This window comes from Arthrobacter sp. NA-172, from assembly GCF_043952055.1.
GTDB lineage: Bacteria > Actinomycetota > Actinomycetes > Actinomycetales > Micrococcaceae > Arthrobacter.
Map to the genome: position 1 here is coordinate 112083 of NZ_JBINOT010000003.1, position 54137 is coordinate 166219.

A 54137-nucleotide genomic window follows, 5' to 3' on the forward strand; every position below is an offset into this window, starting at 1 on the left:
ACGACGCCGCCGCCGTAGTTGAGCGGGCTGTGCGCTTTGCCGTGAGCGGCGAGGTTGTGGCGGTGGACGGCACGGTAGTGAGCGTGAAGCCCGACTCGCTGTGCATCCACGGCGATACCCCTGGTGCCGTGGAACTGGCGGCGGCGGTGCGCGCCGGGCTTGAGGAAGCTGGTGTGGAGATTGAATCCTTCGCCTGAGGTTCTTGGATTGCCCGACGGCGGCTCGGCCTCGCTCGGCGACGGCGGGGTAGTGCGCGACGGCGGGCGGGTTGTGTTGCCCTGTGGTGACAGCGCTTTCCTTTTGGAACTGCCGGACCTCGCTGCCGTGGTGGCTTACTACCGCGGGCTCACCGGGTCCGGCGCGTCGGCGAGCCCATCCGTGCCGGAAGGGGTCGTCGACGTCGTGCCCGCCGCGCGAACCGTCTTGGTCACCTTCGACCCCGAATTCATCAACCCGGCCGAAGTCCGGGACTGGCTGGAGGCAGCCGAGCCGGCGTCCGCCGTCGTCGGTTCGGGGCGTGAGGTGACAATCGAAGTCTCGTACGGTGGTCCGGACCTTACCGAAACCGCCCAATACCTGGGCTTGGATGAGGCCGAGGTGGTCAAGCTTCACACGTCGTCAGAGTGGACGGCCGCGTTTTCCGGCTTTTCGCCCGGCTTCGCTTACCTGGTGACCACGCATGAGCGGTTGCGGGTTCCCCGCCGCAACACTCCCCGCACCGCCGTCCCGGCCGGCGCTGTTGGCCTGGGCGGCGAGTTCAGCGGGGTCTACCCGCGAGCCTCGCCGGGCGGTTGGCAGCTGATCGGAACCACGACGGCGGCACTTTGGGATGCGTCGAAAGCCGACCCCGCGCTGATCCGGCCGGGTGACCTGGTGCGGTTCGTGAAGGCCTGATGGGGATTGTGGTGGTGAACCCGGGTCCGCTCACCTTGGTGGAAGACCTCGGCAGGCAGGGCTGGGCATCGTTGGGCCTGAGCCCTTCCGGTGCCCTGGATCGGCAGTCCCTTCGCCTTGCCAATCTGCTGGCGGGGAACCCTGCCAATGTGCCCGGGCTGGAAATCCTGCTGGGCGGCCTTCGCCTGCGGTTCGTGACGGCGTCCACCATCGCGGTGGCGGGCGCGGAGGGAATCGTGACACTGAATGGTGCCGAAATTCCGCTCAACGATTCGGTCCGCGTGGCTCCGGGTGGAGTGCTGGATTTCGGCGCTCCGCTGTTTGGACTGCGGTATTACCTGGGGGTGCAGGGCGGCATCGATGCGCCCAAGCTCCTCGGCTCGAGCAGTACGGACATGCTCTCCGGCGAAGGCCCTGCGCCCTTGAAATCGGGCGATCAATTGGAGGTAGGCCGAGTCTCCGGGGGCAATGGTTCGGGGGCTGCACCCGGTGTTGGCCCGGGGCCCGGGACCAACGCGCGTGCGCTTCCCGCCGTTCGCCGTGCCCCTGATCCTGGGCGCGTTATCACGGCCCGCGTGGACCGCGGCCCCCGTGCAGACTGGTTCGATGTCGACTTCCTGGCGCCGCCTTGTCAGCCAGGAATGGACCCTCTCGCCTGATTCCAACAGGATCGGTGCCCGACTGGTGGGCCGCCCGCTGACCCAGACCCGGCTCGAGGAACTACCCAGCGAAGGCATGGTGCTCGGCGCGCTGCAAGTGCCGCCGTCGGGCCTTCCCACAGTTTTCCTGGCTGATCATCCGGTGACCGGCGGGTATCCCGTGATCGCGGTGGTGCGTCGCACGGATCTGGATTTGCTGGGCCAAGCCCGCCCCGGCCAGCGGATCCGTTTCCTGGGCTGAGGACCGGCTTCGACCTCAGCCGAACACCAGGTGTGCCATAGTGAAGATCGCCAGCCCGGCCAGGGATCCCACCACGGTGCCGTTGATGCGGATGTATTGCAGGTCCTTGCCCACCTGGAGCTCGATCTTTTGCGACGTTTCCTGGGCATCCCAGCGTGCCACGGTGTCCGTGATGACCCCGGCGATGTCCGAGCGGTAGGTGTTCACGAGGTAGCCGGCGGCATCTCCGATCCAGGCATTGACCTTGCCCGCCAGTTCGTCGTCGCTGACTAGCCGGGAACCGAAGTCCCGCACGGCGCTCTTGAAACGCTGAGTCAATTCGCTGTCAGGATCGTCGACGGCGGTGAGCAGCGCGTTCTTAATGGTGCCCCACGTGCGGGAGGCGAGTTCCTGGACTTCGGGGTCGCCAAGGACCTGAGACTTGATGCCTTCGGCCCGGGCTATCATCGCGGGATCGTGCTGAAGATCCTGGGCGAGATCGTTGAGATAGGTGTCGATCGATTGGCGAACTTGATGGTCCGGATCCTGCTGCACCGCTCGAATGAACTTGGAGATTTCGTTGTAGACCCTGCCGCCCACGATGTCATCCACGAAGGACGGAACCCAGAGGGGAGAACGGTCGGACACGAGCCGGTTCACCGTGGATTGGTTCGCTTCCACCCAGTCTGCCGCGCGGTCAACCAGCATATCCACGAGCTTGTGGTGATGGCCATCGGCGAAGATCCGCTCGGCCATCCGTCCCACGGGCGGTCCCCACGGCGGAGTGAGTAGGTGCTTGCGGACCATGCCCTCGATCACTGCCTGGACATCGTCGTCGTTCAGTACGGTGAAGGCGCCGCGGATCAGCGCCGACCCTTCCTTGGCGACGCGCTCAGCACCTCCGGGAGATGCGATCCATGTGCCGGCCTTCCGCGCGATATCCATGCTCGCAAGTTTCTCCTGCACCACCTGCTCGGACAGGAAATTGGTCTCCACGAACTCTCCGAGCGAGGCGCCGATCTGGTCCTTGCGCCGCGGAATGATCGCCGTGTGCGGGATTTTCAGGCCCATCGGGTACTTGAACAGCGCGGTCACGGCGAACCAGTCTGCCAGCGCTCCCACCATGCCACCCTCGGCAGCGGCCCGCACATATTCCAGCCACGGATACTGCTTCTGCAGGGCGAAAGCCGCGGTGAAAACCACGGCCATGACAATCAAGAGCGCCAGGGCCACCGACTTCATCCGACGCAGGGCAGCCGCCTTTTCAGCGTCACCGTTCCGTTGCCCGACGCCGGGGGCAGCGGTTGACGCGTCGCCGGCGCCAGTGCGCCGGGGAGCCTCCTGAGGGAGGGCACTGTCAGTGGCCGGGATTTGTTCAGAATTCACCTGCATGTGCCCAGCGTAGCCCCGCTGCTGCCTTGGGCGTGGGCTACCGTGTCCCCATGACGATTGACAAGCCCGATCACCCAGACCAGGACACAGAGGAAAACCCGCGGCCCATGGTTTACGCCCACCGCGGAGCCAGCGCGGCGTTCGCAGAGCACACGCGTGCCGCGTATCTGAAGGCAATCGTCGACGGCGCCGACGGCGTCGAGTGCGACGTCCACCTCACCCGGGACCAGCACGTCATCCTGCTTCACGACCCAAATTTGGACCGTACATCGGACGGAACCGGACCGGTGGCCGAGAAGACGCTCGAAGAGCTGCGGCACTTGGATTTCTCTTCGTGGAAAGGCGCCCGGATTCCGGAGCAGTACGGCGCAAAATCCGAGCAGTTCCTGACACTCCCGGAATTGTTGGAGATCCTGCGCGGCGCTGGCAGGGACATCGGCCTGGCCATTGAGCTCAAGCACCCCAGCCCCTACCAGCTCAAGCTCGAAGACCGGGTCTTGGAGATTCTGGGCGGCGAAGGCTGGAATGCGGAGACTTCCATGCTGGACAACATCCGGGTTTCCTTCATGAGCTTCAGCCCGGATTCTGTCAAACACCTGCTTGAGTTTGTTCCCGCCGAGCATATCTGCCAGTTGGTGGACGACGTCTCGGTTGAGGAAGTCCGCGACGAACTTGGCTTGGGCGTCATCACCGGGGGAGCCGTGGCGAATGTGATGAAGGCGGCCCAACAAGAGGGTGAACGTATCCTGGACGACTGCGAGGTTGGACTCGCCGGCCCGGGCATCGACTATGTACGAAAGCACGCCCGCACCGTTCAACGATGGTTGGAATCAGGCCGTCGCTTCCGGGTGTGGACCGTCGACTCAGAGAACGATGTTGCCCTGTGCCAAGGCCTGGGCATCCACGAGATCACCACCAACAAGCCCGCGCAGGTGCTCGCACAGCTCTAGCACGGCTGTGACTTGAGAGCATCTGTTCTTGAACGCCGCTATGGCTCCATTGCGGCCAGACTCGACCGCCGGCAGACCCCATTGCCTCATGTCCTGTGATGGTGGTTTTGTCGGGGCTTTTGGTGGGGATCGATGTGCGGTGGTGGTGTGAACCATGGCACGCCGGATTTGAGATGGATTCTCCATTTTTCTTTGTGGATGAGGTGGTGATGGTGGGTGCAAAGCAGGACGCCGTTGTCGGTGCTGGTGGATCCGCCCTGAGACCAGTAGGTGATGTGGTGGGCTTCGCACCAGGCCGCGGGAATGGTGCAGTTGGGGAAGGCGCATCCTTGGTCCCGGGCAGCGAGGGCCTTGCGGATGTGCGGCGGGAAGATGCGTGAAGCGCGGCCGATGTCGAGAATGCGGCCGTTGCTGCCGAGGAGGACCGGGATGATGTCGGCGTCGCAGGCGATCTTGCGGATGGTGCCTGGCGTGGCGGGGCCGGCGAAGGTGAAGGTTCCGCTGCTGGCGGGGTCAGATCGCGTGGCCTTGTAGCGCGGGCCTTGGGCGGCACTGGTTTCGAGTCGGTTAAGCAGGTCCTGATAGCTGATGGTGACCATGACCTGGGGCCGGAGTCCGCCGGTGGCCGGCAGGGTGGCTGTCGCGAGAGCCGTTTTGCAAGCGCCGACGAGGCCGTCGAGGAGCCGCTGGGCTCGGGTTCGACGGTCCAGGTTGTCTTTTTCATTCACGGAGCCCGGCACCGCTGCAGCGACCATGATGGCGCGGGGGTTGGTGGCGACGTTCATGACGGTGACCAAGTGTTCGTATTGGTCTGTTGTGGCGAAGATCTCAAGGTGGTGGAGGCCTCGCCGGGTGCGGCGGAGGAAAGCGCCCTGGCGGTGGCCGAGTTCTTCTTCACTGGGCTCCGTGCCGTCCTGGTCCACGGCGTCGACCCAGCGGTGTGCGATGCGGCTAAGAAAATCGTGATCGTTGTTGATGGCGGTTTCGGTGAGGCTGTGCTCGATCCGGGCGAGGGTAGCGGGGTCCGAGACATGTCGCACGCGGTCCAGAGCCATGGCGATGATGGTTCCAGCGCGTGAGGCGATGGTTCCGGTGGCCAAGGCAGCAGCGGTTTCTTCGCGTTCGGCGGGCATCGATTGACCTGGCAGGCCGATGCGGGGAAGCACGGCCGCGGCCAGGGCGAGCCGACGGCGCGCTTCGCCGACGCTGATCCGCAGCCGGGTCCGGAGATATTCGGCGGTGTTCCTGCAGCCGTCATCGGCTGGCGACTGGATGATGGAAGTTGCCAGGACAGGCCCGGAAGCGTGGGCAGCCGCAGCGCCTCTGTCACCGTTGCCGACGGTTGCTTGAGCGTCAGTGGGGGTACCTTCGGACAAGCCAGCTGCGGAACTATCGGTGCCCCAGCCTGTGGTCCATCCGGCCGCCCTGTTGGCTGGTCCAGCAGCGTTGATAGCCTCGGTCCGGGTCCGGTCCACTGCGGCGGCAGCGAGGAGTTGAAGGTATTCGACACGACGGGAAAGCTCTTCGGCTAGGCCAGCGAAATCGGCCGCCTCGACGAAACTCGATGTACCGAGCTCATCCGGCGCGGACCCAATGGCTGCGTCCAACACGGCCAAGCACCGCTGCATGCCTCCGCCGGCGGCACCGCCGTCGTACGCGTATTTTGTGGGGGAACCGCCGGCGCCTATGGGTGAAACACTGCGAAGCCTCCGGTTCTGCGACGGGGCAGAAACGCTGGAGCCGCGCGCATGAGAGACGGCTGCTGTATCCGCTTCATCTCGCCACTTGGCTTCCATGGGAAAACTCTGTCAGAGGGGTCTGACTTTATAACTCGCGGCCCCTGCACGTCCCAAAAAACCTCGGTTACACCACCGTGTTGCTCAGGGTCCCGATACCGCCAAGCGTGATGTCCACCCGGTCGCCGGGGTTCACAGCTACGAAGGTGTTCGGAGCACCCGTCATGATGATGTCTCCGGGCTCCAATGTCAGCCATTCTGTGACGTAGACAAGGCAGTCCGTGATCGACGACGGCAAGTTGAAGGAACCGGAACGGGCCTTGACTTCGCCGTTGACCGCCACCTCGGTGCTGACGTTGTCCGGGTCCTCGATGTCTGTTTCGATCCACGGCCCCAGTGGCGTGTAGTTGGTGCCGGACTTGCCTTGGAACAGCTTTTCGTCGATCCGGTTCTGGTCCACGTTGGTGACGTCGTTGACCACGGTGTAGCCCAGGACATGGCTCAGCGCGTTTTCGGCCGTGAGTTTCTCCGACCGCTTCCCAATGACTGCGGCCAGTTCGCCTTCCACGTTGACGGTGCCGACGCTGCGCACGGCCACGATGTGGTCGCCGGGACCCGCGATGCTGTGGACGGACTTGTGCCAGGCCTGGATGGGCAGGACGTGGTTGTTGTTGCTCAGGTTGTGCCCAATGCCCAGAACCACCGAGGGGCGGACGGGGGCGAGGAGCACGGCGTCGTCGGGAGCGCTGGATTCGCCGGTGAACACGAGGGTTTCAGCAAAAGGATCCTCGACGTGGTCCCAGTTCCCCTTGCGCAAGACTGCATGCTTGGGGCCGGAGGGGGTCTGTAGTCGGGCGATGCGCATGGAACTCCTCGTTGAATGTCGGCCGGCCCATTTGCCCGGTCGATCGTCCTGCTTGGCAGCCAAAGCCGATTGGTAGACCAATATCGGGCGCTCGCCACATACAGAAAATAACATCATGCTGAACTGAGTTCAATATTCTGAACAGATGTGAAGCTGTTGGCGCTCCGCAAGGCAGCATCCGGTTACCGCGCCGGTCGGGGCTGTGGTTGCATGAATACATGCCTTTTTCATGGTCCGCCCGGACAGCCCAGACAATCTCCGCGGCGGCCCTGAGCGCACTGCTGCTCTTCAGCGCCAAGAAACACTTTGAACAGCCGAAATTCTTCTCTCCAGTTGTCCCCGACTATCTGTGCCGCAAGGACCGCGCGCCTCAAAACACCGGAATCCAAAACGCCGAATCCCAGGAAAAAGCACCCCGGCGGAATGGCGCCTTGGCTGTCATGTCCCGTGAGGAATGGATCGCGGTGAGCGGACTACTCGAGGGGGCTGCCGGCGTCGGGCTCCTCTTTCCTGCCACGCGCAAGGCCGCAGCCCGTGGCACCACACTGATGTTCACGGCATTCCTGGCTGGCCACGTGGACGCGCTCCGCCGAGCCTTTTCTCCCGGCGGAACCGCCTCCCAGCGGCGGATTCACACGCTGCGTCTGCCCCTGCAGATTCCGCTGATCCTATGGGCATGGAGCCTCAGCGGGGTAAGACGCGGCGTATGAAGTTCCTTGATTCTCCGGCCGTGAGGGTCGGCCTCTCCATAAGTATTGCAACCGGGCTCTACGGCATCTCGTTCGGGGCGCTGGCCTCGGCCTCCGGATTCAATTTTTGGCAGACCATGGCGTTCAGCCTGCTCATGTTCAGCGGCGGATCGCAATTCGCGTTCATTGGCGTGGTGGCCGGTGGCGGCTCAGGAATCGCCGCCATGACCGCAGCCGCGCTGCTGGGCCTGCGCAATGGCATTTACGGGATGCAGATGAACGCCTTGTTGCGCCCTAAAAGCTGGCTTAAATATCCACAAGCCCACATCACCATCGACGAATCCACCGCCACAGCCTCGGGCCAAAGCGATCCGGACGAACAGCGCCGTGGATTCTGGACCGCTGGCCTCGGCATCTTCGTACTGTGGAACATTTTCACGGCCGTCGGCGCCCTGGCGGGCGATGCGTTGGGCGATCCCAAACAATGGGGACTCGACGGCGCGGCTGTCGCGGCGTTCCTGGGGTTGCTGTGGCCGCGGCTCAAGGGCCGTGAGCCCTGGGCGATTGCCGCTGCTGCCGCCCTGGCGACGATCGTGGCCGTCCCGTTCGTACCGGCGGGCGTGCCCATTTTGGTTGCTGCCGTCGTGGCTGGAGCTATCGGTTGGTTCAGCCACGGACGGAGCGACGAAGGCTTGGAGCCCGACGTCGACCCCTACCCGCACGGTCATTCAACCGCGGACCCTGCCAGCCGCGAAAGGAGCGCCGAATGAACCTCTGGCTCTGGATCCTGATCGCCTGCGGGTTGGCGTACCTCACCAAACTCTCGGGCTATTTTGTGCCTGCGAAGCTTTTGCGGAGTCCCAGGATGATGCGGGTTGCCGGCACCATGACCATCGGTCTCCTCACGTCCCTGACCGTGGTGAACGCGGTAGCTTCCGGACAGTCCCTCGCCTTCGATGCCCGGCTCGGCGCCCTGGCCGCGGGCGCCATCGCGTTATGGCTCCGTGCGCCGTTCCTGGTGGTAGTCATCGTCGGATCGGCTGCAGCCGCCTGCCTGCGATTGCTCGGCTGGCAGTGAACCACCACCCGCGGTTCCGCCCGTCGCCGCGGCGCGCTACGCCGTCGTGCGTTGGTTACTAGAAGGACATTCCGGGGATGGGAGTTTGCTGCGGCAACGGGCGCGACGGACGCTCGGTGCGGATGGCATCCTCGAGCAACGCAACGGGCCGTTCCCACGCGCGGGATCCCGGCTCCATGGTGTCCACTGCGCCAATAAGCATTGCGACGAGGCGCACCATGTCCTCGATCGAAATATCCCGGCGCAGCGATCCCTGGCCTTGTCCGCGGGCCAGCAGTTCAGCCATGGAATCGATCAAGCTGCCGGTGATGCCCACCAGGAGTCCGCGGCGCCCGGCGACGGCGCCAAGCAGGTTCGCGTCTTCGCTGGCAACCTGCACCACGGCATCGATCACACTGATAAGCCCGACGGCGGCGTCCATGCCAGCGAGGGCTTCTTCGATCACGGGGTCCACATGCAGCCTGAGTTGCCGCGACAGCGCAGCTAGGACGAGTTGTTCTTTGTCGGCGAAGTTACGGAACAGGGTGGCTGGGCCAACACCTGCGGTGGCAGCGATCGTCTGCAGCGGAACCTCGGAGCCCAGCTCACGGAAGCACTGGCGCGCGGCGGTGATGATTTTGTCTACGTTGCGCGCAGCATCAGCTCTGAGTGGCTTGCGTTCTAAGGGCCGGTCCATGCTGCTCACAGTAGCAATGGAGGGGCTCCCATCACGTTTGTGACATCTTGCCCGTGAAAGACTGGATTCATGTTGCTTGCTTTCTCAGTTGCCCCGTCCGGCCAGCCCGCTGCTGGCGCCGTATCTACTGACGGCTCAGTGCACGACGCCGTTGCCGACGCCGTGAAGATCGTCCGCGAATCGGGACTGCCGAACCAGACGGACTCGATGTTCACCACCATCGAAGGCGAATGGGACGAGGTGTTCGACGTCGTCAAACGCGCCACCGAAGCCGTGGGCAAGTACGGAAACCGGGTTTCACTGGTGATCAAGGCCGATATCCGCCCCGGATACACGGGAGAGCTCACGGGCAAGGTGGAGCGGCTGGAAAGCGCGATCGCCAAGGGCGAATAGCCGGGCCTTTTCCCGGTCCTTCCCTCTGCCGGTGCCCAATGCCAGACTGGGGCCATGGTTGAACACAAGGCACAGCCCGGCTGGGTGGCCGTCGAGGAATACTTGTCCACCGCCGTCGTGCTTCCCGACGCTGCGCTCCAGCACGCGGTGCAATCCGCCGTCGACGCCGGGATGCCGCCTATCGAAGTGGCGCCCAACGCCGGCAAGCTGCTCAAGATGTTGGTGCAGATGAGCGGCGCGCGGCGGGTGCTGGAAATCGGAACCCTGGCTGGGTTCAGCGCGATTTGGATGGCCGAGGGACTGCCCGACGACGGCCGCCTCATCACCTGCGAATATCTTCCGGAACACGCCAAGGTGGCTCGCGCCAACGTGGATATGGCCGGAATCGGCCACAAAGTGGACATTCGAATCGGGCCGGCCTTGGCGACGCTTGCTGCGCTGGCCGAAGATCCTGCACAAGAGCAGCCGTTCGACTTCGTCTTCATTGATGCGGACAAGGAGAACGATTCCAATTACCTGAACTGGGCCATTCGGCTCGGGCGGCCGGGAACAGTGATTGTGATGGACAACGTCATTTGGGAGGGCGCCATCCTGGATACTTCCATGGACGAGGTGAACGCTCCGGGCATCGTGGGTGCCTTGGAGATGATGGGCAAGGACCCGCGCATCGACGCAACGGCCATCCAAACCGTTGGTTCCAAAGGCTGGGACGGCTTCGCGATTGCCCGGGTGGTGTGACGCTAACTCACAGAACTCACAGCGACTCACAAATTCACCTGGTAATCAAAAATCCCTTATAAACCGCGCAGATCCTCGCTTGAGACACATAGAACCCAAATCGGTTCACCTGCTCGGGTAGAGTCGCATCAGGTCAAACTCACAAGATACACAGCGACTCACAGGAGACCCGATGGAGAATCCCTTCCGCCCTTCGGCCGGTGCTACTCCGCCGCACATTCTTGGCCGCACTGGGGTATTGGACGAATTCGAGTACGGACTGCGCCTGGGTTGCGAGGACTTGCTGAAGAACTAGGAGAAGGTCCACAGTCCCGGCGCATCACCGCCATTGCCGCCGTGGGATTCGGCATCACCACCCAGCTTCCCCCGGAACGGCAGGTCGCATGGAGGACGCTCGGAGAGGACCTGCTGAGACTCCTGGCCGAGCGCGGTTCCGGGCTTGTGATTACTGTCGACGAGATCCATGGGCAACGACCCGCGCATCGACGCAACGGCCATCCAGACCGTTGGTTCCAAAGGCTGGGACGGCTTCGCGATTGCCCGGGTGGTGTGACGCTAGGCTGGGCCCATGGAATTCACCCTTCGTCCCGCAACGGTGGACGACGTTGATCCCTTGACCCGTATGCACTTGGCTGCGTGGCGTGAAAGCTACGGGCATCTTTTGCCGCCCTCGTTCTTTGCCGAGCACGAGGCCACCATTGACGCCCGGATCGAGAGGCATAGGGCAGCGGTCTCGGCAGGCTCATACAATCCGATGCTCGCCCAAGACGCTGAAGGCGCGCTGGTGGGCATCGCCTGCGCCGGTCAGGCCCGGGAAGACGACCGGCCATGTGAGCTGGAACTTCAGATGATCTACACCCTGCGTCGCGTGCACGGTATGGGTGTGGGGCAGGCGCTGGTGGACGCTGTTATCGGCACTGCGGCGGCCTACCTCTGGGTGCTCGAGGACAATCCGCGGGCCCAGGCTTTCTACCGCCGTAATGGTTTCCGCGCCGACGGCACCCGCCAGTTGCTGCCGCCGGACTGGCACCAGCTGCCGGAAATCCGGATGGTGCGTCCCGCCGTCGTGGGCTGACCGTAAATCCGTTGCGTCAACTAGGGTTGAAGCATAACCGGAAGAAGGCGGCTGTAGTGGCAAAGCGGGGCAAAAGCAGGGGCGCCGGGGAGATCGCCGGAGTCATCGAGGTGCCCGCCGGCACAAAGCCGAATGGCCCCATCGAGGGCGTCTACTATATCGACACTGGCGACTGCGAACTCGTCGCCGACCCGGACAACTCCAACGGCTGGCTCCTGAAGATCAACGGGGTCATGAGCTCGCACATCGATGTTGCAGAGCCTTTGTTTCTGGATTTCGAGTACATGCGTTGGATTGCGGCCCTGGTCGAGTCCAAATGGCCCCCCGAGTCGAGGCCCAAGTTGCGAGCCTTGCATCTTGGCGGCGGTGCATGTTCCATGGCCAGGTACTTCAATGCTGCCTATCCCGACGCTCGTCAGGTGGTGGTTGAGCTCGACGGCAAGCTGGCCGAATACGTCCGCGGCTGGTTCGACCTCCCCAAGGCCCCGTTGCTCCGCATCCGGGTGGGCGAAGCCAGGGAAGTGACGGAGAGTCTCACCCCGGACACCCGCGACCTCATCATCCGGGATGTCTTTGCCGGCGCCCTCACTCCACGGGCGCTCACAACCCGCGAATTCAACGAACATGCCCAGAAAGTGTTGGCTCCGGGCGGCCTTTACGTCGTGAATTCCGGCGACGCCCCTGACCTCAAGAACGCCCGCGAAGACGCCGCTACCATCGCGGATACCTTTGCGCACACCATGATCATCGCCGATCCCGCCATGCTCAAAGGGCGCCGATACGGCAACATGATCATGGCCGGCAGCCACGAGCCCTTCGGTGACGATCCGCAGTTGGCCCGCAAGCTGCTGGGTGGAGCGGTTCCAGCACACATTTGGAACGATGCGCAGGTCCGGGCGTTCGCCGTCGGCGCCCCAGTCCGGCACGACCCCCGTCCAGCCGCCTGACGCTCACTCACCTATATGTGAGCCGGGTCAGAAACCTCAGTGGCGGGCCAGGAGGAGCTCGCGGTGCGCGGCCGTCTCCTCCTGCAAGGCCTGCACGACGGCGGCGACGGCAGGGCGGCGCATCGAATCCGGGCGCAGGACCATCCAGTAGGGGAGCAGCTCCGCGAAGTCCGAGGGCAGCAGCCGGACCAGATCCGGGTGCCGGTCCGCCATGAAGCACGGCAGGAAGCCGATCCCGGCCCCGGCACGCGTCGCCTCAACATGGACGAACACGTTCGTGGAACTCAAGCCGTCGCGCATGGACGGGACCAATCTGCGCGGGGCGTCGAGATCGTCCACTTGCAACATGGAGTCCACGAAATAGACCAGCTGATGCTGCGTCAGCTCCTCCACCGTGCCGGGGACCCCGTGAAAAGCCAGGTACTCGCGCGATGCGTACATTCCCAGCATGTATTCGCCCAACAGCAGCGCTTCGGCCCGGTGGACTTGGGGTTCGCCCACCACCACCTCCACGTCCAGGCCCGACCGTTGCTGGAGGGCCCGGCGCGTCACGGTAATGATCTCCACGGTGAGCCCGGGATGCAGCCGCCGCAGGCGCGCCACGGCAGGTGCCGCGATGTACGCGCTAAAGCCATCAGTTGCCGTCATGCGTACGACGCCGGCAATCGGGTCCGGTGCGCGGTCCTGCGGTCCCAGCGTGCCCACCGCAGCCTCGATCCGCTCCGCGACGCCCACGGCCTCCGCGCCGAGCTCGGTGACTTCCCAGCCACCGGCCGCCCGGGCCAGCACGCGGCCGCCGAGCGCTTTCTCAAGCGCCGCGATCCTGCGCGAAACGGTGGTGTGGTTCAAGCCCAAGGCTTGGGCCGCCGTCGTGAACTTACCTGAGCGTGATACCGCGAGGAGGACCAGCAGGTCGTCGGGATTCGGGTTCATATCTGCAATTGTGCACACACTTCGTGCCATTTTGGTTATTGAAGCAGCACTAATGTGCGGCAATACTCATTGGAGCATTTCGTGTTGTGGATCACAGCACGTGTCAGTGTGGACACTAAGGAGATCGACATGAGCGTAGGACAACGCTCCGCATCAGGCGCCGGACAACCCGGCAAGGCCGGAAAAGCTGGAAACGCCGGACAACCCGCCGGAGCCGGCAAGGGCGCAGGGCTCAAGAAGATCGTCGCCGCTTCAATGGTTGGCACGGTGGTGGAATGGTACGAATTCTTCCTCTACGCCACCGCCGCAACCCTGGTCTTCGGCAAGTACTTCTTCCCGCCCACGGGTAACGGCCTGGACGGCATCATCCAAGCCTTCCTGACCTACGCAGTAGGCTTCGTGGCCCGGCCCTTGGGCGGTATCGTCTTTGGCCAGATCGGCGACAAGCTCGGACGCAAACCCACGCTGCAGCTCACCATCGTGATTGTCGGCGTGTCGACGTTCCTCATGGGCTGCCTCCCCGGCTTCGCCGACCTCGGTTACTGGGCGCCGGCCATGCTCGTGGCACTCCGCTTCATCCAGGGCTTCGCACTGGGCGGCGAATGGGGCGGCGCAGTGCTGCTAGTAGCGGAACACAGCCCCAAGGAGTCCCGCGGATTCTGGTCAAGCTGGCCGCAGGCCGCCGTTCCCGTCGGCAACCTCCTCGCCACGCTGGTCCTCTTCATCATGTCCACCACCCTCAGCAGCGCAGCCTTCCTCGGCTGGGGCTGGCGTGTGGCCTTCTGGCTCTCCGCCGTGATCGTCTTCGTGGGCTACTACATCCGCACCCACGTGACGGAAGCGCCGATCTTCCTTGAGGCGAAAGCCCAGGTGGAGAAGGAACAAGCCGTCAGCTACGGCGTCGGCGAAGTCCTGCGCAAGTACCCCAAGGGCATCCTCCAGGCCATGGGTCTGCGCTTCGCCGAAAACATCATGTACTACCTTGTGGTGAGCTTCTCGATCGTCTACCTCAAGACCGTGGACAAATACGACACCTCCTCCTTGCTGCTCGCCCTGCTGATTGCACACGTCATCCACTTCGCGATCATCCCGCAATTGGGCAGGCTCGCAGATAGCTGGGGCCGCAAGCCGGTCTACCTGATTGGTGCCATCAGCGGTGCCACGTGGCCGTTCTTCGCCTTCCCCATGTTCGACACCAAGAACCCCGTGGTGATCGTTGCGGCCGTGGCCATCGGTCTCTGCCTGCACGCCTTCATGTACGCAGGACAGCCCGCCATCATGACTGAGCTCTTCCCCACCCGGATGCGCTACTCGGGCGTCTCCCTCGGCTCCCAGGTCACCTCGATCTTCGCCGGTTCGCTTGCACCACTCTGGGCGACCCAGTGGCTCAAGGACACCGGATCCTGGCTCCCCACCGCCATCTACCTGGCGATCGCCTGCGCCATCACCGCCGTCGTCGTCCTGACCCTCAAGGAGACCCGCGGCGTGGCGCTTGAGGATGTTGACAAGGCCGACGCCGTCCGCCACGGCCTGCCTACCGGAGCCCGCGCATGACTTTGGAAGGCCTCGGCTCGTTGAACGGCCGCAAGGCGCTTGTCACCGGCGGGGCGAGCGGGATCGGGGCAGCGTGCGCCACGGCCCTCGCCGCGCGGGGCGCGAAGGTTGTAGTGGCCGACGTCGACGCCGCCGGAGCCACCGCGCTCGCCGACAAGCTGGGCGGCACAGCATGGGCTGTCGACTTGCTGGACACCGACGCGTTGGCCGGGCTGAGCCCTGGATTGCGACATCCTTGTCAACAATGCCGGCATCCAGAAGGTTGCTCCGATCGAGGAGTTCGATCCGGCAGAGTTCCGCCGGATCGTTGCCCTCATGCTCGAAGCGCCGTTCCTGCTCATCCGGGCTGCGTTGCCGCACATGTACGCCAACGGGTTCGGCCGGATCATCAACATTTCCTCGGTCCACGGATTGCGGGCCTCGGCGTTCAAGAGCGCGTACGTCTCGGCCAAACACGGGCTCGAGGGGCTCAGCAAAGTGACGGCCCTTGAGGGTGGCCAGCACGGCGTGACATCCAACTGCATCAATCCGGGCTACGTTCGCACGCCGCTCGTCGAGAAGCAGATTGCCGACCAGGCCATCCTGCACGGAATCCCCGAATCCGAGGTCCTGGCCAAGGTCATGCTGACCGAGTCCGCCGTGAAGCGCCTGGTGGAGCCCGAGGAAGTAGCGTCGCTGGCCGCTTGGATAGCGTCCGACGACGCCGGCATGGTCACCGGGGCCAGCTACACCATGGATGGGGGCTGGTCCGCCCGCTGACGCCACCGAGGTCCTTCGACGCGGCGTCTCCCCGCGCGGCGTCCGGCCGGGCGGGGTCCGGCCGCCGACGCGGCAAAACAACTCGCTTGGCCCGGCAATCCGATGCCCGTGATCGCCGGGCCAAGCTGCCTTTCGTGCCGTAGGCTGGAGTCGCGTACGAGGGGGAAACGATATGGCGCTCGATCCGGTCAGTCTCAAGGTAGCCCTGGGCGTGGTCGCGCTGACACTCTGTGTGCTTTTCTTCGGATCGTTCCGCCGGACCCGCTCGCCGTACAGCGGCTGGTGGTGCCTGGCCCTTGTTTTATTGTTGAGCGGGAATATGGCGTACCTGCTCACCGGTACATCCCAGCAGGTCTGGGCCGGTCCCCTCGGCAACGCCTTGCTGGTTGCAGGTGCCTTCAGTGTCTGGGCCGGCTCGCGCTCTTTGAGATTGCTCCCGACCCCGCGGTGGCAGCTCCTTGCCCCACCTATCGCCACGGTTGTGGCTTCTACGCTGGAGAACCCAGCCACCAACGCCTGGTCCGGTGGCTTCGTGTATTTGGTCCTGATGGCCACGGGCATGATCTTGGCAACGGGTGAGCTTTGGCTTTTGAAGCCCAGCGATTCGCGCGCCCACCGCTCCCTGGCCTTGGCCGCGGGGGCCCTTGCTGGATTCTTCCTCTGCCGGGCGGTCGCCTATCCCATCGAGGGACCCGAAGGGCCGGCCTTCGGCACCTACCTCAGCCCCGCGGCAACCACGGTGGTCACCCTGGTCCTTCCTGGTCAGGGTGTCCTTCAGCATGACGACGCTGAGCAACGAGCAGCTCATTAATGGACTCAACGAACGGGCCACGCGCGACGGATTGACGGGACTCCTCAACCGCACGGCCTTCATGGAGCTGGCCGACCAGGAAATCCACAGGCTGCATACTTCCGGATCAGTCTCCACCTTGATCCTTGCCGACCTCGACCATTTCAAGGCGCTCAATGACAGCCATGGTCACGCTGCCGGTGACGCCGCCATCCAGGCCTTCGCGGCGGCTTGCCAAGAGTCGGTCCGGCACACGGATCTGATTGGTAGGTACGGGGGAGAGGAATTTACCATCTTGCTTCCGGGGGCCAGCCTGGAGAGTGCCGGAATCGTGGCGAGCGAAATCAGCCGGCGATTGGCCGCGGCAAAGTCCCCCGAAGGGATCACCTACCCCACTGTGAGCTATGGCATTGCTCCCAGCTCGATCGCCGGCGCAGAAGTGGCGCACATGATCGTCGCCGCCGACAAGGCCCTCTACGAAGCCAAGTCCCTCGGGCGGAACCGCGCGGTCTGCGCGACGCCGTAGCTGGTGTCATGAATCGGGTGGCTGAAATCCCTGCGGCAGCCATGTTCACCACGGCTTCCTCAACTGGCGGTAGTCGTAATAGACCACGGTTCCGTCCCTTGGCGAGGTCGTCCGCAAGCCAATCGATGGGCCCCTGATGACCGCCACGACGCCTTCTTTGCAACCGTTGAAAGGATCGTCCCCCGCCAGGTAGTCGCCAACCCTGAACGGGGATGACACCGCATTGGCCTGCGCCGCCGCCTGGGAAAATAGCCGTCGCAGCCGCGAACCCAGCGTGACGGGGCCAGGCGGCCGCAACTGGAAGGTGTCTCGAGGAACGGCACCCCTTGGGGAGGAATCAAACATCAGAACCACTCCTTACGCAGTCGCGATGGACCCACGTTAGGCGCCAACCCCATGCGAAACATGAGTGACTTTCACCCGTTATGCAACAAGGGCCACTCACGTCACTTGGCCCACTACTCGGAACGGGAAGTCCAGGTCAAGCAAGTGGTGACCCGAGTGGTCACTGGCAAAAGACGGGTAGGCGGTACGCGCGCCTTGCCGGGTACCAATCCCTAGGCTCGAGGCAAATGTTCCGTCAGTTCCGGGGGCTGTTCGGTATCCCGTTCTGCGTGCCGTTACGGCTTCTTGAGCCATAGCCAGATGGGTTTTTTCACGAGCTTTCCAGAGTGAGCGGGGAACTATGAAACAAGTGGCAAAAGCAGGAATCATCGCCGCAGGGGTGGTCGCCGTCGGACTCGCGGGCGCGATCACGCTCAATGCCACGCAGACGGCATCGCATTCAACGGCTGGAGCCGCCCCGTCGGTCACCGTCAGTACTGCTTCTAGCGCCGCTGGCACAGGTGCCGTGGGCTCAGGCGCAGCGGGTGCCGCGGGTGCCACCCCGACGGCGCCCGCCGCCAGTCCTTCCGCCGGCGTGACACCTACGGCTGCTACGGCCCCTTCAGCCGCCCCTTCGACTTCCGGCCGGCCCGAAGCGCCTGCCACCGCAGCGCCAGCTCCGGCTGCACCCGCACCGGTGGCACAAGCACCCGCAGCGCAGGGCCTCGATGCAGCCGGGATCCTGCGTATCCAGGACATGTGCACCGCTCGGCTGAAGGCCGACGCCGCCAGCTCCGGAACGGTGACCGGAACGGTTGTACCCCGGCCATTCAGCATTATCTCCATCGCCTTCGCCGGGGCTCCGGTATCGTCGGCAGCGGCTTCGGGACAGACGTCGTACGACGTCGTGATGAAGATCGTCACCAAGCTCGCGGACGGTCCCACCCAGGACGGTCAGCGGGTTTGCCGAACCTACGATTCAAGCACTCACGTGGATTGGCTTCCGGCCGGTTAGCGCTTGGCGACGATGGGCATCGAAGCCGTTTCGTCAGCGAGCTCGGCCCGGACCCGGCCGCCGTCGCGCACCCACAGCTTGTAGGCCAGCATCAGCAGGCCGAGCCACACAGCGCCCACGTACAAGGCCACGCGCGTGTCTTCGAAGACGCCCAGAATGACGATCACCAGGGCCATGAATGCGATGGTCAGGACGGAAGCGGCAGGCCACCACGGCGAGGGGAATTCCGACGCCGGCAGCCCCTTCCGCTTGATCTCCCGTTTCATGGCGACGTGTGACGCCAGGATCATGACCCACACCCACACTGTCGCGAACGTGGCGATGGACGCGATGATCAGGAAGACGTCCTCGGGGATCACGGCGTTCAGGATGACGCCCACCAGCAGGATGCCGCCCATCAGGACCACCGTCATCCAGGGAACTCCGTGGCGCGAGATTTTGCCGAAGATCTTCGGAGCATGTCCCTGCTGGGACAACCCGAAGAGGATGCGTCCGGCGCCGAAGATGTCGGAGTTGATCGCGGACAACGCCGACGTGATGACCACGGCGTTGAGGATGTGGGGCGCCGCGGGGATGCCGAGACGGCTGAAGATCTGCACAAACGGGCTGCCGTTGTTCCCGATCTCATTCCACGGGAACAGGCTCATGAGGACGCCGAGCGTCAGGACGTAGAACAGCAACACACGCACGGGGACGGTGTTGACGGCCTGGGGAATGACCTTCTTGGGGTCTGCTGCCTCGCCCGCGGTGATACCGATCGTTTCGATCCCGCCAAAGGCAAACATCACGACGGCGAACGAGGCCAGGAGCCCCTCGAACCCGTTCGGGAACAGGCCGCCATGGTCAACGAGGTTCCCCAGACCCGGTGCCACACCGCCGGTGCCCGTTTGGAAGCCAAATACGATGATCGCCGCACCGCCCGCAATCATGGCGATGATCGCCACCACCTTGATGAGAGAAAACCAGAACTCGAGCTCCCCGAAGACCTTGACGCTCAAGAGGTTCATGGCGCCAAGGATCAGGATGATCGCCAAGACCCAGATCCACCGGTCCACTTGCGGGAACCAGAAGCCCATGTAGATGCTGAATGCCGTCACGTCGGCAATCGCCACGATGGCCATTTCGAAAACGTAGGTCCAACCCGTGATGAAGCCTGCGAGTGGTCCGAGGTACCGGCTGGCGTACTGGCCGAAAGAACCTGAAACGGGGTGGCGGACGGCCATTTCGCCGAGCGCGCGCATCACCATGAAGACGGCTGCGCCACCGATCATGTACGCGAAGAGAACCGACGGGCCGGCTTTTTGGATGGCAGACGCTGAACCGTAGAAGAGGCCTGTTCCGATGGCCGAACCGAGCGCCATGAAGCGGATGTGGCGGACATTGAGGCCACGGCTGAGAACGGTGGTTACCGCCCCTTCGACAACTTTGGCGGCCGGCGTCCTGACGGCTGTTGGGGCTTGCTGCATACGAATACCTTCTCGTCATTGGGAGGGGGACTGTTAACCAGCAGACCATTTCGGAGCGTCCTGTGATGGGTCTCACGGGACATCGTTGTCTCGGTTCTCAGACGCTGCGCCACTTTGCTGTTGATGACGCTGGTCGTCGTGTGCGCAAATGTCTGGTATCCCAGACACATTAATATCCTGATTGGCTTTCCGATCTGCCTCGCGGGGCGCACGCTTAAGTACGGTATCCCGGACACTTGGCCCGTCGAGGCTGCCTTTGGTGGCGCGGAGGGGCATGCCGGGCATTACCGTGCACTCGAAGAGGAGCCATGACCATCCAGCCGTCCACTCAAGCCAGGGCCGCTTCCAAGGTCCCCGCTGCCGAGAACACCCTGCGCATTCTGAAGTTGCTCGCATCCCGGCGCGGCCCGATGGCAGCGTCCAACATCGCTACTGCGTTGGGCTTACCCCGGTCCAGCGTCTATCACCTGCTCGGCGTCATGGAGGCCAACGGATTCGTCCTGCACCTTCATGAGGAGCAGCGCTACGGGCTGGGCATCAGTGCCTTTGAGCTTAGCTCGGCGTATTCGCGGCAAGAGCCTTTGTCGCGGTTGGGCCGCCCCATGCTGGCCGCCCTCGTGGATGGGATCGGCGAGAGCGCTCACTTGGCCGTCCTGCATGGCCGCGATGTGCTCTACATCGTGGAAGAGCGGGCCAAGAACCGCCCGTCCCTGGTGACCGACGTCGGGGTCCGGCTTCCCAGCCACCTCACCGCCAGCGGGCGGGCCATCTTGGCCGCGCTGCCGAAATCGCAGGTCAGGGCCCTGTATCCGAACGCCGCCGCGTTTACTGCGCGGCATGAGATGGAATCGCCCATCATGAAGTACTCGGCCCTGTCCTCGCATCTGGACCAGGCCCGGCAGCGCGGCTACGCCACCGAACACGGCGAGGTCACGCCCGGTTTCGGCTCGGTAGCCGCCGCCGTCACCGACCATTTGGGATGGCCGACGGCGGCAGTCGCCGTGACGTTCCTCGAGGACCGGGTGCCACCCGAGGAATGGCCCGCGCTGGCTGCGCGAATCCAAAAAACCGCGGACGAGCTGTCCATTCGCATCCACGGCCGCCCCTCCTAGCCCGCCTCCTCCACCCCGACTAACCCGCAGTACATGTCCTTTTGAGCCCCCAGAACGATACCTACTGCGGGCGGCGGTGGGGACTAGTTGAGTCTGGCATTCCGGACAGTACCCTCTCCAAAGCCGTTCCAAGTCGGTTGCGGAAGGGCTCTACTGGATACAGAAGGACTTACACCCAACAACTTCCAGAGACGAAGGAGTCACCATGGCACCCGCTGATTTCACTACCGGAGCTCGTCCGGTCAAGGCCGCCCGGGGTACGGAGCTGACCGCGAAGAGCTGGCAGACCGAGGCGCCGTTGCGCATGTTGATGAACAATCTTGACCCGGAGGTCGCCGAGCGTCCGGATGACCTGGTGGTCTACGGGGGCACGGGACGTGCGGTGCGGTCCTGGGCCGCGTTCGATGCGATCACCCGGACCTTGGAGACCATGGAGAAGGACGAGACCCTGCTGGTGCAGTCCGGCAAGCCGGTGGGTGTGTTCCGGACGAACGAGTGGGCGCCCCGGGTGTTGCTGGCGAACTCGAACCTGGTGGGGGACTGGGCGACGTGGCCCGAGTTCCGGCGCCTGGAGGCCGAGGGCCTGATGATGTACGGGCAGATGACGGCCGGGTCCTGGATCTACATCGGCACCCAGGGCATCCTGCAGGGCACGTACGAAACGTTCGCCGCCGTCGGGAACAAACTCGCTGCCGCCAGGCAAGACACTGCACGCATCCCCGCGGGTGCCTCCGCCGTCGAAGGTTCCGCTGTTGCCGGTTCGGTTGAGGGTCCTTTGGCGGGGACGCTGACCCTGACCGGTGGGTGCGGTGGGATGGGCGGCGCCCAGCCGCTGGCGGTGACCCTGAACGATGGCGCGTGCCTGATCATCGATGTCGACGAGACCCGGTTGCGCCGCCGCGCCGGCAAACGCTACCTGGACGAGGTCGAAACCGATTTGGACGCCGCGATCGCCAAGGTGAAGAAGGCCAAGGACGAGCGCCGCGGCTGGTCCGTCGGGTATGTCGGCAACGCCGCCGAGGTCTTCCCGGAACTGCTGGCCCGCCACAAAGCCGGCGAGCTGAGCATCGACGTCGTGACCGATCAGACCAGTGCCCATGATCCGTTGTCCTACCTGCCCGAGGGCATGACCGTGGCCGAATGGCACACCGAGGCCGCCGTGGACCCGGAAGGGTTCACGAAGAAAGCCCAGGCCTCCATGGCCCGCCAGGTCCAGGCCATGGTCGAATTCCAGGACGCCGGGGCCGAGGTCTTCGATTACGGCAACTCGATCCGCGACGAGGCCCGCAAGGGCGGCTACACCCGGGCGTTCGAGTTCCCCGGCTTCGTGCCGGCCTACATCCGTCCGCTGTTCTGCGAGGGCCTGGGCCCGTTCCGCTGGGTCGCGCTCTCCGGTGACCCCGAAGACATCGCCGTGACCGACAAAGCGATCAAGGAACTGTTCCCGGAAAACACGCACCTGCACAAATGGCTCGACGCCGCGGCCGAACGGGTCGAGTTCGAAGGCCTGCCCGCCCGGATCTGCTGGCTCGGCTACGGCGAACGCGCCAAGGCCGGCCTGTTGTTCAACCAGCTCGTGGCCGAAGGCAAGGTCAAGGCCCCCATCGTGATCGGCCGTGACCACCTGGAACTCAGGCTCCGTGGCCTCCCCCTACCGGGAAACCGAGGCCATGGCCGACGGATCGGACGCGATCGCGGACTGGCCCCTGCTGAACGCCCTGCTCAACACCGCCTCCGGCGCGACCTGGGTCTCCATCCACCACGGCGGCGGGGTCGGCATCGGCCGCTCCATCCACGCCGGCCAGGGCCTCCGTCGCCGACGGCACCGACCTCGCCGCGCAGAAACTCGAACGCCTCCTGACCAACGACCCCGGCATGGGCGTCATCCGCCACGTCGACGCCGGCTACGACCGCGCCGTCGAAATCGCCAAAGAACGCGGCGTCCGCATCCCCATGAACGAAACCCGCTAAACACCACCCGGGGCCCAACTAACTCGCACTAGATGTCGTTATGAACCCTCAAAACGACACCAACTGCGAGTCAGTTGGGTGAGAAAAGGAACATACAGTGACAGTCACAGCAACATCCCTTGGCCGGCAAACGGTCATCCTCGGCTCCAGCGGCGTCACGCCGGAGGACGTCGTCGCCGTCGCGCGCTACGACGCCAAGGTGACCATCTCCCAGGAAGCCCTGGACACGGTGGCCAAAGTCCGCGCCCACATCGATGACCTTGCCCACAGCGAGGTGCCGGCGTACGGCGTCTCCACGGGCTTCGGCGCCCTGGCCAACCGTCATATCCCCAACGAACTGCGCACCCAGTTGCAGAAGTCGCTCATCCGCAGCCACGCTGCCGGCATGGGCCCGGCCGTGGAGCGCGAAGTGGTTCGCGGCATCATGTTCCTCCGCGCCAAGACCCTGGCATCGGGCCGCACCGGCGTCCGTCCCGTGGTCCTGCAGACCATGGTGGACGTCCTCAACGCAGGCATCACCCCCGTGGTCCGCGAATTCGGCTCGCTCGGTTGCTCCGGCGACCTCGCGCCGCTGTCCCACTGTGCCCTGGTCCTGATGGGCGAAGGCGAAGCAATGGGTCCCGACGGCGAACTCCACGGTGGCGCCGGCCAGAAGACAGTCGCTGAGCTGCTGGCCGTACACGGCATCGAGCCGGTGGTCCTCGCGGAAAAGGAAGGCCTGGCGCTGGTCAACGGCACTGAGGGCATGCTCGGTATGCTCCTGATGGCCATCGCGGACCTGCACTTGTTGCTCACGACGGCGGACATCACGGCCGCGCTCAGCGTCGAGGCGCTGCTCGGCACGGACCAGGTGTTCTTGCCCGAGCTGCACGCGGCCCTCCGGCCCCACCCGGGCCAGGCAGCTAGCGCCGACAACATGCTGCGCGTGCTCTCGAACTCGCCGATCGTCGCCTCGCACCGCGTCAATGACACCAAAGTCCAGGACGCGTACTCGCTCCGCTGCGCACCCCAGGTTGCCGGCGCTGTCCGCGACACTGTGACGCACGCCGAGCTGGTTGCCTCCCGCGAGTTGGCAGCTGCTATCGACAACCCCGTGGTCCTCCCGGACGGCCGCGTGTCTTCGAACGGCAACTTCCACGGCGCTCCAGTGGCCTACGTGCTGGACTTCCTGGCCATCGCCGTCGCGGACTTGTCCTCCATCGCCGAGCGCCGCACGGACCGCATGCTGGACCCGGCCCGCTCGCATGGACTCCCGGCGTTCCTTGCCGATGATCCCGGCGTGGACTCAGGCCTCATGATTGCCCAGTACACCCAGGCCGGCTGGTCTCGGACAATAAGCGCTTGGCCGTCCCGGCATCCGTGGACTCCATCCCGAGCTCCGCAATGCAGGAAGACCACGTCTCCATGGGCTGGCACGCTGCCCGCAAGCTCCGCAAAGCCATCGAGAACCTGCGCCGCGTCCTGGCCGTGGAACTCGTAACGAGCGCCCGTGCCCTCGACATCCGCACCAAACTGTCCGGCGGCGAACTTACGCCGGGGCCGGCTGGCACCGCCGTGATCGAGGTGCTGCGCGGCGTCGTCGACGGTCCTGGAACTGACCGTTTCCTCTCACCTGAGTTGGAAGCGGCGGACCGTTTGGTTGGCGCCGGCGAGGTTCTCGCGGCCGCCGAATCCGCCGTCGGAATTCTCGCCTGACGCCGAACAAAATACTGTTCGAGTGAACAATAGGAAGCGCCCCGGAAATGTTTGGCAATACGCGCCCCGGGGCGCTTTCTGTGTAGTAAAACTTATGGAGTACGGCATGTCCACGCCGACGATGCCGTGGGCCTGCCGGGAACATCAAAATACAGAGAACATCCACAAAGGGGTAGAAGTTCAATGAAGGCACGCGGGACAGTCCTGTCCAGGCGAATCGCACAGTCCGCCGTCGTTTCCAACTGGGGAACGTTGAAGGTGGGGGAGCGGATCGAAGTCGTAAAGCACGCACACGTGGTCGCGGCAGGGGAGGTGCAGGAAGTCTCGGGCAGCGGCAATGTTGTATGGCTTGAACCCGCAGGACCTGGCGCCGATGAAGCCGCCAAGCAGCTTTTCATGAAGTCCGACGGCGTGGAGTTGCGCCGGGTGTAGAGGTTTTACTCCCCGAGTTTGTGTACAGATAATGCCCTTTAAGACCGGTCTTAAGGGGCATTATCTGTACACAAACTCGGCGGCGCCTGGGGAACCTACGCGGCGACGATCTCGCGGGTCTGGCCGAACGGCACGGACTCGTCCAAGGCCACGGTGTAAGTTCCGGGCTCGTGGCGGGTCACCAGGATCCCGAAGCGGCCGTTTTCGGCTGCCGCTTCGATGAGCGTGGCGACAGCGCTGTCCAGTCCGGCGTGGACTTCGTCAACCGACGAAAAGGACAAACGGATTTCTTGACGTTCCAGGGTGGAAGTGGTCATTGGGGGGGCCTCCTTCTGCAGGGTGCCGCGGGGGGAGCGGCATTCCTGCATCAAAAGATAGCAAAGTGTCATGGGATGTCTGTCATTTTGGGAGCTGGATCACGGGCCGGGTCGCCTGATCCCTACCCCAGCAGCGTATTTACCAAACGCGCAGCCACCTTGGCGGTGCGTGAATCGATGTCGAACTCCGGGTTCAGCTCGGCGACGTCCAGGTGCAGGAGCTTTCCGCTCGCGGCTACCTGCCGGCACACGGAGGTGATGACGGGCAGCGGCACGCCGAACGCCGCGGGAGCGCTCACCCCTGGAGCCACCGACGCCGGCATGACGTCGAGGTCGATCGTCAGGTAGAGCACGTCCACGCTGTCCAGGAAATCCGCTACGAACTCCCTCACCGCCTCCGTGGAGCAGTCCTCGTCCAACAGGTACTTCACGCCCAGCCGGTCTGCCGTCTCGAAGAGCGTGCGAGTGTTGTTGGGCTCTGAGATTCCGACGACGGCGTACTTCAGCTCGCGACCGGCGGCGGCTTCCGCGCGTGCCATCTGGAGGAACGGTGTGCCCGAGCTCGGCACCTGCTCGTCACGCAGGTCGAAATGCGCATCCAGGTTCAGGACGCCGAGCCGCTTGTCGGAACGAACGGCCTCCGAACCGGCCACGCCCAGGTAGCTGGCGAACGCGGTCTCGTGCCCGCCCCCGAGCAGCACAGTGAGGCTGCCGGCGTCGAGCAGTCCCGAAACCATGCGGCCGGCGCGCTCCTGCCCGGCCTCAAGGGAACCGTCCTCCACGACGACGTCGCCGGCGTCGAACACGTCCCGCTTCAGATGGAAAGCCAGCGGACCCAAGGCGCGCCGGATAGCCTCCGGCGCGGCTGCTGCACCGGTGCGGCCCTTGTTGCGGCGCACGCCTTCATCACTGCAGAAACCTACGACGACGGCGGGTCGGGAGCCCGCTCCCGTCCCGCCGGGGGCTGGTACACCGGGGGCGACGGCTTGCCACCAGCGGCGGTGCTCATCGCCGTCGCCGTCGAAGCGGCCGGTCCACCGCGACGGGCGGACATCAGCGGTGGGGCGGACAACGGCAACAGCGGCGGAAATCTCCATGGTTAAAGCTCACAGCATGACGGAACCGAAAAACACCACTTGGCTCCGGAGGTTGTCCGGTATTCCGGAAAGAGCTACTTGATGCCCAGGATTTCCTCGACCGGACCGATCCCGAAGAACAGCAGGAAGGCCGCAGCCACAGCCCACATGAGCGGGTGGACTTCGCGTGCCCGGCCCTGGAAGGTACGGATGAGCGCGTAAGAAATGAAGCCGGCGCCCAGGCCGTTCGCGATCGAGTAGGTGAACGGCATCAGGGTCATGGTCAGGAACGCGGGGATGCCGACACCCCAGTCCTGCCAGTGGATCTTGCCCACCTGGGACACCATCATGAAGCCCACTACCACCAGGGCAGGGGCGACGGCCTCGAACGGGACCAGGTTGATGAGGGGGGTGAAGAACATGGCGACGAGGAACAACAGGCCTGTGACGATCGAAGCCAAGCCGGTCCGCGCGCCTTCGCCGATGCCTGCGCCGGACTCCACGAAGATCTGGTTGGAGGACACGGACGAGCCGCCACCGATGATCGCGCCGAGCGCGTCCACCTGCAGAACGCGGTCCACGTTGGGGATGTTTCCGTGCTTGTCGATGTTTCCGGCTTCCCTGGCCAGGCCCACCATGGTGCCCATGGCGTCGAAGAAGATGCTGAGCAGGATCACGAAGGCCAGTAGGGTGGCCGCAATGATCCCGAGGTGCTGGAAGGCGCCGAAGGGATTCGCCTTGCCGATGAGGGACAAGTCTGGCGCGGCCCACTCGGTGAACTTCGGGGCCACCAGGGACCAGCCGCGGGGGTTGTAGGTCTTGCCGTCGAAACTGGGACCGATGTGCAGGGTGAATTCAAGGATGGCGGCGAGGGCTGTGGAGACGATGATCCCGATCAGGATGGCCCCACGCACTTTGCGGACCACCAAGGCGATAGTCAGGATGAGTCCCACGACGAACACCAAGGTGGGCCAGCCAAGCAGTTTCCCGTCAACGCCCAGGCCCAGAGGAACTGTGGTGCCGGCGGCGTCGGGGATACGGCGCACGAAGCCGGCATTGACCAGGCCGATCAGGGCGATGAAGAGCCCGATGCCTACCACGATCGCAGTTTTCAGTGCTTCAGGAACCGCCTTGAAAACCGCGGTCCGGAACCCGGTGAGCACCAGGATCAGCATGGTCAGGCCCGAGAGCATCACCAGGCCCATCATGTCCGGCCAGGTCAGGCCCGGGTGCGAGGCGATCGTGACAGCGACGAAGGCGTTGACGCCCAGGCCGGTGGCTATCGCGAAGGGGTGCTTGGCCCAGGCGCCCATGAGGATCGTCATGATGCCGGCCACGAACGCCGTGGTGGCGGCGACGGCGGCGAACCCCAAGGACGCGCCACTCGAGTCCGATCCCGAAAGGATCAAGGGGTTGAGGACCACGATGTAGCTCATGGCAAAGAAGGTGGCGAAACCGCCTCGGATTTCTCGCGAATAGGTGGATCCGCGCTCCGAGATCTTGAAGTAGCGGTCGATGGCTGAGCCCTGTTTGAGCATGGGGGTCTCCGGGGATCGGGGAAGTGTGCCCTCAAATCCTATCCCCCGGCTTCGGGCCTCCCGTGAATTCGCCTAGTCTGTAAGGAATCCAACACCAAAGGGAGTCATTCGCTCATGCGCCCTATCCGCCAGCTGCTGGCCGTCGTCGTCGCTTTCACTGCGGTTCTTTTCTCTGCCGCCCTGTTTTCTGCGGCCCCCGCCTTCGCGCATGACGTCGCCGAGTCCACCACGCCGGCCAACGGTTCAACAGTTGCGAGCGTCCCGGACTCCGTGTCGATCACTTTCAGCAACCGGCCACTCTTGCTCGGTTCGCAGATCCGGGTCAACGACGCTTCCGGCAAGGACTGGGCAGACGGTTCAGTGCAGATCGTGGACAACGTGGTGTCGCAGAAGCTCCTGCCAGGAGCCCCAGCCGGGCCGTTCACCGTGATTTGGCGCGTCGTCAGTTCCGATTCCCACCCCATCGAGGGCACCTTCAACTTCACCGCGAAAGCAGGGAGCACGACGTCGGGCGGCGCCTCCTCGGGCACGCAACCCGGCGCTGTGGTCCCCACGGCCGGCTCAGCAGCGCCGGGTTCGGCGGTGGCACCCGACAAGGCACCCAATGCGTCCGAGCCGTTCCCTTGGAGCATTGTCGGCTTCGCAGTGGTTGCAGCGGGGCTGCTGGTGTTCCTGGGAGTCACCGCACGACGCCGGCTGGCAGGCAATGGCGAACCCGACGAGGGCGAAGATGACGAGGAAGATTCGTAAGTTTTGATAGCGCGAACTGGCAGTTGATGCCCTCAAAATTGCGTTTTGCGGGCATCAACTGCCAGTTCGCGCGTGGTTTTAGGCGCGGGTGGTTTTAGGCGCGGGTGGATTTAGGCCAGCGCGGGAACTGCGGCGAAGGTGCCAGTCAGTGCTGAGTGGACACTGTCCGGGTGGACCTTGGCAGAGATCGCCTGGCCCACCACCTTGGCTTGGCGCAAGACTTCCTTCGGGGAAGGGGTAGCGAGCTCGCCGACGCCCACCAAATACATTCCAATCGCGCGCATAGCTGCGACGAGGTTCTGGCCGACGGCGATGCCGAGCTCCGCAAGCATCCGCCGCAACTGGCTCTGTCCGCAACGCGTCACAACGATGTGGTCGGCCAGAAGAACCCCGTTGGCCGTGTGCACAGCCCACTGGTGCGATGCAATACCGGGTGAGGCCAAACCCGCTGAGGCCAAACCCGCTGAGGCCAAACCCGCTGAGGACGGTTCCGATCCCGTTGAACCAGCTTCCGTGTCCAATACCAGAGAGCCAGCCACCAAGGAGCCGAGGGCAGCTTCGTCCAAGCGGTCCAGGCGGACCGCCTGCGTCGTGTTCCGCACATCGAGCCTATGGCTGGACGCGTAGTTGCGCAGGTGCCTGAGGATTTCGATCCGCTCCCGGAGGCGCGCGGCGTCGACCGCGTCGCAGAGCTGCAGGATGCCGGTGTTGAGGGAATGTGAGGCGCCGGGGACATGCAATCCGTCCACCACAATGGCATCCACGCCGTATCGGCTGAGCTCGCTGGCTACTGCCAGGCCGGACATGCCGGCACCGATGACCACGGCGGTGGTCCGTTCCGTACTCGCTGCAGGCATGGTTGACACAGCTTGGCTCCTCCTAGAAAAAGGTGCGTTGCCAAAAGGCAACACCAGAGTGGCGTCCGGGTCCCCAAGCGGCCGCGAATGAAGGCCGTTGATGTGTTGAAAAACACGATCCCCGGTTATCAGTGCCTCGAACACTACAGAAGAAATCGCGTGCTGGGTAGCCCCATCACCGGCATGTCTGCCACAGCGTTTTTCAGGCCGGGATCCTGCCGAATCCACGTGCTTCGGAGGTTTTCCACATACGCTACTTCCCGCTTGATTCGACCATTGCAAACGAGAATAGTAATCATTGGAGACCGCAACTCACGGCAGTCAAGCGAGAAACACGTTGTGGGCGCGGCCTCTGGCAGAATAGCCGCAACATCAGCCAGTAGTGCGAGGAGGCGGGCCCCATGGACCAGCACGGCAAACACTCTGAAAGCCATCACGTAGAGACCGAAGGCAACGGAGAGGAACCATCGATTGCCCCGGGCGGCATCGTGGTGGGCGTTGACGGCAGCGAACACGGCCAATGCGCCCTGATCTGGGCTGCCCGGGAGGCCGAACGCAGGCAACTTCCCCTGCACGTGGTCACGGCCTACTCCGTGCCGATCTTCGCGGCGTCCGGCTTGGACGGCGGCTATGCAACAGTGGACGACTCCGTTATCCGGGACGGCGCGGAGGCAATCGTCAAGCAGGCCCTCGAGAGGGTCTCCAGCTACTCCATCGATGTTGATGGATCGGTGGAGAACGGAGACGCTTCCGGAGTGCTTCTCGATCTGTCCGAGACGGCTGAGCTCCTGGTCTTCGGAACCCGGGGGCGTGGAGGATTCGTGGGCAGGCTCTTGGGCTCGGTCAGTAGTGCCCTTCCCGCGCACTCGAAGTGCCCCACGGTGACGGTCCCGCTCTTCTGCGCTGACCGCCTTGGCGAAACAACGGAGGACAAGCACATCAAGGCCGAGCGCGCCAAGGCCGGTCCGCGCGTGATCGAGAATGTGGTGGCTGTGGGCGTCGACGGTTCCGAGCAGGCCCGGGTTGCCGTATTGGAAGCCGCAGAGCAAGCCCAGCGCATGGGCGCCAAGCTGCGTGTGATCTGTGCCGTGCCTGAGTACAGCGGCTCATTGGCCTGGGTTCCAGCACCTCTGGACCGGGAGGCACTCTTCAAGGACATCAGGATTCAGTTGGACGCGGGCTTGGCGTGGCTCAAGAGCCACTTCCCCAAGCTCCCAGCGGAAACCCAGTTGCTGGACGGCTCGCCTGTGGAAGTTCTCGTGGAGGTGAGCCGCGGCGTGGAACTTGTCGTGCTCGGTACACGCGGGCGGGGAGGCTTCGCCGGAATGCTGCTCGGATCCACGTCGGACGGCGTCTTGCACCACGCCAAGGGACCCGTATTGGTTGTTCCCGACCGCGAAGATCCGCGGCTTTCGGACCGTGTCAACTTCGGCCCGATGCTCGGCGCCGTATAGCAGGCAGCTTCCAAGGACCGGCGGACGGGCGGCAACGATGGTGGAGACCCCAAGGTCAAAGGAAGGGCCAGGGACGCCTCGCGCTTCATTGTCGAGCTAAGCCGGATCCGGGCAACCATGCTTCCAGAGGTCGGGGGCAAGGCGGCCAACCTCGGCGAACTGGTCTGGGCGGGACTTCCGGTCCCGCCCGGGTTTTGCGTGACCACAGAAGCTTATCTGCGGGCGCTGCAGCCAAGCGGAAATCCCGGATTCGACAGTGATAGCCAAGGACCGGGAATGCTCACGGATATTGTCCGCGGCCTCGAGACTATGGACCCTGCGACTCAACGGGCCTCGCGTCTCTTGCTGCCCGCGCCAGGGAGGCAGTGCTCGACGCCGGGATCCCCACCGACGTCGAGAGCGCCGTTCGCTCGGCCTATGCTGCTCTTGGCGTGGAAGCCCCGGTGGCCGTCAGGTCCTCTGCAACGGCCGAGGACCTGCCCTTTGCGAGTTTTGCGGGACAGCAGGACACCTACTTGAACGTCGTGGGGATCGATTCCGTGCTGCAGGCGGTCCGCAAATGTTGGGCCTCGTTGTGGACGGACCGTGCGGTGAGCTACAGGGCAAGCACCGGGATTGACCACGCGACCGTGACCCTCGCCGTCGTCGTTCAACGGATGGTGGACGCTGACACCGCGGGGGTGTTGTTCACAGCCAATCCGGTCACTGGGCGGCGCCGGGAGGCGGTCATCGATGCCAATCCCGGACTCGGTGAGTCCGTGGTCTCGGGCGCGGTGAATCCGGACCACTTTGTGGTGGATTCACTCACTGGAAGGATCACTGAGCGAAGGATCGGGGACCGAAAACTGGTGATCCGTGCCCTTCCAGGGGGCGGAACCGAAAGGCTTGACGCGGCGGCGTCGCAGGACAGAAGCCCGGCAGGCCGGAGTGCTTGCCTGGACGACGCTCAAATCAGGGCGCTCGCGGACCTCGGCCAGCGCGTCGAAGAGCACTACGGAGCGCCGCAGGACATCGAATGGGCCATCGACGGCGACGGCAAGCTGTGGCTCACCCAAGCCCGCCCCATCACCACGCTCTACCCTCAAATGACCCGCCAACCCGCGGTTCCCGGTCCCCACGCGTACCTTTGCTTCAGCCTCGCCCAAGGCCTCACCCGCCCCCTGACTCCCATGGGCCTCGCGGGCATCAGGCTGATGGCGTCCTCGGTGGCCGGCGCGGCGGGATTCCGGGTTCCCGAACCGCGGGACGGCCCTTCGCCTTACTACGAGGCGGGGCAACGGATCTATTTTGACCTCACGTCGGTGTTCCGGAGCAAGGTTGGGCGGGCCATCGTGCCCAGGGTCTTCGACGTCATGGAATCACGTTCGGCGAACATCATGCGCGCCTTGTTCGAGGACACGCGTTTCGCCGTCACCAGCAAGACGCCCTTCAAACTGGTCAGGCACGTTGCCCCGATCGTGCTCCGCTTCCGCCTTCCGGAGGCCCTGCTGCGCGCGCTCTTTCGGCCGGACGTTGCCCTCGGCAAGGTGAAACGGCTGGGCAGGAACCGTCAGACCGCGCATGGAGCCGCCGGTGCCACGCCTCGTGAAAAACTGGACCACGCCGAGCGGATACTACGCGAGGAATTGTTCCCCATACTGCCCAATACCCTGCCTCCGGTAGCGCTCGGGTTCGCGATGATCGGGTTGGTCCGGAAAATACTTGGCGAACAGGCCTCATGGGGTGAGCTCCAAACCGTCATGCGCGGCCTGCCCAACAACGTCACCACTGAAATGGACCTTGCTCTGTGGCGGCTTTCGACCAGTATCCGTGACGATCCCGCTTCCGCGGAGGCCTTCACTGCCGGCGAGCCCGCTGCGCTTGCGGAGACCTATCTCGACGGCGGCCTGCCCGGGGTTGCGCAATCGGGTTTGACGGCGTTCCTGCGCGACTACGGGCACCGGGCCATCGCGGAAATCGATCTGGGCATGCCCCGCTGGTCCGACGACCCCACCCACATCATCGGGGTCCTGGTCGATTATCTTCGCTTGGAGGATCCTCGCATGGCGCCGGACAAACAGTTCGAGAAAGCAGCCCACGACGCCGAGGCGCAGGTGGCCGTGTTGGTGGCCCGGGCGCGGTCCAAGAGTCCGCTCCACGCGAGGATCGTGAAAATGGCCCTTGAACGGACACGCATGTTTGCGGGACTCCGTGAGCTTCCCAAGTACCACCTCGTGCTTGGCTTCGCCGCGGTCCGCGCCCAGATTGGGGTGGTCGGCGAGGCTCTCGCGAAGGCCGGACGAATCGACGATGCCGGCGACGTCTTCTTCTTGGATTTCGACGACGCTCACCGCGGCCTCGACGGCGCGGATCTCCATGCCTTGGTGGCTCAGCGGCGGGAATCCTATGCGCTTGAACTCAAACGCCGGCACGTACCCCGCGTGCTGCTCTCCGATGGAACCGAGCCCGAGGCCTTGCCCACCGGGTTCCCGGGCCGCGGGAACGGCGGCCAAGCGTCGGACGGCATGCTCCCGGACGGCATGCTCGCTGGGAACCCCGGCCTCGGCGGGCACCGCGACAGCTCCTGCCAGAGTGATCATGGACCCCGTCGGCGCGCACCTCGAACCAGGAGAAATCCTGGCGGCACCTTCCACGGATCCCGGCTGGACGCCGCTCTTCCTGACTGCGGCAGGTCTCGTGATGGAGATGGGCGGGCCCAACTCCCATGGCGCCGTCGTCGCCCGCGAGTACGGGATTCCGGCAGTCGTGGGCGTTCCCGATGCCACGGCCCGCATCAGTTCGGGCCAAATTATCACGGTGGATGGCGCAGCGGGCACAGTGGTTCCGGAACGGTGAGACGTGCCCACCGTGCCAGCCCGCTGGGCCCACTAGGCCCACTAGGCGTGCTGGGGGGTCTCGTGCGCCGAGTGGCCCGCCGGTTCCAGCTGGAAGGTGCAATGCTCGGTATCGAAGTGTGAGCCGAGGCAGGAGCCTAGCTGGTCCAGGAGCCGGTCTGCGCCTGTGGCATCGAGGATCCGGTCCTCCACCACCACGTGCGCCGAAAAGACGGGAACGCCGGAGGTGATGGTCCAGATGTGGATGTCGTGAACTGCCACTACGCCCTCAACAGAGAGGATGTGCTCGCGGATCATCTTGACCTCCACACCCTTGGGGGTGGCCTCCAGCAGGACATCAACCACGTCGCGCAGCAAATGCCACGCCCTGGGCAGGATCATGAGCGAGATCAGGATGGATGCGATAGGGTCGGCGGCCCGGAAGTCGGTGGTCATGATGACAATCGCGGCGGCGATGACTGCGAACGAACCCAACAAATCGCCCAGCACTTCAAGGTAAGCGCCGCGGACGTTCAAACTCTCCTTCTGGGCTCCCTGCAGAATGAGGAGCGAAACCAGGTTGGCGACGGCACCCAAAATGGCGGCAAAGAGCATGACGTCCGTGTGGATTTCCGGTGTCTCCCCGAAGCGGCGGAGTGCCTCGATGAAGATCACCACGGAGATCACGATCAAAATGAGGGCGTTGGCCAACGCGGCCAGGACTTCGGCGCGCTGGTATCCGTAGGTGCGTTGATCGCTCGGCGGCCGGGTGGCGATCCACGCGGCGAGCAGCGCAATGGAGACGCCAGCGGCGTCGGAGAGCATGTGGCCTGCATCAGCCAGCAGCGCGAGCGAGCCGGAAACGACGGCGCCCGCCACCTGGACAACCACCACGGCCAGGGTGATGCACAGGACAGCAACAAGCCGCTTCCGATGCTTGCCGGTTGCGGTGACGCCGTGTGAATGGTTGTGATCGTGCCCCATGGCTCTAAGGCTATCCCCAGCCGAGTTCATGCAAGCGATCGTCGCCGATTCCGAAGTGGTGGGCAATCTCATGGATCACCGTAATAGCCACCTCGTCGATGACTTCCTGGCGCGATGCGCAGATATCCAGGATCGGTTGCCGGAAGATGGTGATCCGGTCCGGGAGGGAACCGGCATCCCACCACGAATCCCGTTCCGTCAAGGGCACGCCCTCGTAGAGGCCAAGAAGCACCGTGCCCGGAGCGTCACCCGGCTGCGGCGTGTAGTCGTCCTCGATAAAGATGGCCACGTTGTCCATGGCCCGGGCCGCCTTATCCGGGATCAGGAGAAGGGCGTCGCCGACGGCCGCCTCGAAGTCTTCCGGAGACATCTTGAACGGCGCCTGACTAAGCGGCGCCTCGCCAAGACCCGCCGCACCATAATCTGGGGTACCAAAATCCGGGTTACCAAAGCGCGCCTCGCCGGAACCAGGAAGCGGGGAGAAACTACGTGCGCCGCCGGGGGCATCACCGTCCGGGATGATCGGCAGGCCGGGAGGCAAAATCGCGGACATATCCTGACTCTAGTCCGCGGCGGGGCGATTGACGCCGGTTGTGATGACAGCTACAGTCTTCCGCGGTGGTAATTCGTATGACTCGGCCCAGGGTTAAGCCCACGCAGCCGTGCGAATCCTGTGACAAGCCCCACACCAAGGAACAGGAACCGCATGAACTCCCACGCGCCCCACGCGCACGAGCCGCTCGACGTCGTCGTGGTCGGCGAGGCGCTCATTGACATCGTCCACTCGCCCCAAGGCCAAACAGAGTACCCAGGCGGCTCGCCGGCAAACGTGGCCTACGGGCTCGGTCGGCTCGACGTGAAGGCCGGACTGCTGACCGCGGTCGGGCGCGATTCGCGCGGCGAGTCCATTGCGGCGCACCTGGCTGGCGCCGGCGTGGTTGTCCTTCCGGGATCGCAATCGCTTGCGAAGACCGCGACGGCGACGGCGGAGATCGCCGCTGACGGTTTGGCCGAGTACACCTTCGACATTGAGTGGAAGCTGGCACCCGCAGCCCTCCCGTACGCGCCGAAAGTGCTCCACACGGGGTCGATCGCCACCTTCCTTGAGCCCGGCGCGTCTGTAGTGAGGACCCTCCTGGAACAGGCGCAGGGCGCATGCATTGTCACGTACGATCCCAACATCCGCACGGACCTCCTTGGCAGCCACAGCGAGGCGCTCCGCATTTTCGAGGAGCTGGTGCCGCTGACCAGCGTCGTGAAGCTCAGCGACGACGACGCTTTCTGGCTCTATCCGGGCAAGTCCTTGGAAGAGAGTGCGAAGCACATCCTGGGCCTCGGCGCGGGCCTGGCCGTTGTCACGCGCGGCGCGCGCGGATCCCTGATGGCGACGCCGCACACCCAGCTGACGGTTCCGGCGGTGACGTCGGTGGTGGCCGACACCATCGGCGCCGGCGATTCGTACATGTCGGCGCTGATCCTTGGACTGCTGCTGCGCGGCAGCCAAGGGCTGGCGCCCACGGTCCTCGAACGAATCGGCCAGACCGCGTCCATGGCCGCGGCCATTACCGTCGGCCGCCCCGGGGCCAACCCGCCCACCCACCGCGAACTTCTCGCGGGGATGGCAAGGTAGCAGCGCGGCTTCCTAGCGGGACCTGCGCCGCGTCAGCCCCACGCCGATCAGGCAGATGACGCCGCCAGCCAAACCCCAGATGGTGGGGATCTCGTTGAGCAGCGCCCAGGAGATCAAAATCGTGGTGCCCGGGACCAGATAGGTGGTGGCTGCGAGCTTCCCGGCCTCGATCAGGGACAAGGCGTACGCCCAGGTGGTGAAAGCAATGGCCGTGGGAAAGATCCCCAGGTACACCAGGCCGAGCGTGGCCGGAAGGGGAGCGGCCTGCACTTCGGTCACCAACTGGCCGGCCCACGGCAGGCAGCAGACGGCCCCCACCATGATGCCGAACCAGGTGGCCTGCGCTGCGGAGAACTTTCGCAGCACCGGCTTCTGGACGATCACGCTCACCGCGGCGAGCACGGCGGCGAGGAGGCACAACAGCACTCCGGCGACATCCGCCGTCGAACGCTGTCCCGAACCAAGCGCGATCAGCGCAACTCCGCTGAACGCCACGAGGCTGCCGATGATGAGCCAGCGCGGAAAACCTTCCTTCAGGATCACGCCGGCCATCACTGCGATCAGGATGGGCGAGACGTTGATGAGCATCGCGCTCGTTCCCGCATCCAGCATGTGTTCGGCAGCGTTTAGGGCCAGGTTGTAACCCGCGAACCACATGACGCCGTAGGCCAGGATGGGCCACCATTCGCGGCCTTTCGGCCAGCGCTTGAGCCGGGGCAGCGCGACAATACCGAGCGCGACGGCGGCAACCGCCAGCCGTCCGAGCGTCAAGGAGCCGGGGGAGAAGCTGGGTCCTACGGCGCGAATGCCTACGAATGCGGACGCCCAAAGGACAACGGTGACGATGACGGCGGCAATGCCGAGTTTGCTGATGTTCCGGGAAGTTGTGGTCGCCGGAGGGAGAGGGGTGCTTGTGGCCATGATGCCAATCTAGTCGGCTCGAGGCAGGACGGACTGGCGGAATTCGGACGTCTTTCATCAAGAAACCGCCAACTCCGACGGGGTCGCGTTGATCGCTGCTTTGAGCCCCTGCTTTGGGTCGCTGCTTTGGGTCGCTGCTTTGTGGCGATCATGCGGCGATTTGGGAATATCCCTGACTATGCTCTAAAGTTTTAGAGTCCAGTTCGGACGAGCGAGAAGCGGGAAAACGCATTGCGTTTAGCGCCCGTCGCCAATTCGGATTGTTCCTGGCCCCCATCGTCTAGCGGCCTAGGACACCGCCCTTTCACGGCGGCGGCACGGGTTCGAATCCCGTTGGGGGTACGCAAGGAACTGGTCCAGCCGGTCTGAAAAGTCTGGTAGGCTGGAAGCCTTGAAAAAAGCGGTAGAGATACTGCAAACAAGCAAGGCCCTGTAGCGCAGTTGGTTAGCGCGCCGCCCTGTCACGGCGGAGGTCGCGGGTTCAAGTCCCGTCAGGGTCGCTTTGATTGCCGGAAGAAATTCCGGCTTTCATGGTGACATTGTCACCTAAGGCTCTGTAGCTCAGTTGGTAGAGCGTTCGACTGAAAATCGAAAGGTCACCGGATCGACGCCGGTCGGAGCCACCACTGGGAAGCGTCAGTTCTTCGGAACTGGCGCTTTTCTTCATTAGTGCCAAAAAGCCGCAAACCGGGTTATGGACCAAAAGCTCCAATAGCGCGGATTATTGAACATCCCCTCACACTTTGTATTCCCCTTTGTCTCCGCCTTGTCATAGCCAAGCGCTAGGGTGGTACTCAACAGAAGGGGAGGGCTACATGGACCAGCAGGAAAGCTACACCGCGCCTGAACCGGAAGCCATTGGGGCTCCGGTATCCGAGGACCGCCTACCGGTGCCAGGGGGCGGACGGACAGTCATTTCGGATTCCGCCGTCGCCAAGGTTGCCGGCATTGCCGCCAGGGCCGTTCCGGGTGTCTATTCCCTCGGCTCAGCCCCTTCGCGCGCCCTCGGCGCGATCCGCGACGCCGTCGGAAGCCAGGACCATGCGGCGGGGGTCCGCGCAGAGGTCGGCGAAACCCAAGTCGCCGTGGACATCAACCTTGTGGCTGTCTATGGATACCCTCTGCATGACGTTGCCAACCAAGTCCGTGCGGCGGTCTACAACGCGGTCGAATCGTTGGTGGGGCTGGAAGTCATTGAGGTCAACGTCGAGGTCAATGACGTCTACGTTGCCCCGCCCGTCAAGACCGGAACCAAGGGCGCATTATCGGAAAGGGAGCCACTCCAGTGAACATGACCGTTGTCGGAATCGGGATCGGCGCCTTCGTGGCGTTCATGGCCTTCCAATTCGGGCTATGGGGTTTCATCATCGCCCTGCTCTTCATGGGCATCGGTGCTCTCCTGGGCCGCGCTGCGGACGGAAAGCTTGACTTGCGCAGCGTTCTGGATGCACTCACCGGCCGGCGCTCATCGTCATGAGCACCATAGCTGAGGCGGTGCAGCCCGCCATCACCATGGCCGGCCACAACCGGATCAGCACCCAGGCCCTCACCACTTTGGCCCGGGCCGCCGCCGCGGAGGCGCTCGGCGTCTCACCGCAAGATGTCCGGGCCGAATGGAGCGACGACGACGGCCTCTTGGCCCTCTCGATTGCCGCCCCGATTCGGGTGCCCTCGTTGGCAGACGTCCTCAGGGATCCCCGGCGGATAGAGGGATTCGGCGGATCGGTCTGGGACCGATCCGTAGCCGCCAAGACCGCCATCCTTGAGCGCGTCACCGAGCTCAGTGGGTCGACCCTGAGCCGCGTGGACATCCGGATCAGCGGCGCACGCATCAGTGAAGGAGCTCGCGTCAAATGAGCCACCTGCAGAACCCCCACCCGAGGACCGGCCACGCCCAGCCAAGCGACGGCCAGGCCGGCGACACGCAAAATGGCCTCGGCGAGGACCTCTACACCCAGCGCCCCGAAGTCACGGACAGCGGGGACGCGATCGACGCCGGTCTGCAGCGAATCCTCACGCGGGAGACGCGTTCCTCCCGTGCGGGAATGGCCGGGCTGGCCGCGGTTCTGGTCATCGCCGCCTGCGTCTATGCCCTCCTCGAATCCGCACTTCGTGCCATAGGCCAACCGCCGTGGCTCATTGACCCGCAGACCGCTGCCGAACGCATCACTGCCCTGCCCAATGGGATCTCGTCGCTCCTACTCGGCTCGCTCGGCGGCGTCGTGGCAATGGTGGGATTGATTTTCTTCCTCAACGCGATCCTGCCCGGCAGGAAGTCCCGGCATTTGCTGGCGGATCCCCGGGCCGGCGTGGTGGTGGACGACGAAGTGATCGCATCTGCCCTAGCCAGGGCCGCCAGGACGGCCGCCAACGTCACGCAGGAACAGGTCATGGTGGTGGTTTCGCAGCGGCAAGTAGTGGTCAACGTCCGGCCCACCTCGGGTGTGCCTGTGCATGAGGAACGGATCCTTGCCGCCGTCGTAGATGAGCTTCAGAAGATGGCGCCCTCGCCCATGCCGGCAGTTCGAGTGAATGTGGCTACCTCCGGGGTGATCGGCGCATGAACGGAACACCGCATGTCCTCAACCGCATCCTGATCGGGATCCTTGGCCTGAAGCTGTTAGCCATCGGGATACTGCTGATGCTGCTTGCCACCGTTCCCGCGGTCGGAACATGGTGGCGCGACTGGTCTACCGGGATCTGGGAACACGCAGGTTCATCTCGGATCAGACCCGGATTCCGGGCCGTGAGGAAAGTTGGCTCTGGGTTGCCGCGGCGGTGGTGCTTATTGTGCTGATCGTGCTCATGGTTGCCTGGGTATCGCAGCAGGGCAAAGGCCGCGCCAACCTCATGGTGTCAGACTACGACGACGCTCGGACGCCAGGCGATGTCAGGATCGGCGGGAGTTTGGCAGAGCAAGCGCTGAAAGCGGCCCTCGCTGACCGGCCGGACCTTGCGGGCGTCACTGTAGCCACCTACGAGGTCAAGGGCCGGCCCGGGCTCAGGATCCGGGTCCAGCCCCGCCAAGGCGTTGCCCCGCATACCCTGGCCGCCGAGGTCTCCCGGCTGGTGGAGGCACTGGATGTAGTAGTGGGCCGCAAGACTCCCGTGGTGATTCATCTCGGGGCGGGCGCTCGGACCAGATTCAGCAAGGCCGAGCGCGTCCGCTGAACCTGGCATGCAACCGATTGTTAATCGGATAGCTATCTCCATAACCGGGGCGCTTTGTGTTGCAGACCATGTCCCGGGACCATAGTTTGAAGGATAGATCCGTACGTCTGGAACTGAAACAAGGAGAACAGCATGAGCGAAGAAGGCATCAAACACACCGCCGAAGCCGCCGCGGAACAGGCCAAGAAAGTCGCGGGCGACGCGGCGGAGCACGTCAAGGAGTTCGCCGGGGATGCTGCTGAGCACGTCAAGGAGTTTGCCGGCGACGCGGCGGAGCACGCCAAGGAAATCGCTGGGGACGTCGCCGGCAACGCCAATGAAATCGCTGGAGACGTCACCGAAAACGTGAAGGGACTCGGTTCCAAGATCGCCGGCTTCTTCAAGGGCAGCAAGTAGTTCCTGCGCCACAAATAGTGAAGCCTTCCTGACCCTCTATGCCCACAGAATGGGGCCGACACGCTGCAAACTATGCGTGTCGGCCCCATTTTCATGCCAAAGAGGGTCAGGAGGGCCCGGGTTATTTGGCCACGAGGTAGGCCGCGCTGTTAGGCGTGATCCCTTCCCGGCCGGAATGGCTGCCGCCGTCGTACGCTGCGCCGCTGGAGAGTTCCACGCGGAAGCCAGCCGGTATGGGCAGCGGGGAGGCACCCATGCTCACCACCACCAACACCTCCCGGTTGCGGAACGCCAGGATTCCGTCGGCGGGACTGTGCTCCCCAGCCCACTGAAAGGTGCCCGAACCAAGGTGGTGTGCCTTCCGGAATGCCAGGATCGAGCGGTACAGCTCCAAGGTGGAACCCCCGACGCCGGCCTGCAGGTCCGCGGCCAGCTCACCGAACGCTTCGGGCTGGGGGAGCCACGGCGCCGCTGGCGCTTTGCCTGTGGAGGCGGCGAGCGAAAATCCGTATCCGGGCGCGGCGGATTTCCAAGGCAACGGCGCCCTACAGCCGTCGCGGCCGCGTTCGATGCCCTTGGTGCGGAAGAAACTAGGGTCTTGCCGCACGTCGTCTGGCAAAGACGTGTGCTCCGGGAGGCCGAGCTCTTCACCTTGATATAGATAGGCCGAGCCGGGCAATGCGAAGGACACCATGGAAGCAGCGCGGGCCCTCGCGAGGCCCAAGCCGGCGTCGGGCTGTTCATCCTCGGCCGCGATTCCCTTGGGGAAGGTAGTGGGGTCTGCCAGTCCGAAACGGCTGGGATGCCGGACGGTGTCGTGGTTGCTCAGTACCCAGGTGCTGGGTGCCCCGACCGATCCTGCGGCTTCCAAGGACAACTCGATGGCCTCAGCCATGCGCTCGGCATCCCAGCCAGCCAGGAGGAAATCGAAATTGAAGGCCTGCTGCATTTCGTCCTTACGGATGTACCGCGCCAGGCGTTCGGCCGGCTCCACCCACGCCTCGGCAACCAGCATGCGGTCGCCGTCGTACTCGGAGAGAACCTTGTGCCAATCCCGATAGATTTCGTGGACGCCGTCCTGGTCGAAGAAGGGCGACGGCGGGTCCAGCGGCGGCTTGACCTTGTGCTCGACGGCGGCAGCCCCCGCTCCGGGAGCCCCCGCTTCCGCAGCCGCTCCCGCAACAACACCCGCAGTGACGACGTGCAGTTTGGCCGTGTGCGGTTCGACGGCATCGCTATGGGCACCCGGGGCGGCTGAACCGCCTTCGACCATGGAGGCCTCACCCTCCCAGTCCGGCAGTCCGGCTTCCTTGACCAGGCCGTGCGCAACGTCCACCCGGAATCCGTCAACTCCACGGTCCAGCCAGAATCGCAGCACCGAGCGCATCTCTTCCTGGACCTCCGGGTTTTCCCAGTTGAGGTCCGGCTGTTTCGTGTCGAAAAGGTGCAGGTACCACTCGCCGGGCGTGCCGTCGTCGTTCGTCAGGCGCGTCCACGCGGGGCCGCCGAAGATGGACTTCCAGTTGTTCGGGGCCACGGCGCCGTCCCCTGATCCCGGTGTGGAGTCCTTGCCAGTGATGGAACATGTAACGCGCGCGTTCGGGGGAACCAGGGGCGGCCGCGAGGGCTTCCTGGAACCAGGCGTGCTGGTCCGAGGTGTGGTTGGGAACCAGGTCCACGATCACTTTGATACCCAGGCCCTGCGCCTCTTCCAACATGGCGTCGAAGTCATCCAGGGTGCCGAAGAGAGGGGCCACGGCCCGGTAGTCCGCAACGTCGTATCCGGCGTCGGCTTGCGGTGATTTGTAGAACGGGGAGAGCCACACGGCGTCCACGCCCAATTCCTTCAAATACGGCAGCTTTGCCGTGACTCCCGCGAGATCACCCATTCCGTCCCCGTTGGCATCGGCGAAAGAGCGGGGATAAATCTGGTAGACGACGGCGCTTGCCCACCACGCGGAAGTGCCGGAACCGGGGGTTGGGATCGGGGAGTGAGGCACTGGATTCCTCTCGATAACATTTTTGTGTAAACGCTTGCATTTCTAGCAGAAATCTTACTAATGTGAGCCTCACCACATCAACCGCGCAGCGGAAATACCTGGTCCACTCACTGAGGAGTTCCCAGCATGAACACACGCAAGTACCTTTTGCCGGCTGCTGTCGCCGGCGTGCTCGCCCTTTCCCTCTCCGCCTGTGGTGGCGGCGGAGGCGGCAGCACAGCTTCAGGCGGCGGAGATGCCGCAGCAAACGTCGATGGACGGGGTCCCATCACCTACGTCCAGGGCAAGGACAACAGCAACGTAGTCCGCCCGCTCGTCGATAAGTGGAATGCAGCGCACCCGGACCAGAAGGTCACTTTCAAGGAGCAGTCCGACCAGGCGGACCAGCAGCACGATGACCTCGTGCAGCATTTCCAGTCAAAGGACGCCAACTACGACGTGGTTGACGTGGACGTCGTCTGGACGGCGGAGTTTGCCGCGAAGGGTTGGCTGCAGCCGCTCTCGGACAAGATGAGCATCGATACGTCCAAGATGCTGCCGGCCACGGTCAAGACGGCAACGTACAACAACACGCTCTTCGCGGCACCCCAGACCTCGGACGGCGGCATTCTCTTCTACCGCAAGGACTTGGTGCCTAGCCCACCCAAGACCTGGGACGAGATGATGAGCATGTGCTCAATCGCGAAACAGAACAACATTGACTGCTACGCGGGACAGTTCGCCAAGTACGAAGGCCTCACTGTGAACGCGGCCGAAGCCATCAACACGGCAGGCGGCAAGATCGTTGGGGACGACGGCAAATCGACCGTGAACTCCGATTCGGCGAAGACCGGCCTCAACAACCTGGTTACCGCTTACAAGAACGGAAACATCCCCACGCAGGGCGTGACCTACCAGGAAGAACAGGGCCGGCAGTCCTTCGAAGACGGCAAGCTCCTCTTCCTCCGCAACTGGCCTTACGTTTACAACCTCGCCAAGACGGACGGCTCATCAAAGGTGAAGGACAGCTTCGGCATGGCTCCGCTCCCGGGTAAGAGCGGCCCCGGCGCCTCGTCCCTCGGCGGACACAACCTTGCCGTCAGCGTCTACTCCCAGCACAAGGCAACGGCCAAGGACTTCCTGACGTTCATGACCAGTGAAGAAACTGAGAAGTTCTATGCAACACAGGGTTCGCTTGCCCCGGTGCTGACTACCTTGTACGACGATCCGACACTGGTCCAGCAGCTGCCGTACCTTCCGGTGCTGAAGACCTCGATTTCGAATGCAGTGCCGCGCCCGGTGACGCCGTTCTACCCGGCCGTAACCAAGGCGATCCAGTGACAACGCCTACGCTGCCATCAAGGGTGACAAGTCCGTCGATCAGGCATTGAAGGATATGGACACGGCCATCAACTCGGCCAGCCAATAGCGATACCTCCAGTGAACCTCGGGCGGCCGGCGCGTATCGCGGACGGCCGCCCGAGGGGCACGCTATCAATTTCCGGAAGGAGGGGAAATGTCCACCCTTGCGCAGCCTAAGCGGGCGCCAGAGACACCAAGCCCCAAAACCAAGAAAGTTCAAAAAGAAGTAGGACAGGACCGGGCAGCCACGTCCCAAGGCCGGTGGGCGTTCTGGTTGATTTCCCCCGCCTTGGTGTTGCTCGCCGTCGTCATCGTGTACCCGGTGGTCAACGCGATTATCATGGCGTTCCAGAAGGACCAGGGCCTTGATCCGGCGACCAAGCTATTCGTTCAGGGTGGAGCAGCCGGCTTCGACAACTTTACCCACTGGCTGGCCCAGCAATGTGGCTCAGCTGCGTGTGCACCCGGCACCCTCGGCTCCCAATTCTGGAGCGCGGTCGGAACCACATTCTTCTTCACCGTTGTCACGGTTGTGCTGGAAACGGTCCTCGGGTTCTGGATGGCCATCATCATGGCGCGGACGTTCCGCGGTCGGAGCGCCCTTCGTGCTGCTGTTCCTGGTTCCGTGGGCCATCCCAACGGCCGTGACCGCGAAACTGTGGTTCTTCATTTTTGCTTTCGACGGGATCGCCAACAAGCTCTTTGGTACCGCAATCCTGTGGACAGGCAGCGAGTGGCCGGCCCGTTGGGCGATCATCATTTCAGATGTCTGGAAGACGACGCCGTTCATGGCCTTGCTGATCCTGGCAGGCCTCCAGATCATCCCCGCGGAAGTGTACGAAGCGGCAAAGGTCGACGGTGCCTCCGCCTGGCAGCGTTTCACGCAGATCACCCTGCCGCTCGTGAAGCCGGCCCTCATGGTGGCTGTGCTGTTCCGCGTCCTCGATGCACTCCGCATGTATGACCTCCCGGCCATCATGACCCAGGGCTCGAACAACACTACAACGTTGTCCATCCTGGTGGTTGAACAGATCCGCCAAGGCTTCAACTCAGCGGCAGCTTTGTCCACCATCACCTTCTTGATCATCTTCCTGGTGGCGTTCATCTTCGTGCGGTTCCTCGGCGCAAATGCAGTCGCCTCGGCCACACCTAAAACCAAGGGGCAGGAAAAATGACCGCCTTGAGCATTGAGACCGCGCCCAAGACAGCCGCCCGACGCCGCGAACGCTGGGCCAGCGGGCGCACGTACCTCAGCGCAGCGCTGATCTTCATCTGGTGCCTGATTCCCTTCTACTGGATGATCGTGACCGCGTTCCGCGACGTCGGCTACACCTTCGACTCGACGCCGTTCTTCACCCACGTAACCTGGGACAACTTCACGACGGTGTTCTCGGAGAACCTAGGCAACCACTTTGGCCGGAACCTCCTGAACTCGCTCCTCGTGGCCGGCGTAACCACCATTGTCGCCCTGCTCTTCGGAGTGTTCGCCGCATATGCGCTGTCCAGGCTCGAATTCCGCTTCAAGTTCCTGGTCCTCGGCTTTGTCCTCGGGGCATCGATGTTCCCGGGCGTGGCCTTGGTGACGCCGTTGTTCCAACTGTTCACGAACATCGGCTGGTACGGCACCTACCAGGCGCTGATCATTCCGAACATCTCGTTTGTGCTCCCTCTGACGGTTTACACCCTGACGTCCTTCTTCCGGGAAATGCCGTGGGAACTCGAGGAATCAGCCCGGATTGATGGCTGCACGCAAGGGCAGGCTTTCCGGAAGGTGATCATGCCGCTTGCCGCGCCGGCTGTTTTCACTACCGCCATCCTGGCGTTCATCGCTTCGTGGAATGAGTTCCTCATCGCGAGCCAGCTGTCCAATGAACAGACCAAGACCGTCACGGTCGCCATCGCCTACTTCGCCGGTGCCCAGGCCACCAGGAACCGTACACGGCCGTCATGGCAGCCGGAACGGTGGTGACGATTCCTCTGGTGATCCTCGTGCTGATCTTCCAGCGCAAGATCGTGGCAGGCCTGACGGCGGGCGCGGTCAAATGAGGCAGAAGCCGGATTCGGCCGGGCCGTCCCTGGGCGGCCCAGCCCTCGATAGCCCGGGCAAGGCCCAGTGGACGCGAGTGAAATCGGGGGAAGATTTCGACCTCGTGATAGGTTTTCTCGGCTTTTGGGCCTTGGTTTTGCTGGTGATCACGGTGGCCGCCGAGCTCACGGCCCAGCCCGCACTGGGCTGGGCCCTGGGCCTGCTGGCGCTGTTGCTGGCCCTGTGGGGGATGCTTCGGCTGCGTCGCCGCCTCCCCGCGCGGACATCCAGGCGCGTCGGCTAAGCAGCGGTCCGAAATATGTAGCGCGGAATGGGTGAAGGGTAGCCGGCCGGAATACGCTGGTTATCCGCCGTCTGGGAAGGAACCCTCGGCTTCCGCATTGGGTTTTGAGGGGGCTTTGAGTGGCAAAAACAAGCGAGCGGTCCCAGCGTGGCGGCCACGCAGGAGCCAGCATTGAAGATGTCGCGCTGGCTGCCGGCGTTTCCACCGCCACCGTTTCCCGTGCAGTGCGCGGGCTTCCCCGGGTTTCGCCTACCACCCGGGAAAAGATCTTGCGGGTCGCTGCGGAACTCGGGTACGTGGCGTCGTCGTCGGCTTCGGGCTTGGCGACGGGACGTACCAGGACTATCGGCGTCCTGGCTCCTTACGTGGACCGTTGGTTCTTCTTCAAGGCCATCGAGGGTGTAGACCGCGAGCTCCACGCCCGCGGCTACAACCTCTCCCTGTTCAACCTCGGTGGGCAGTTCGGAGCGCGGGAACGGCTCTTCAGTAAGACCATGGTCTACAAACAGATCGATGCGCTCCTGGTCCTGTGTATGTCATTGACGCACGAGGAAATCGCCGATCTCCAAAGGATCGAAATCCCTTTGGTCATTGTCGGCGGACCGGTGGAAGACTGCCCCAGCATCGGGATAGACGACTACGCGGCGTCGGTGGAAGCCACCATGCACCTGTTGAACCTGGGCCACCGGGAGATCGCCCTGCTCCACGGCCAGGACGATTCCGACCTGAACTTCACCGTGCCCCGGCTGCGCGTTGACGGTTTTACCGACGCTATGACGGGCGCAGGCTTTTCGATGCCGCCGGAATGGGACATTTTCGGAAACTTCACCGTAGGGAGCGGCCAAGAAGCCTTTGACGAGCTTTGGGACAAACCCGGACCCAAACCGACCGCGATCTTCTGCGCTTCCGATGAAATGGCCATGGGCGCCATGTTGCAGGCACGGCGCCGGGGCGTTCGGGTACCGGAAGACCTGTCCATCATCGGGATCGACAACCATGAATTCTCCGGTGCCATGGGATTGACCACGGTGGCCCAGGACCCCGTTGAACAAGGGCAGGTGGGCACGCGCATGTTGCTGGATGAGTTGGCCGGTGCGGCAGGGGCTGTGCAGTCCATGAAAGCAGCGCACCAGCTGATTGTGCGTGAAAGCACCGCCCCGCCCCGCGCCAACGGCCCGTAACTACACCCGTCACCACCGAGTACCTGGGTGGCTAGGAAGCGCGGGCTAATTGCCTGATGGGGATCCAGCGGGAAGCCAGCCTGCGGTAGGCAGCGGCCGCTCCTGTCATATCGCCCTCGGCCAAGCATTCAATGCCGAGCCGGACATCCAGCGGCGACTCATCCGGGTAGACCTTGTCCGCCACTGCGCCGTAGTCCAACTCGACCATGGACTGTACATGGAACAGCTCGAGCCATTCGGTGAGCTGGGTGAGGTCATCCAGCATGTCCAAGTCCGGGGCCGCCAAGGCAAGGTTGGCGACGGCGAAGCGGGCCCGGTCCAAAGCATCCGTCAGTGAAGCCCAGACTCTGACCGTGAGGATGCGTCCGCCCGATTCCACGACATCTTTTCGGTCAGCCTCCTGGAACAGTGAAAACCAGCTGAACGGGATACCCCAGGTGGAAGCCCTCGTGTGGACGCGCTTCGCATCGTGGCTGGCGTTGATGCGGTCGATGCGTGCCTGGTGTTTGTCGCGTTGGTCCACGGGGATGAGCAGTTCCGCGAGCGGTCCGTGGATACCCTCCATGAGGGCGTTGGCTGCAAGCCCTGCCCGGATGACCAGTTGGCTGGGGCAATAAAGCAGCCGCCCGGCGTCGGGGTTGTTCCGGTCTCCGGACGGAAGGCGGGTGATGCGCACCAGGTCGGTGCTGCCGGTGGGGAAGGGATCCCCGCCTTCGCGGGTAACCCGCCCGAGGGAGGCTAACAGCTCTGCGTTCTCGACGGCGGCCCGGGAACCGCTGCGGGTCCCGCTAGCCACGAGCTGTTGCCGCTGGTTCTCGGGGAAGGCTTCGAGGGGTTCGTAGACACGCAGTGCCGAAGAGAAGGGCAGTCCCGCCTGACTCCCGTATAGCTTTCCGCTCATCGCGGGCCCGCCTCCTCCATCAGTTGCTGCTGCTCATAGCGAGTGGAGCTGCTCAGTCCGTGAGTTCCACGATCACGGGAGCGTGGTCTGAGGCACCCTTGCCTTTGCGTTCCTCGCGGTCGATCGAGGCTCCGGTGACGCGGGCGGCGAGCGCGGGGGAGGCCATGACGAAGTCGATGCGCATGCCCTCCTTCTTGGGGAACCGGAGTTGCGTGTAGTCCCAGTAGGTGTAGACGCCGGGACCCGGGGTGTATGCGCGCGCGACGTCGGTGAAGCCGGCCGCTTCGAACGCGCGGAAGGCCTCCCGCTCGGGTTCGCTGACGTGGGTGAGCGCGTTCGCCCGGAAGTAGTCGATGTCCCAGACATCGTCATCCAAAGGCGCGATGTTCCAGTCGCCCATGAGCGCCACTTGCGCCTCAGGGTTCTCGGTGACCCAACCAGCGGCGTGGCCCTTGAGCGTGTCCAGCCACTTGAGCTTGTACGGCATGTGTTCGTCGTCCAGGGCACGGCCGTTGGGAACGTAAAGGCTCCAGACCTTCACTCCGCCGCAGGTCGCACCGATGGCGCGGGCTTCCTGAACGGGGTCTTTGCCGGCTTTTCCAAAGGTGGGCTGGTCCGCGAAGGTGCGCTCGACGTCGTCGAGCCCTACTCGGGAGGCGATTGCGACGCCGTTCCACTGGCTCAAACCGAAGTGGGCGACCTCGTAGCCCATGCGTTCGAAGAGCTCCCAAGGGAAGTTGTCATCCTTGCACTTGGTTTCCTGCATGGCGAGGACGTCACAGTCGCTGCGCTGCAGCCAGGCTTCTACACGGTCGGCCCGGGCGCGGAGCGAGTTCACATTCCAAGTAGCTATCTTCACAGCCACTAACTTACCGAATTTGGGACCTGACGCATCCCCTCGCGTCCGATTGTCCCGGCAAGCGCTGCCCCGGCAAGCGCTAGTGGGCCGTCATCACGGAAGAGGTGGCGCGCCTCCGGAGCTTGATGCCGGATGCGATCAACAGCACACCACTGACTGCGGCGTATGTTGCGAGGAGGCCCACCACGCTCAGGAATCCGGCGCCGGGATTGACCAACACAAAGAATCCGAACACGGTAGTGACAATTCCTGTCAACATCCAGATCCACCAAGCCCGGATGGTGGTCCATGGCGTCCATGGCCAAGATGATCTGCGAAATCCCCAGAACCAAGGCCCACGCACCTATGAGGACGCCCAAGGCCGCGGCCGTGATCCCTGGCCACGAAACCGCCACGAGGCCAGCCGCAACGGAGATGATGCCGCCGTAGAAGGACCACCGGGAGTGGCGGGAAGGATCGTAGAAGTAGTGCGCCATGTTAGTGAGCCCGTCGGTGATGACGAAGACGCCGAACACGTACACCAGGGCGAATACCGTGGCGACCGGCAGGGAAGCTACCAGGAAGGCCAAGAGAAGGGCCAAGGCTCCCCGGAAGATGAGCGCCGTTCCTGAATGCTGAAACAACTTGCGTCCTGCGGTGTCGGACATAGGGTCAGTTTAGACCCGGCGCGGTAGCAGGTGAAGTGGCAGGCTCCAGCGGGGTTCGCTACATGGCTTCCAGGACGCTCACGTAGTTGGCGATGCCCACCCCGCCCATGTTCTGCACGGCCCCGCGGCGTGCGCTGGGCAACTGCATGCCGCCCGCAGTGCCGGTCAGCTGCATTGCCGCGATGACGTGCTGCGACACACCGGTGGCACCCACGGGGTGGCCCTTCGCCTTGAGCCCTCCCGAGACATTGATGGGGAGTTTGCCGTCCTTATAGACCCAGCCCTCCTGTACGGCACGGGAGCCTTCGCCGCGAGGCGTCAGTCCCATGGCCTCGTACATGATCAGTTCGGCGATGGTGAAGCAGTCGTGCACTTCGGCGAAGTCCAGTCCGTCAATCCCGACGCCGGCCATTCCCAAAGCCCGCTCCCAGGAGACGCGCGTGGCGGCGAACTCGGTGGGGTCCCGGCGGTCTGCCGGGAAGAAGTCGTTCGCGTGCCCGAAGCCCGCCAGCCTGACTGGGGCAGTTGCAGCGCCCGACGTCGGGCCAACAGAAAGCACGACGGCGGCGGCGCCGTCGGACACAGGGGAGCAATCGGTGCGGCGGAGCGGCTCGGCGACCATCGGGTTCTTCTCGGAAATCGTTCGGCAAAACTCTTCGCCGAAGTCCCGGTGCATCTGCGCATAGGGGTTGTCCATGCCGTTGCGGTGGTTCTTGGCGGCAATGGATCCCAGGACATCGCCCAGGCCGGCCCCGGAAAAACCCGACTCAGTGATGCCCGCTCCGTAGCGCTTCTCGTAGTGCTTGGCCACCTCGGCGAACAGCCCCGTGAATCCGGTGGTGGATTGCTTTCCAGCCATTTCATAGGAGGCACCAAGCAGGGCAGCTCCTACGACGTCGGCTCCCGCATCCGTCATCTTTTCGGCGCCGATCACCAGGACATTGCGCGCGGTTCCAGCGAGCACGGATTTCACACCCTGTTGGAACGCGGCCGAGCCCGAGGCACAGGCGTTTTCGGTTCGCGTTGCGGGCACATTGGCAAGCTGTTCAGACACCTGCAAGGCCAAGGAAGACGTGAACCCCAGCGGCATCATGCCCGAATTGAACTGGCCGAGGTAGATTTCGTCGATGTCCCTGGGCTCCAGGCCGGAGTTCCGGATGGCCTCGGTGGATACCTGGACGATCAAGGACTCCAGTGTCTCGTCCGTGAGTTTGCCGAACTTGCTGTGTCCCCAACCGGTAAGGAGGACGTCTTTGCCGAACTGTTCTTGCAGGCTCATGCCAGGATTCCTTCATCGGTGGGGTTCTTGCTGGTTTGCTCGAGTTGCTCTTCAAAAGCGGCCTCGGTCTTTTCGCGGATATCCTCCACGGTGACCCCGGGCGCGAGGCGGGTCAGCGTGAGCTGCCGCCCGCCGTCGTCGTTCCCGTCCGGCAGCAGGTCAAAAACCGCGAGGTCGCTGATGATGCGGTCCACCACCCGCAGGCCCGTTAGCGGCAGGGTGCATTCGCGTACGATCTTGGAAGTACCGTCCTTGGCGTTGTGCTCGGTGAGGACCACCACGCGCGGGGTTCCGGCTACCAGATCCATGGCGCCGCCCATGCCCTTGACCATCTTTCCCGGAATGGTCCAGTTGGCGAGGTCGCCGTTGCCGGAAACCTGCATGGCGCCGAGGATGGCGACTTTGACGTGGCCGCCGCGGATCATGCCGAAGGACGTCGCGGAGTCGAAGATGCTGCCGCCGGGCAGGACCGTGACAGTTTGCTTGCCGGCGTTGATGAGATCGGCGTCTTCCTCGCCTTCATAGGGGAAAGGCCCCATGCCGAGGAGGCCGTTCTCGCTTTGGAGCACAACCCGCACGCCGTCGGGCAGGTTGTTGGCTACAAGGGTGGGAATGCCGATGCCGAGGTTGACGTAATCGCCGTCGTTGAGTTCAAGGGCCGCGATGGCAGCCATTTCGTCACGGGTCCATGCCATGGTGATACTCCTTCGTGTGTTCGAGTGCTTAGACGGCCAGGAATTCAGCCCGTGGGCGGACAGTGCGCTGTTCGATGTCCTTGGGCCGGCCGCTGGCCTGGACCAGCCGTTGGACGTAGACGCCGGGTGTGACAATGTGGTTGGGGTCGAGCTCGCCGGGCTGCACGATCACCTCGGCCTCCGCGATAGTCACGATTCCCGCCGTCGCCACCACCGGGTTGAAGTTCCGGGCCGTGAATCGGTAGATCAGGTTCCCGTCCGTGTCCGCGGTGTGCGCATGGACCAGCGCGACGTCGGCAACGATCCCGCGCTCGCGGACGTACGTCACGCCGTCGAACTCTTCGAGCGGCTTGCCCTCGGCGACCAAAGTCCCGACGCCGGTCCGGGTGTAGAAGGCGGGGATGCCGGCACCGCCGGCGCGGAGTCGTTCGGCCAGGGTGCCCTGGGGCGCGAACTCGACCTCGAGCTGGCCTGAGAGGTATTGCTCGGCGAAGAGCTTGTTTTCGCCCACATAGGAGGCGATGACCTTGCGGACCTGGCCAGCTTCGATGAGGACTCCGAGGCCCTTGCCATCGATGCCCATGTTGTTGGAGACCACCGTCAGGTCTTTGACCCCCGAATCGCGGACGGCGTCGATCAGGTCCGCGGGGATCCCGCTGAGCCCGAAGCCGCCGACGGCGAGGGTCTGCCCGTCGCGCAGGACGTCCTGCAGTGCAACGGCTGCGCTGTGTTGGATTTTCGCCATGGCTTGGTCCTCGTCTTTGAGTTGGTGTGGCATCCACTTTGTGGACACGCCGTCGGGCAAGTCATCTGGGTAAGGAGCCTAGAGTGGTCTGCCGGGACGGGTCAATGGCGTGATGATGCTCCGCAGGGCTGCCATTGCATAGTGTGGACGCTACACTTTGAGGTGTCCACATTGTGGAGGATTTTTTCAGGAAGGGGATTGGTCATGGTCCAGTCGGCGGCCCATCAAGGGAAAAGCACACCTGTTCAAGGTGCTCAGGTGGTGGGTCGTGTCGCTGCGCTCCTGCGGCTCGTGGGACGCAAGCCGGAGGGCATGTCCATCGCTGGCCTGGTCCGCGAGTCAGGGCTGACGCGCCCTACGGTGCATCGCTTGCTCGCATCCCTTGCAGCCGAGGGCCTGCTGGATCACGATCAGCGGACTGGCAACTGGATCCTCGGGCCGGAGATCTTCCTGCTGGGGTCCGTGGCCGCGGCCCGGTTCCCGTTTGAAGGCCTGGCCCGGCCAAGCCTTCGCCGCCTGTCCGAAGAAAGCGGGGAAAGCGCCTTCTATTCCATCCGGCGTGGCCACGAAACCGTGTGCGTTCTCCGCGAGGAAGGCAGCTTTCCGGTCCGGTCATTCGTGTTGCACGAGGGTGTCAGATTCCCCTTGGGCGTTGCTTCGGCCGGCACGGCAATCATGGCCTTCCTACCCGAAGAAGAACAGGAAACCATCCTGTCGGGCTGGGAGCGTCACGCGGGCGGCTTCGCTACTGGGCACACTCTTGGCGTGGTCCGGGGCAACCTGGAAAAGACCCGGTTAGAGGGGTATTCGGTGAATCCCGGCTTGGTTCTCGAAGGAAGTTGGGGGATGGCGGCGGCCGTCTTCGATCAGTTGGGAAGGCCGATGGGAGCGTTGTCCCTCACCGGCATCGAGCCGCGATTCCGCCCCGAGCGGCAGGAGTTCCTCGGCAAGATGCTCATGGAAGAAGCCCACAGGATGAGCTCCGCAAGAACTGACCACCCTTGAAACGCAAGCCGGGCTCCCACCCCGGCATCCGGCGTCGGGGGCTCCCAAAGGGGCCGGATCTTGCGGGCACTGAAATCATTTTTGAAAACTTACCCATCCACGCGGCCCGCACCTCCGAATAGCTGGCATAAGGACTTAGCCCGCCAAGGGCAAAGTGCTTTCAAGCCGGAAACGACCGGCACCAAATGTCAGTCCGTTTGAAGGAGAAATGTCATGCTTTCTACAAAGCGCACGTCTTTTGCGATCGCCGGCCTCGCCGCTTCGGCCCTGCTCGGCCTCACCGCTTGTGGCGGCTCCGCTTCCACCTCGGCGCAGTCCTCGTCTCCCGCTCCTGCCACGTCTTCCATGGCGGCCACCC

The 54137-nt window shown here is 64.0% G+C and carries 53 protein-coding genes, 3 tRNA genes and 12 pseudogenes (2 of these 68 cut by a window edge); 45 read left to right on the plus strand and 23 right to left on the minus strand.

What is annotated here, in order from left to right:
* The 4 genes in view from ACF0H6_RS14255 to ACF0H6_RS14270 are tightly spaced (each overlapping or abutting the next) and all read left to right on the plus strand, a layout consistent with a single transcriptional unit that may run on beyond the window.
* Window positions 1–197: the final stretch of a LamB/YcsF family protein gene (locus tag ACF0H6_RS14255; protein ID WP_395250274.1), read on the plus strand. 553 nt of this gene lie to the left of the window's left edge; only the last 197 of its 750 coding nucleotides appear in the window; its start codon lies off the left edge, out of view; the stop codon is at window positions 195–197.
* Complete coding sequence (gene pxpB, locus ACF0H6_RS14260; protein WP_395250275.1) at window positions 172–894, plus strand: 5-oxoprolinase subunit PxpB; 723 nt, start codon at window positions 172–174, stop codon at window positions 892–894. The genes ACF0H6_RS14255 and pxpB overlap by 26 nt, the downstream gene beginning before the upstream one ends.
* Window positions 894–1553 carry a biotin-dependent carboxyltransferase family protein gene (locus ACF0H6_RS14265; RefSeq protein ID WP_395250276.1) on the plus strand — a complete coding sequence of 220 codons (660 nt, stop codon included), beginning with the start codon at window positions 894–896 and terminating at the stop codon, window positions 1551–1553. The genes pxpB and ACF0H6_RS14265 overlap by 1 nt, the downstream gene beginning before the upstream one ends.
* Window positions 1501–1794, plus strand: a complete 294-nt coding sequence (locus ACF0H6_RS14270; protein WP_395250277.1) for a hypothetical protein — start codon at window positions 1501–1503, stop codon at window positions 1792–1794. Before ACF0H6_RS14265 ends, ACF0H6_RS14270 begins: the two co-directional genes overlap by 53 nt.
* 15 nt (window positions 1795–1809) lie before the next feature.
* On the opposite strand, the gene ACF0H6_RS14275 is transcribed toward ACF0H6_RS14270, so the two are convergent.
* On the minus strand, window positions 1810–3015 hold the full coding sequence (locus tag ACF0H6_RS14275; protein ID WP_395251313.1) for a DUF445 domain-containing protein: 1206 nt from the start codon (window positions 3013–3015) through the stop codon (window positions 1810–1812).
* A 200-nt stretch (window positions 3016–3215) separates the two neighbouring features.
* On the opposite strand from ACF0H6_RS14275, the gene ACF0H6_RS14280 reads away from it, so the two are divergent.
* Window positions 3216–4115, plus strand: a complete 900-nt coding sequence (locus ACF0H6_RS14280; protein WP_395250278.1) for a glycerophosphodiester phosphodiesterase — start codon at window positions 3216–3218, stop codon at window positions 4113–4115.
* A gap of 86 nt (window positions 4116–4201) precedes the next feature.
* Here the strand turns inward: ACF0H6_RS14280 and ACF0H6_RS14285 are convergent, their stop codons facing one another.
* Entirely contained in the window at window positions 4202–5911 is a 1710-nt protein-coding gene (locus ACF0H6_RS14285; RefSeq protein ID WP_395250279.1) for a DUF222 domain-containing protein, read from the minus strand.
* Window positions 5912–5978: 67 nt separating this feature from the next.
* Entirely contained in the window at window positions 5979–6716 is a 738-nt protein-coding gene (locus tag ACF0H6_RS14290) for a fumarylacetoacetate hydrolase family protein (RefSeq protein WP_395250280.1), read from the minus strand.
* 218 nt (window positions 6717–6934) lie between these two features.
* Between ACF0H6_RS14290 and ACF0H6_RS14295 the strand changes: the two genes are divergently transcribed.
* The 3 genes from ACF0H6_RS14295 to ACF0H6_RS14305 are packed head-to-tail and all read left to right on the plus strand — an operon-like array spanning window position 6935 to window position 8483.
* Window positions 6935–7426, plus strand: a complete 492-nt coding sequence (locus tag ACF0H6_RS14295; RefSeq protein ID WP_395250281.1) for a hypothetical protein — start codon at window positions 6935–6937, stop codon at window positions 7424–7426.
* Window positions 7423–8175, plus strand: coding sequence for an AzlC family ABC transporter permease (locus tag ACF0H6_RS14300; RefSeq protein WP_395250282.1), 753 nt, complete (start codon window positions 7423–7425; stop codon window positions 8173–8175). Before ACF0H6_RS14295 ends, ACF0H6_RS14300 begins: the two co-directional genes overlap by 4 nt.
* Window positions 8172–8483, plus strand: a complete 312-nt coding sequence (locus ACF0H6_RS14305; RefSeq protein ID WP_395250283.1) for an AzlD domain-containing protein — start codon at window positions 8172–8174, stop codon at window positions 8481–8483. The genes ACF0H6_RS14300 and ACF0H6_RS14305 overlap by 4 nt, the downstream gene beginning before the upstream one ends.
* Before the next feature lie 58 nt (window positions 8484–8541).
* On the opposite strand, the gene ACF0H6_RS14310 is transcribed toward ACF0H6_RS14305, so the two are convergent.
* Window positions 8542–9159, minus strand: a complete 618-nt coding sequence (locus ACF0H6_RS14310; RefSeq protein WP_395250284.1) for a TetR/AcrR family transcriptional regulator — start codon at window positions 9157–9159, stop codon at window positions 8542–8544.
* Between the two features lie 69 nt (window positions 9160–9228).
* Between ACF0H6_RS14310 and ACF0H6_RS14315 the strand changes: the two genes are divergently transcribed.
* The 3 genes from ACF0H6_RS14315 (at window position 9229) to ACF0H6_RS14325 (ending at window position 10585) form a co-directional block, all read left to right on the plus strand.
* The gene (locus ACF0H6_RS14315) at window positions 9229–9552 is read left to right on the plus strand and encodes an MTH1187 family thiamine-binding protein (protein WP_395250285.1); all 324 of its coding nucleotides are present in this window, start codon (window positions 9229–9231) and stop codon (window positions 9550–9552) included.
* Window positions 9553–9606: 54 nt separating this feature from the next.
* Window positions 9607–10290, plus strand: coding sequence for an O-methyltransferase (locus ACF0H6_RS14320; protein ID WP_395250286.1), 684 nt, complete (start codon window positions 9607–9609; stop codon window positions 10288–10290).
* A gap of 172 nt (window positions 10291–10462) precedes the next feature.
* A complete protein-coding gene (locus ACF0H6_RS14325; RefSeq protein WP_395250287.1) occupies window positions 10463–10585 on the plus strand; it encodes a hypothetical protein in 123 nt (40 codons plus the stop codon).
* Here ACF0H6_RS14325 and ACF0H6_RS14330 read toward each other — a convergent pair.
* Complete coding sequence (locus ACF0H6_RS14330; RefSeq protein WP_395250288.1) at window positions 10582–10755, minus strand: hypothetical protein; 174 nt, start codon at window positions 10753–10755, stop codon at window positions 10582–10584. The two genes, ACF0H6_RS14325 and ACF0H6_RS14330, sit on opposite strands and share 4 nt — an antisense overlap.
* Here ACF0H6_RS14330 and ACF0H6_RS14335 point away from each other — a divergent pair.
* The 3 genes and pseudogenes from ACF0H6_RS14335 to ACF0H6_RS14345 form a co-directional block, all read left to right on the plus strand.
* Window positions 10754–10843, plus strand: a pseudogene (locus ACF0H6_RS14335) (O-methyltransferase); the annotation flags it as partial. The gene ACF0H6_RS14330 and the pseudogene ACF0H6_RS14335 sit on opposite strands and share 2 nt — an antisense overlap.
* A 15-nt stretch (window positions 10844–10858) precedes the next feature.
* A complete protein-coding gene (locus ACF0H6_RS14340; RefSeq protein WP_395250289.1) occupies window positions 10859–11365 on the plus strand; it encodes a GNAT family N-acetyltransferase in 507 nt (168 codons plus the stop codon).
* Window positions 11366–11421: 56 nt separating this feature from the next.
* The gene (locus ACF0H6_RS14345; protein WP_395250290.1) at window positions 11422–12312 is read left to right on the plus strand and encodes a spermidine synthase; all 891 of its coding nucleotides are present in this window, start codon (window positions 11422–11424) and stop codon (window positions 12310–12312) included.
* Between the two features lie 36 nt (window positions 12313–12348).
* On the opposite strand, the gene ACF0H6_RS14350 is transcribed toward ACF0H6_RS14345, so the two are convergent.
* A complete protein-coding gene (locus tag ACF0H6_RS14350) occupies window positions 12349–13245 on the minus strand; it encodes a LysR family transcriptional regulator (protein WP_395250291.1) in 897 nt (298 codons plus the stop codon).
* Window positions 13246–13374: 129 nt separating this feature from the next.
* On the opposite strand from ACF0H6_RS14350, the gene ACF0H6_RS14355 reads away from it, so the two are divergent.
* From ACF0H6_RS14355 to ACF0H6_RS14370, 4 genes and pseudogenes are all read left to right on the plus strand, one after another.
* A complete protein-coding gene (locus tag ACF0H6_RS14355; RefSeq protein ID WP_395250292.1) occupies window positions 13375–14799 on the plus strand; it encodes an MFS transporter in 1425 nt (474 codons plus the stop codon).
* A pseudogene (locus ACF0H6_RS14360) lies at window positions 14796–15558 on the plus strand (3-hydroxybutyrate dehydrogenase). Before ACF0H6_RS14355 ends, ACF0H6_RS14360 begins: the two are co-directional and overlap by 4 nt.
* Window positions 15559–15730: 172 nt before the next feature.
* Window positions 15731–16369, plus strand: coding sequence for a hypothetical protein (locus tag ACF0H6_RS14365; RefSeq protein ID WP_395250293.1), 639 nt, complete (start codon window positions 15731–15733; stop codon window positions 16367–16369).
* Entirely contained in the window at window positions 16338–16874 is a 537-nt protein-coding gene (locus ACF0H6_RS14370; protein ID WP_395250294.1) for a GGDEF domain-containing protein, read from the plus strand. Before ACF0H6_RS14365 ends, ACF0H6_RS14370 begins: the two co-directional genes overlap by 32 nt.
* A 45-nt stretch (window positions 16875–16919) precedes the next feature.
* Here ACF0H6_RS14370 and ACF0H6_RS14375 read toward each other — a convergent pair whose 3' ends face one another.
* Complete coding sequence (locus ACF0H6_RS14375; protein WP_395250295.1) at window positions 16920–17219, minus strand: hypothetical protein; 300 nt, start codon at window positions 17217–17219, stop codon at window positions 16920–16922.
* A 349-nt stretch (window positions 17220–17568) separates the two neighbouring features.
* Between ACF0H6_RS14375 and ACF0H6_RS14380 the strand changes: the two genes are divergently transcribed.
* On the plus strand, window positions 17569–18213 hold the full coding sequence (locus tag ACF0H6_RS14380) for a hypothetical protein (protein WP_395250296.1): 645 nt from the start codon (window positions 17569–17571) through the stop codon (window positions 18211–18213).
* Here ACF0H6_RS14380 and ACF0H6_RS14385 read toward each other — a convergent pair.
* The gene (locus ACF0H6_RS14385; RefSeq protein WP_395250297.1) at window positions 18210–19679 is read right to left on the minus strand and encodes an amino acid permease; all 1470 of its coding nucleotides are present in this window, start codon (window positions 19677–19679) and stop codon (window positions 18210–18212) included. The two genes, ACF0H6_RS14380 and ACF0H6_RS14385, sit on opposite strands and share 4 nt — an antisense overlap.
* Window positions 19680–19987: 308 nt before the next feature.
* Between ACF0H6_RS14385 and ACF0H6_RS14390 the strand changes: the two genes are divergently transcribed.
* The 4 genes and pseudogenes from ACF0H6_RS14390 to ACF0H6_RS14405 all read left to right on the plus strand — a co-directional run bounded on the left by ACF0H6_RS14390 (window position 19988) and on the right by ACF0H6_RS14405 (window position 24889).
* Complete coding sequence (locus ACF0H6_RS14390; RefSeq protein ID WP_395250298.1) at window positions 19988–20791, plus strand: IclR family transcriptional regulator; 804 nt, start codon at window positions 19988–19990, stop codon at window positions 20789–20791.
* A 205-nt stretch (window positions 20792–20996) separates the two neighbouring features.
* Window positions 20997–22762, plus strand: a pseudogene (locus ACF0H6_RS14395) (urocanate hydratase).
* Window positions 22763–22859: 97 nt separating this feature from the next.
* Window positions 22860–24457 (plus strand): annotated as a pseudogene (gene hutH, locus ACF0H6_RS14400) (histidine ammonia-lyase).
* A gap of 183 nt (window positions 24458–24640) precedes the next feature.
* Window positions 24641–24889: a hypothetical protein gene (locus tag ACF0H6_RS14405; RefSeq protein ID WP_395250300.1), complete on the plus strand. Its 249-nt coding sequence runs from the start codon at window positions 24641–24643 to the stop codon at window positions 24887–24889.
* A 95-nt stretch (window positions 24890–24984) separates the two neighbouring features.
* Here the strand turns inward: ACF0H6_RS14405 and ACF0H6_RS14410 are convergent, their stop codons facing one another.
* From ACF0H6_RS14410 to ACF0H6_RS14420, 3 genes are all read right to left on the minus strand, one after another.
* Complete coding sequence (locus ACF0H6_RS14410) at window positions 24985–25206, minus strand: hypothetical protein (protein WP_395250301.1); 222 nt, start codon at window positions 25204–25206, stop codon at window positions 24985–24987.
* 122 nt (window positions 25207–25328) lie between these two features.
* A complete protein-coding gene (hutG, locus tag ACF0H6_RS14415; RefSeq protein WP_395250302.1) occupies window positions 25329–26303 on the minus strand; it encodes a formimidoylglutamase in 975 nt (324 codons plus the stop codon).
* A gap of 74 nt (window positions 26304–26377) precedes the next feature.
* The gene (locus tag ACF0H6_RS14420) at window positions 26378–27820 is read right to left on the minus strand and encodes an NCS2 family permease (RefSeq protein ID WP_395250303.1); all 1443 of its coding nucleotides are present in this window, start codon (window positions 27818–27820) and stop codon (window positions 26378–26380) included.
* Between the two features lie 114 nt (window positions 27821–27934).
* Here ACF0H6_RS14420 and ACF0H6_RS14425 point away from each other — a divergent pair, with 114 nt between their 5' ends.
* Entirely contained in the window at window positions 27935–28570 is a 636-nt protein-coding gene (locus tag ACF0H6_RS14425) for a copper resistance protein CopC (RefSeq protein WP_395250304.1), read from the plus strand.
* A gap of 110 nt (window positions 28571–28680) precedes the next feature.
* Here ACF0H6_RS14425 and ACF0H6_RS14430 read toward each other — a convergent pair whose 3' ends face one another.
* Window positions 28681–29427 carry an NAD(P)-binding protein gene (locus ACF0H6_RS14430; RefSeq protein WP_395251314.1) on the minus strand — a complete coding sequence of 249 codons (747 nt, stop codon included), beginning with the start codon at window positions 29425–29427 and terminating at the stop codon, window positions 28681–28683.
* 401 nt (window positions 29428–29828) lie between these two features.
* Between ACF0H6_RS14430 and ACF0H6_RS14435 the strand changes: the two genes are divergently transcribed.
* The 4 genes and pseudogenes from ACF0H6_RS14435 (at window position 29829) to ACF0H6_RS14450 (ending at window position 33716) form a co-directional block, all read left to right on the plus strand.
* Window positions 29829–30881 (plus strand): universal stress protein, encoded by a 1053-nt coding sequence (locus ACF0H6_RS14435; RefSeq protein WP_395250305.1) that lies wholly within the window; start codon window positions 29829–29831, stop codon window positions 30879–30881.
* 117 nt (window positions 30882–30998) lie between these two features.
* A pseudogene (locus ACF0H6_RS14440) lies at window positions 30999–31106 on the plus strand (PEP/pyruvate-binding domain-containing protein); the annotation flags it as partial.
* 140 nt (window positions 31107–31246) lie between these two features.
* A pseudogene (locus tag ACF0H6_RS14445) lies at window positions 31247–31915 on the plus strand (PEP/pyruvate-binding domain-containing protein); the annotation flags it as partial.
* 1543 nt (window positions 31916–33458) lie between these two features.
* Window positions 33459–33716 (plus strand): PEP-utilizing enzyme, encoded by a 258-nt coding sequence (locus ACF0H6_RS14450; RefSeq protein ID WP_395251315.1) that lies wholly within the window; start codon window positions 33459–33461, stop codon window positions 33714–33716.
* Between the two features lie 41 nt (window positions 33717–33757).
* On the opposite strand, the gene ACF0H6_RS14455 is transcribed toward ACF0H6_RS14450, so the two are convergent.
* Together ACF0H6_RS14455 and ACF0H6_RS14460 are read right to left on the minus strand one after the other, a co-directional pair.
* Window positions 33758–34678, minus strand: a complete 921-nt coding sequence (locus ACF0H6_RS14455; RefSeq protein ID WP_395250306.1) for a cation diffusion facilitator family transporter — start codon at window positions 34676–34678, stop codon at window positions 33758–33760.
* Between the two features lie 10 nt (window positions 34679–34688).
* A complete protein-coding gene (locus ACF0H6_RS14460) occupies window positions 34689–35231 on the minus strand; it encodes a metallopeptidase family protein (RefSeq protein ID WP_395250307.1) in 543 nt (180 codons plus the stop codon).
* Between the two features lie 153 nt (window positions 35232–35384).
* Here ACF0H6_RS14460 and ACF0H6_RS14465 point away from each other — a divergent pair, with 153 nt between their 5' ends.
* A complete protein-coding gene (locus ACF0H6_RS14465) occupies window positions 35385–36308 on the plus strand; it encodes a carbohydrate kinase (RefSeq protein WP_395250308.1) in 924 nt (307 codons plus the stop codon).
* Between the two features lie 12 nt (window positions 36309–36320).
* Here ACF0H6_RS14465 and ACF0H6_RS14470 read toward each other — a convergent pair whose 3' ends face one another.
* Window positions 36321–37229, minus strand: a complete 909-nt coding sequence (locus ACF0H6_RS14470; protein WP_395250309.1) for a DMT family transporter — start codon at window positions 37227–37229, stop codon at window positions 36321–36323.
* Window positions 37230–37498: 269 nt separating this feature from the next.
* Here ACF0H6_RS14470 and ACF0H6_RS14475 point away from each other — a divergent pair.
* From ACF0H6_RS14475 to ACF0H6_RS14515, 9 genes and pseudogenes are all read left to right on the plus strand, one after another.
* A tRNA-Glu gene (locus ACF0H6_RS14475) sits at window positions 37499–37571 on the plus strand.
* A gap of 84 nt (window positions 37572–37655) precedes the next feature.
* A tRNA-Asp gene (locus tag ACF0H6_RS14480) sits at window positions 37656–37729 on the plus strand.
* Between the two features lie 50 nt (window positions 37730–37779).
* Window positions 37780–37855, plus strand: a tRNA-Phe gene (locus ACF0H6_RS14485).
* Window positions 37856–38044: 189 nt separating this feature from the next.
* Entirely contained in the window at window positions 38045–38518 is a 474-nt protein-coding gene (locus ACF0H6_RS14490) for an Asp23/Gls24 family envelope stress response protein (RefSeq protein WP_395250310.1), read from the plus strand.
* Window positions 38515–38706 carry a DUF2273 domain-containing protein gene (locus tag ACF0H6_RS14495; protein WP_395250311.1) on the plus strand — a complete coding sequence of 64 codons (192 nt, stop codon included), beginning with the start codon at window positions 38515–38517 and terminating at the stop codon, window positions 38704–38706. Before ACF0H6_RS14490 ends, ACF0H6_RS14495 begins: the two co-directional genes overlap by 4 nt.
* Window positions 38703–39086 carry a hypothetical protein gene (locus ACF0H6_RS14500; protein WP_395250312.1) on the plus strand — a complete coding sequence of 128 codons (384 nt, stop codon included), beginning with the start codon at window positions 38703–38705 and terminating at the stop codon, window positions 39084–39086. The genes ACF0H6_RS14495 and ACF0H6_RS14500 overlap by 4 nt, the downstream gene beginning before the upstream one ends.
* A complete protein-coding gene (locus tag ACF0H6_RS14505; RefSeq protein WP_395250313.1) occupies window positions 39083–39793 on the plus strand; it encodes a hypothetical protein in 711 nt (236 codons plus the stop codon). Before ACF0H6_RS14500 ends, ACF0H6_RS14505 begins: the two co-directional genes overlap by 4 nt.
* Window positions 39790–40400 (plus strand): annotated as a pseudogene (locus tag ACF0H6_RS14510) (hypothetical protein). Before ACF0H6_RS14505 ends, ACF0H6_RS14510 begins: the two are co-directional and overlap by 4 nt.
* 132 nt (window positions 40401–40532) lie before the next feature.
* Entirely contained in the window at window positions 40533–40796 is a 264-nt protein-coding gene (locus ACF0H6_RS14515; protein ID WP_395250314.1) for a hypothetical protein, read from the plus strand.
* A 121-nt stretch (window positions 40797–40917) separates the two neighbouring features.
* Here ACF0H6_RS14515 and ACF0H6_RS14520 read toward each other — a convergent pair.
* Window positions 40918–42685, minus strand: a pseudogene (locus ACF0H6_RS14520) (glycoside hydrolase family 13 protein).
* A gap of 237 nt (window positions 42686–42922) precedes the next feature.
* Here ACF0H6_RS14520 and ACF0H6_RS14525 point away from each other — a divergent pair.
* The 5 genes and pseudogenes from ACF0H6_RS14525 (at window position 42923) to ACF0H6_RS14545 (ending at window position 47648) form a co-directional block, all read left to right on the plus strand.
* Window positions 42923–44204 (plus strand): annotated as a pseudogene (locus ACF0H6_RS14525) (ABC transporter substrate-binding protein).
* A gap of 87 nt (window positions 44205–44291) precedes the next feature.
* Window positions 44292–45312, plus strand: a pseudogene (locus ACF0H6_RS14530) (carbohydrate ABC transporter permease).
* A pseudogene (locus ACF0H6_RS14535) lies at window positions 45309–46183 on the plus strand (carbohydrate ABC transporter permease). Before ACF0H6_RS14530 ends, ACF0H6_RS14535 begins: the two co-directional pseudogenes overlap by 4 nt.
* Window positions 46180–46467, plus strand: a complete 288-nt coding sequence (locus ACF0H6_RS14540) for a hypothetical protein (RefSeq protein WP_395250315.1) — start codon at window positions 46180–46182, stop codon at window positions 46465–46467. The pseudogene ACF0H6_RS14535 and the gene ACF0H6_RS14540 overlap by 4 nt, the downstream one beginning before the upstream one ends.
* Before the next feature lie 119 nt (window positions 46468–46586).
* Complete coding sequence (locus tag ACF0H6_RS14545; protein WP_395250316.1) at window positions 46587–47648, plus strand: LacI family DNA-binding transcriptional regulator; 1062 nt, start codon at window positions 46587–46589, stop codon at window positions 47646–47648.
* 31 nt (window positions 47649–47679) lie between these two features.
* Here the strand turns inward: ACF0H6_RS14545 and ACF0H6_RS14550 are convergent, their stop codons facing one another.
* The 7 genes and pseudogenes from ACF0H6_RS14550 to ACF0H6_RS14580 all read right to left on the minus strand — a co-directional run bounded on the left by ACF0H6_RS14550 (window position 47680) and on the right by ACF0H6_RS14580 (window position 52774).
* On the minus strand, window positions 47680–48549 hold the full coding sequence (locus ACF0H6_RS14550; RefSeq protein WP_395250317.1) for a hypothetical protein: 870 nt from the start codon (window positions 48547–48549) through the stop codon (window positions 47680–47682).
* Window positions 48550–48601: 52 nt separating this feature from the next.
* Complete coding sequence (locus tag ACF0H6_RS14555; RefSeq protein ID WP_395250318.1) at window positions 48602–49408, minus strand: exodeoxyribonuclease III; 807 nt, start codon at window positions 49406–49408, stop codon at window positions 48602–48604.
* Between the two features lie 79 nt (window positions 49409–49487).
* A complete protein-coding gene (locus ACF0H6_RS14560; RefSeq protein ID WP_395251316.1) occupies window positions 49488–49667 on the minus strand; it encodes a DUF308 domain-containing protein in 180 nt (59 codons plus the stop codon).
* An 82-nt stretch (window positions 49668–49749) separates the two neighbouring features.
* Window positions 49750–50055 (minus strand): annotated as a pseudogene (locus tag ACF0H6_RS14565) (DUF308 domain-containing protein); the annotation flags it as partial.
* A 58-nt stretch (window positions 50056–50113) separates the two neighbouring features.
* Window positions 50114–51334: an acetyl-CoA acetyltransferase gene (locus ACF0H6_RS14570; protein WP_395250319.1), complete on the minus strand. Its 1221-nt coding sequence runs from the start codon at window positions 51332–51334 to the stop codon at window positions 50114–50116.
* Window positions 51331–52029, minus strand: a complete 699-nt coding sequence (locus tag ACF0H6_RS14575; RefSeq protein WP_395250320.1) for a CoA transferase subunit B — start codon at window positions 52027–52029, stop codon at window positions 51331–51333. Before ACF0H6_RS14575 ends, ACF0H6_RS14570 begins: the two co-directional genes overlap by 4 nt.
* 28 nt (window positions 52030–52057) lie before the next feature.
* Window positions 52058–52774 carry a CoA transferase subunit A gene (locus ACF0H6_RS14580; protein ID WP_395250321.1) on the minus strand — a complete coding sequence of 239 codons (717 nt, stop codon included), beginning with the start codon at window positions 52772–52774 and terminating at the stop codon, window positions 52058–52060.
* A 204-nt stretch (window positions 52775–52978) separates the two neighbouring features.
* Here ACF0H6_RS14580 and ACF0H6_RS14585 point away from each other — a divergent pair, with 204 nt between their 5' ends.
* Both ACF0H6_RS14585 and ACF0H6_RS14590 read left to right on the plus strand, forming a co-directional pair.
* Complete coding sequence (locus ACF0H6_RS14585) at window positions 52979–53779, plus strand: IclR family transcriptional regulator (protein WP_395250322.1); 801 nt, start codon at window positions 52979–52981, stop codon at window positions 53777–53779.
* 213 nt (window positions 53780–53992) lie between these two features.
* On the plus strand, window positions 53993–54137 hold the beginning of the coding sequence (locus tag ACF0H6_RS14590; protein ID WP_395250323.1) for a fasciclin domain-containing protein. It continues 527 nt past the right edge of the window; only the first 145 of its 672 coding nucleotides appear in the window; the start codon lies at window positions 53993–53995; its stop codon lies beyond the right edge, outside the window.

Coding starts and splice junctions, on each gene's coding strand:
- ACF0H6_RS14265 (WP_395250276.1), top strand. CDS start 894: ATGGGGATTGTGGTGGTGAACCCGGGTCCGCTCACCTTGGTGGAAGAC.
- ACF0H6_RS14270 (WP_395250277.1), top strand. CDS start 1,501: ATGTCGACTTCCTGGCGCCGCCTTGTCAGCCAGGAATGGACCCTCTCG.
- ACF0H6_RS14275 (WP_395251313.1), bottom strand. CDS start 3,015: ATGAAGTCGGTGGCCCTGGCGCTCTTGATTGTCATGGCCGTGGTTTTC.
- ACF0H6_RS14280 (WP_395250278.1), top strand. CDS start 3,216: ATGACGATTGACAAGCCCGATCACCCAGACCAGGACACAGAGGAAAAC.
- ACF0H6_RS14285 (WP_395250279.1), bottom strand. CDS start 5,911: ATGGAAGCCAAGTGGCGAGATGAAGCGGATACAGCAGCCGTCTCTCAT.
- ACF0H6_RS14290 (WP_395250280.1), bottom strand. CDS start 6,716: ATGCGCATCGCCCGACTACAGACCCCCTCCGGCCCCAAGCATGCAGTC.
- ACF0H6_RS14295 (WP_395250281.1), top strand. CDS start 6,935: ATGCCTTTTTCATGGTCCGCCCGGACAGCCCAGACAATCTCCGCGGCG.
- ACF0H6_RS14300 (WP_395250282.1), top strand. CDS start 7,423: ATGAAGTTCCTTGATTCTCCGGCCGTGAGGGTCGGCCTCTCCATAAGT.
- ACF0H6_RS14305 (WP_395250283.1), top strand. CDS start 8,172: ATGAACCTCTGGCTCTGGATCCTGATCGCCTGCGGGTTGGCGTACCTC.
- ACF0H6_RS14310 (WP_395250284.1), bottom strand. CDS start 9,159: ATGGACCGGCCCTTAGAACGCAAGCCACTCAGAGCTGATGCTGCGCGC.
- ACF0H6_RS14315 (WP_395250285.1), top strand. CDS start 9,229: ATGTTGCTTGCTTTCTCAGTTGCCCCGTCCGGCCAGCCCGCTGCTGGC.
- ACF0H6_RS14320 (WP_395250286.1), top strand. CDS start 9,607: ATGGTTGAACACAAGGCACAGCCCGGCTGGGTGGCCGTCGAGGAATAC.
- ACF0H6_RS14325 (WP_395250287.1), top strand. CDS start 10,463: ATGGAGAATCCCTTCCGCCCTTCGGCCGGTGCTACTCCGCCGCACATT.
- ACF0H6_RS14330 (WP_395250288.1), bottom strand. CDS start 10,755: ATGGATCTCGTCGACAGTAATCACAAGCCCGGAACCGCGCTCGGCCAG.
- ACF0H6_RS14340 (WP_395250289.1), top strand. CDS start 10,859: ATGGAATTCACCCTTCGTCCCGCAACGGTGGACGACGTTGATCCCTTG.
- ACF0H6_RS14350 (WP_395250291.1), bottom strand. CDS start 13,245: ATGAACCCGAATCCCGACGACCTGCTGGTCCTCCTCGCGGTATCACGC.
- ACF0H6_RS14355 (WP_395250292.1), top strand. CDS start 13,375: ATGAGCGTAGGACAACGCTCCGCATCAGGCGCCGGACAACCCGGCAAG.
- ACF0H6_RS14365 (WP_395250293.1), top strand. CDS start 15,731: ATGGCGCTCGATCCGGTCAGTCTCAAGGTAGCCCTGGGCGTGGTCGCG.
- ACF0H6_RS14370 (WP_395250294.1), top strand. CDS start 16,338: ATGACGACGCTGAGCAACGAGCAGCTCATTAATGGACTCAACGAACGG.
- ACF0H6_RS14375 (WP_395250295.1), bottom strand. CDS start 17,219: ATGTTTGATTCCTCCCCAAGGGGTGCCGTTCCTCGAGACACCTTCCAG.
- ACF0H6_RS14385 (WP_395250297.1), bottom strand. CDS start 19,679: ATGCAGCAAGCCCCAACAGCCGTCAGGACGCCGGCCGCCAAAGTTGTC.
- ACF0H6_RS14390 (WP_395250298.1), top strand. CDS start 19,988: ATGACCATCCAGCCGTCCACTCAAGCCAGGGCCGCTTCCAAGGTCCCC.
- ACF0H6_RS14405 (WP_395250300.1), top strand. CDS start 24,641: ATGAAGGCACGCGGGACAGTCCTGTCCAGGCGAATCGCACAGTCCGCC.
- ACF0H6_RS14410 (WP_395250301.1), bottom strand. CDS start 25,206: ATGACCACTTCCACCCTGGAACGTCAAGAAATCCGTTTGTCCTTTTCG.
- hutG (WP_395250302.1), bottom strand. CDS start 26,303: ATGGAGATTTCCGCCGCTGTTGCCGTTGTCCGCCCCACCGCTGATGTC.
- ACF0H6_RS14420 (WP_395250303.1), bottom strand. CDS start 27,820: ATGCTCAAACAGGGCTCAGCCATCGACCGCTACTTCAAGATCTCGGAG.
- ACF0H6_RS14425 (WP_395250304.1), top strand. CDS start 27,935: ATGCGCCCTATCCGCCAGCTGCTGGCCGTCGTCGTCGCTTTCACTGCG.
- ACF0H6_RS14430 (WP_395251314.1), bottom strand. CDS start 29,427: ATGCCTGCAGCGAGTACGGAACGGACCACCGCCGTGGTCATCGGTGCC.
- ACF0H6_RS14435 (WP_395250305.1), top strand. CDS start 29,829: ATGGACCAGCACGGCAAACACTCTGAAAGCCATCACGTAGAGACCGAA.
- ACF0H6_RS14450 (WP_395251315.1), top strand. CDS start 33,459: ATGGACCCCGTCGGCGCGCACCTCGAACCAGGAGAAATCCTGGCGGCA.
- ACF0H6_RS14455 (WP_395250306.1), bottom strand. CDS start 34,678: ATGGGGCACGATCACAACCATTCACACGGCGTCACCGCAACCGGCAAG.
- ACF0H6_RS14460 (WP_395250307.1), bottom strand. CDS start 35,231: ATGTCCGCGATTTTGCCTCCCGGCCTGCCGATCATCCCGGACGGTGAT.
- ACF0H6_RS14465 (WP_395250308.1), top strand. CDS start 35,385: ATGAACTCCCACGCGCCCCACGCGCACGAGCCGCTCGACGTCGTCGTG.
- ACF0H6_RS14470 (WP_395250309.1), bottom strand. CDS start 37,229: ATGGCCACAAGCACCCCTCTCCCTCCGGCGACCACAACTTCCCGGAAC.
- ACF0H6_RS14490 (WP_395250310.1), top strand. CDS start 38,045: ATGGACCAGCAGGAAAGCTACACCGCGCCTGAACCGGAAGCCATTGGG.
- ACF0H6_RS14500 (WP_395250312.1), top strand. CDS start 38,703: ATGAGCACCATAGCTGAGGCGGTGCAGCCCGCCATCACCATGGCCGGC.
- ACF0H6_RS14505 (WP_395250313.1), top strand. CDS start 39,083: ATGAGCCACCTGCAGAACCCCCACCCGAGGACCGGCCACGCCCAGCCA.
- ACF0H6_RS14515 (WP_395250314.1), top strand. CDS start 40,533: ATGAGCGAAGAAGGCATCAAACACACCGCCGAAGCCGCCGCGGAACAG.
- ACF0H6_RS14540 (WP_395250315.1), top strand. CDS start 46,180: ATGAGGCAGAAGCCGGATTCGGCCGGGCCGTCCCTGGGCGGCCCAGCC.
- ACF0H6_RS14550 (WP_395250317.1), bottom strand. CDS start 48,549: ATGAGCGGAAAGCTATACGGGAGTCAGGCGGGACTGCCCTTCTCTTCG.
- ACF0H6_RS14560 (WP_395251316.1), bottom strand. CDS start 49,667: ATGTTGACAGGAATTGTCACTACCGTGTTCGGATTCTTTGTGTTGGTC.
- ACF0H6_RS14570 (WP_395250319.1), bottom strand. CDS start 51,334: ATGAGCCTGCAAGAACAGTTCGGCAAAGACGTCCTCCTTACCGGTTGG.
- ACF0H6_RS14575 (WP_395250320.1), bottom strand. CDS start 52,029: ATGGCATGGACCCGTGACGAAATGGCTGCCATCGCGGCCCTTGAACTC.
- ACF0H6_RS14580 (WP_395250321.1), bottom strand. CDS start 52,774: ATGGCGAAAATCCAACACAGCGCAGCCGTTGCACTGCAGGACGTCCTG.
- ACF0H6_RS14585 (WP_395250322.1), top strand. CDS start 52,979: ATGGTCCAGTCGGCGGCCCATCAAGGGAAAAGCACACCTGTTCAAGGT.